This is a genomic window from Microbulbifer mixtoriginis (SeqCode), from assembly GCF_052466715.1.
Window position 1 is genome coordinate 4,190,687 of record NZ_CP174288.1, and the last position, 57,671, is coordinate 4,248,357.

At 49.6% G+C, this 57,671-nt stretch carries 40 protein-coding genes (2 of these 40 running past the window's edge); 9 read left to right on the top strand and 31 right to left on the bottom strand.

Annotated elements, in window-relative coordinates; all coding sequences use genetic code 11:
* The 3 genes from ACJJH9_RS18595 to ACJJH9_RS18605 form a co-directional block, all read right to left on the bottom strand.
* Window positions 1-5,716 carry the 5' portion of a filamentous hemagglutinin N-terminal domain-containing protein gene (locus ACJJH9_RS18595; protein WP_444923640.1) on the bottom strand. The gene continues 18,227 nt to the left of window position 1, outside the view, so 5,716 of the gene's 23,943 nt are visible here — the first part of the coding sequence; the start codon lies at window positions 5,714-5,716; its stop codon lies beyond the left edge, outside the window.
* A 58-nt stretch (window positions 5,717-5,774) separates the two neighbouring features.
* Window positions 5,775-7,760, bottom strand: coding sequence for a ShlB/FhaC/HecB family hemolysin secretion/activation protein (locus ACJJH9_RS18600; RefSeq protein ID WP_444923641.1), 1,986 nt, complete (start codon window positions 7,758-7,760; stop codon window positions 5,775-5,777).
* A gap of 71 nt (window positions 7,761-7,831) precedes the next feature.
* Complete coding sequence (locus tag ACJJH9_RS18605; RefSeq protein WP_444923642.1) at window positions 7,832-10,450, bottom strand: bifunctional serine/threonine-protein kinase/formylglycine-generating enzyme family protein; 2,619 nt, start codon at window positions 10,448-10,450, stop codon at window positions 7,832-7,834.
* 589 nt (window positions 10,451-11,039) lie between these two features.
* Between ACJJH9_RS18605 and ACJJH9_RS18610 the strand changes: the two genes are divergently transcribed.
* The 6 genes from ACJJH9_RS18610 to ACJJH9_RS18635 all read left to right on the top strand — a co-directional run bounded on the left by ACJJH9_RS18610 (window position 11,040) and on the right by ACJJH9_RS18635 (window position 16,597).
* Window positions 11,040-11,528, top strand: a complete 489-nt coding sequence (locus ACJJH9_RS18610) for an Hcp family type VI secretion system effector (RefSeq protein WP_252084237.1) — start codon at window positions 11,040-11,042, stop codon at window positions 11,526-11,528.
* 156 nt (window positions 11,529-11,684) lie between these two features.
* Window positions 11,685-13,592 carry a type VI secretion system Vgr family protein gene (locus ACJJH9_RS18615; protein ID WP_444923643.1) on the top strand — a complete coding sequence of 636 codons (1,908 nt, stop codon included), beginning with the start codon at window positions 11,685-11,687 and terminating at the stop codon, window positions 13,590-13,592.
* A gap of 16 nt (window positions 13,593-13,608) precedes the next feature.
* On the top strand, window positions 13,609-14,187 hold the full coding sequence (locus ACJJH9_RS18620; protein ID WP_444891537.1) for a DUF6931 family protein: 579 nt from the start codon (window positions 13,609-13,611) through the stop codon (window positions 14,185-14,187).
* A gap of 3 nt (window positions 14,188-14,190) precedes the next feature.
* Complete coding sequence (locus tag ACJJH9_RS18625) at window positions 14,191-14,484, top strand: PAAR domain-containing contractile injection system baseplate protein (protein WP_152450772.1); 294 nt, start codon at window positions 14,191-14,193, stop codon at window positions 14,482-14,484.
* Window positions 14,485-14,941: 457 nt separating this feature from the next.
* Window positions 14,942-15,424 carry a DUF6795 domain-containing protein gene (locus ACJJH9_RS18630; protein ID WP_444923644.1) on the top strand — a complete coding sequence of 161 codons (483 nt, stop codon included), beginning with the start codon at window positions 14,942-14,944 and terminating at the stop codon, window positions 15,422-15,424.
* A gap of 18 nt (window positions 15,425-15,442) precedes the next feature.
* Complete coding sequence (locus tag ACJJH9_RS18635) at window positions 15,443-16,597, top strand: lipase family protein (RefSeq protein WP_444923645.1); 1,155 nt, start codon at window positions 15,443-15,445, stop codon at window positions 16,595-16,597.
* Between the two features lie 95 nt (window positions 16,598-16,692).
* On the opposite strand, the gene tssH is transcribed toward ACJJH9_RS18635, so the two are convergent.
* From tssH to ACJJH9_RS18725, 18 genes are all read right to left on the bottom strand, one after another.
* Window positions 16,693-19,356, bottom strand: a complete 2,664-nt coding sequence (gene tssH, locus ACJJH9_RS18640; protein ID WP_444923646.1) for a type VI secretion system ATPase TssH — start codon at window positions 19,354-19,356, stop codon at window positions 16,693-16,695.
* A 39-nt stretch (window positions 19,357-19,395) separates the two neighbouring features.
* On the bottom strand, window positions 19,396-20,526 hold the full coding sequence (gene tssG, locus ACJJH9_RS18645) for a type VI secretion system baseplate subunit TssG (RefSeq protein ID WP_444923647.1): 1,131 nt from the start codon (window positions 20,524-20,526) through the stop codon (window positions 19,396-19,398).
* Window positions 20,490-22,319, bottom strand: a complete 1,830-nt coding sequence (gene tssF, locus ACJJH9_RS18650) for a type VI secretion system baseplate subunit TssF (RefSeq protein WP_444923648.1) — start codon at window positions 22,317-22,319, stop codon at window positions 20,490-20,492. The genes tssG and tssF overlap by 37 nt, the downstream gene beginning before the upstream one ends.
* A complete protein-coding gene (gene tssE / locus ACJJH9_RS18655) occupies window positions 22,319-22,792 on the bottom strand; it encodes a type VI secretion system baseplate subunit TssE (protein ID WP_444899256.1) in 474 nt (157 codons plus the stop codon). Before tssE ends, tssF begins: the two co-directional genes overlap by 1 nt.
* A 4-nt stretch (window positions 22,793-22,796) precedes the next feature.
* Entirely contained in the window at window positions 22,797-24,311 is a 1,515-nt protein-coding gene (tssC, locus tag ACJJH9_RS18660; protein WP_444887811.1) for a type VI secretion system contractile sheath large subunit, read from the bottom strand.
* A 105-nt stretch (window positions 24,312-24,416) separates the two neighbouring features.
* Window positions 24,417-25,904, bottom strand: a complete 1,488-nt coding sequence (gene tssC, locus ACJJH9_RS18665; protein ID WP_252084228.1) for a type VI secretion system contractile sheath large subunit — start codon at window positions 25,902-25,904, stop codon at window positions 24,417-24,419.
* Entirely contained in the window at window positions 25,901-26,422 is a 522-nt protein-coding gene (gene tssB, locus ACJJH9_RS18670) for a type VI secretion system contractile sheath small subunit (RefSeq protein WP_252084227.1), read from the bottom strand. The genes tssC (ACJJH9_RS18665) and tssB overlap by 4 nt, the downstream gene beginning before the upstream one ends.
* A 44-nt stretch (window positions 26,423-26,466) precedes the next feature.
* Window positions 26,467-27,762: a type VI secretion system protein TssA gene (gene tssA, locus ACJJH9_RS18675; RefSeq protein ID WP_444923649.1), complete on the bottom strand. Its 1,296-nt coding sequence runs from the start codon at window positions 27,760-27,762 to the stop codon at window positions 26,467-26,469.
* A gap of 186 nt (window positions 27,763-27,948) precedes the next feature.
* A complete protein-coding gene (locus ACJJH9_RS18680; RefSeq protein ID WP_444923650.1) occupies window positions 27,949-28,731 on the bottom strand; it encodes a hypothetical protein in 783 nt (260 codons plus the stop codon).
* Window positions 28,732-28,943: 212 nt separating this feature from the next.
* Window positions 28,944-29,672 (bottom strand): SapC family protein, encoded by a 729-nt coding sequence (locus ACJJH9_RS18685; RefSeq protein WP_444923651.1) that lies wholly within the window; start codon window positions 29,670-29,672, stop codon window positions 28,944-28,946.
* A 33-nt stretch (window positions 29,673-29,705) separates the two neighbouring features.
* Window positions 29,706-30,368 carry a type VI secretion system-associated protein TagF gene (gene tagF / locus ACJJH9_RS18690; protein WP_444923652.1) on the bottom strand — a complete coding sequence of 221 codons (663 nt, stop codon included), beginning with the start codon at window positions 30,366-30,368 and terminating at the stop codon, window positions 29,706-29,708.
* A 15-nt stretch (window positions 30,369-30,383) separates the two neighbouring features.
* Complete coding sequence (tssM, locus tag ACJJH9_RS18695; protein ID WP_444923653.1) at window positions 30,384-33,923, bottom strand: type VI secretion system membrane subunit TssM; 3,540 nt, start codon at window positions 33,921-33,923, stop codon at window positions 30,384-30,386.
* A gap of 53 nt (window positions 33,924-33,976) precedes the next feature.
* Entirely contained in the window at window positions 33,977-34,843 is an 867-nt protein-coding gene (gene icmH, locus ACJJH9_RS18700; protein WP_444923654.1) for a type IVB secretion system protein IcmH/DotU, read from the bottom strand.
* A 1-nt stretch (window position 34,844) separates the two neighbouring features.
* The gene (tssK, locus tag ACJJH9_RS18705; RefSeq protein WP_444923655.1) at window positions 34,845-36,182 is read right to left on the bottom strand and encodes a type VI secretion system baseplate subunit TssK; all 1,338 of its coding nucleotides are present in this window, start codon (window positions 36,180-36,182) and stop codon (window positions 34,845-34,847) included.
* 66 nt (window positions 36,183-36,248) lie between these two features.
* Window positions 36,249-36,866: a type VI secretion system lipoprotein TssJ gene (gene tssJ, locus ACJJH9_RS18710; RefSeq protein ID WP_444887806.1), complete on the bottom strand. Its 618-nt coding sequence runs from the start codon at window positions 36,864-36,866 to the stop codon at window positions 36,249-36,251.
* 23 nt (window positions 36,867-36,889) lie between these two features.
* Window positions 36,890-38,668 (bottom strand): type VI secretion system-associated FHA domain protein TagH, encoded by a 1,779-nt coding sequence (tagH, locus tag ACJJH9_RS18715; RefSeq protein WP_444923656.1) that lies wholly within the window; start codon window positions 38,666-38,668, stop codon window positions 36,890-36,892.
* A 133-nt stretch (window positions 38,669-38,801) separates the two neighbouring features.
* Window positions 38,802-40,301, bottom strand: coding sequence for a type VI secretion system contractile sheath domain-containing protein (locus ACJJH9_RS18720; RefSeq protein WP_444899260.1), 1,500 nt, complete (start codon window positions 40,299-40,301; stop codon window positions 38,802-38,804).
* A gap of 70 nt (window positions 40,302-40,371) precedes the next feature.
* Window positions 40,372-41,091: a transposase gene (locus ACJJH9_RS18725; protein WP_252084216.1), complete on the bottom strand. Its 720-nt coding sequence runs from the start codon at window positions 41,089-41,091 to the stop codon at window positions 40,372-40,374.
* A gap of 190 nt (window positions 41,092-41,281) precedes the next feature.
* Between ACJJH9_RS18725 and ACJJH9_RS18730 the strand changes: the two genes are divergently transcribed.
* From ACJJH9_RS18730 to ACJJH9_RS18740, 3 genes are all read left to right on the top strand, one after another.
* Window positions 41,282-42,145: a Stp1/IreP family PP2C-type Ser/Thr phosphatase gene (locus tag ACJJH9_RS18730; RefSeq protein WP_252084215.1), complete on the top strand. Its 864-nt coding sequence runs from the start codon at window positions 41,282-41,284 to the stop codon at window positions 42,143-42,145.
* 23 nt (window positions 42,146-42,168) lie between these two features.
* Window positions 42,169-45,249 carry a DUF6531 domain-containing protein gene (locus ACJJH9_RS18735; RefSeq protein ID WP_444923657.1) on the top strand — a complete coding sequence of 1,027 codons (3,081 nt, stop codon included), beginning with the start codon at window positions 42,169-42,171 and terminating at the stop codon, window positions 45,247-45,249.
* Between the two features lie 82 nt (window positions 45,250-45,331).
* Window positions 45,332-46,354: a succinylglutamate desuccinylase/aspartoacylase family protein gene (locus tag ACJJH9_RS18740; RefSeq protein WP_444891552.1), complete on the top strand. Its 1,023-nt coding sequence runs from the start codon at window positions 45,332-45,334 to the stop codon at window positions 46,352-46,354.
* Between the two features lie 7 nt (window positions 46,355-46,361).
* Here the strand turns inward: ACJJH9_RS18740 and ACJJH9_RS18745 are convergent, their stop codons facing one another.
* The 10 genes from ACJJH9_RS18745 to mutL all read right to left on the bottom strand — a co-directional run.
* Window positions 46,362-47,582 carry a lytic murein transglycosylase gene (locus ACJJH9_RS18745; protein WP_444923658.1) on the bottom strand — a complete coding sequence of 407 codons (1,221 nt, stop codon included), beginning with the start codon at window positions 47,580-47,582 and terminating at the stop codon, window positions 46,362-46,364.
* A 170-nt stretch (window positions 47,583-47,752) separates the two neighbouring features.
* Window positions 47,753-48,406, bottom strand: coding sequence for a PAQR family membrane homeostasis protein TrhA (gene trhA / locus ACJJH9_RS18750; RefSeq protein WP_444923659.1), 654 nt, complete (start codon window positions 48,404-48,406; stop codon window positions 47,753-47,755).
* A 142-nt stretch (window positions 48,407-48,548) separates the two neighbouring features.
* Window positions 48,549-49,871, bottom strand: coding sequence for an adenylosuccinate synthase (locus tag ACJJH9_RS18755; RefSeq protein WP_252084210.1), 1,323 nt, complete (start codon window positions 49,869-49,871; stop codon window positions 48,549-48,551).
* A gap of 127 nt (window positions 49,872-49,998) precedes the next feature.
* Complete coding sequence (locus ACJJH9_RS18760) at window positions 49,999-51,192, bottom strand: ATP phosphoribosyltransferase regulatory subunit (RefSeq protein ID WP_444923660.1); 1,194 nt, start codon at window positions 51,190-51,192, stop codon at window positions 49,999-50,001.
* A 188-nt stretch (window positions 51,193-51,380) separates the two neighbouring features.
* Window positions 51,381-52,253 carry a protease modulator HflC gene (hflC, locus tag ACJJH9_RS18765; protein ID WP_252084208.1) on the bottom strand — a complete coding sequence of 291 codons (873 nt, stop codon included), beginning with the start codon at window positions 52,251-52,253 and terminating at the stop codon, window positions 51,381-51,383.
* 11 nt (window positions 52,254-52,264) lie between these two features.
* Entirely contained in the window at window positions 52,265-53,407 is a 1,143-nt protein-coding gene (gene hflK, locus ACJJH9_RS18770; protein WP_444908521.1) for an FtsH protease activity modulator HflK, read from the bottom strand.
* 145 nt (window positions 53,408-53,552) lie between these two features.
* A complete protein-coding gene (hflX, locus tag ACJJH9_RS18775; RefSeq protein WP_444923661.1) occupies window positions 53,553-54,884 on the bottom strand; it encodes a ribosome rescue GTPase HflX in 1,332 nt (443 codons plus the stop codon).
* Between the two features lie 136 nt (window positions 54,885-55,020).
* The gene (gene hfq / locus ACJJH9_RS18780) at window positions 55,021-55,305 is read right to left on the bottom strand and encodes an RNA chaperone Hfq (RefSeq protein WP_020413623.1); all 285 of its coding nucleotides are present in this window, start codon (window positions 55,303-55,305) and stop codon (window positions 55,021-55,023) included.
* A 191-nt stretch (window positions 55,306-55,496) separates the two neighbouring features.
* Entirely contained in the window at window positions 55,497-56,420 is a 924-nt protein-coding gene (miaA, locus tag ACJJH9_RS18785; RefSeq protein WP_444925236.1) for a tRNA (adenosine(37)-N6)-dimethylallyltransferase MiaA, read from the bottom strand.
* A 70-nt stretch (window positions 56,421-56,490) separates the two neighbouring features.
* A protein-coding gene (gene mutL, locus ACJJH9_RS18790; protein ID WP_444923662.1) for a DNA mismatch repair endonuclease MutL crosses the window boundary here: on the bottom strand, window positions 56,491-57,671 show its 3' portion. The gene runs 715 nt beyond the window's last position; the window shows 1,181 of its 1,896 coding nt (coding positions 716-1,896); its start codon lies off the right edge, out of view; it ends in the stop codon at window positions 56,491-56,493.

Below are 57,671 nucleotides of genomic sequence, written 5' to 3' on the forward strand. Positions count from 1 at the left end.
TTTCCATCGCGGCGAAGGTCATCCTGTCGACAGTGACATCGCCATTGCTGGCGAGGGTATAGCTATCATTGCTATCGCTGTCAGCATCTCCGTTGAGTGTGGCCAGACCACCGCTGAGACTTTCAATTCCGGTAATGGTAATGCCGCTATGGGTTACCTGGTTATCGGTTGCGGTCAGGCTCCAGTCGCTGCTGCTCAAATTGCTGACCAGGCTATCTGCCGGGTCGGTATCTGATCCGTTGTCGGTAATACGGTCGATACCGGTAAAGGTCATTTCATTGACCGCTACCTCAATACCGCTGTTATCCTCCAGGGTAAATTCTTCTTTGCGACCGGCAACACCCACTAAGTTGGCATTTTGTGCGGCGAGGGTGTCGGCGTTGGAGAAGGTAATACCGCTGCTAATTACCTGTTTATTTGTCGCGGTCAACTGCCAGTCGGCACCATCCACTCCGGTCACGCTACCGCCACCGGCGCCAAGGTCTAATTCACTAATCCCGGTGAAGCCCATGGCATTAGCGGTAATCTCATTCGCAGCGAGAATAGTGATGCTGTCGCTTTTTGTCGCGGAGCCAAATAAGCGTTTATCAGTGACATTCCCGGTTTCAATTTCTTTGAAGAGCATGCCGTTGGTGGACAACTCTTTATCATTGCCGGTCAGATACACATCAATAGCCGTTGCGTTAACGATATCACTCTCACCTTTGTCACCAGTCGCGGCATCCGCTGCTACGACATCAACATTGGTGAAGGTAATACCTTCTACTGCTACCTGATTCGCAGCGGAGCCTACCGTAAATTCATCGGCCGCATCGGTGCCGGTCAAGGTAATGGCGCTGTCGGAGTTCACCTTATTAAAACCGGAGAACAGCATCTTGCTGCTATCAAAGTCACCAGCGGTACTGGAGTTGTTCAGGCTGACATCGGCGGCAACTTTTAAGGTATTGCTGCCCCCACCGTTTACTTCTTCCAGACTGGTGAAATTAATACTGGCGATATCGAGGGCATTATCTCCAGCCACAATCGCAACATCACCGCTGGCGGAGACGTCCAAAATTTGGGTTTGCGCTTGGCCGATGCCGCTAAAGACAAAATTGGTGTCTGGCGTCGTCAACAGCTTCACTTCTTTGACGTTGCCAGTCAGCGCGAGGCCGGCGCTATACAGGGTGGCATCGACAATATCGTCCAGGCCAGTGAGGCCATCCGCATGCGCGCTGACACCACTAAGCGCGGCGAAGTTGACCCCGTTAACGGTAATGCTACCGTTATCCTGAACCGCGTAGGTCTCTTGCTGGGCGGTGCCCACCAGTTGGCTGCTGCCTGTCGCAGTGACGTTTTCCAGGTTGACGAAGTCGATCGCGCTGTGGCTAAAGCCACCGCTGTTATCGCTCAGGGTAAAGTCGGTATCGGCCAGGCCGGTTAATGCATCGCCGTTGTCGGTGGGGTTATCACCACCATCGACCTTGCTGACGCCGTAAAAGTCGATGTTCTGGCTCTGCACGACGATGTCGCCACTGAGATCCACCACGGCAAAACTGTCCGCGCCGCTGGTGCCGGTAATCTCGCCGGTGTCGGTAACCTTTTCGATACCTTCAACGATAATCGTGCTGGTCGTGCCGTTAGTGACGGCAGCGCTAAACGATTGGCTGCCCAGCAGGCTGATGCCGGATACACCGCCGGCCTCTACGGTATCGCTACCACCGGCGGCAACGATTTTTTCCATCGCGGCGAAGGTCATCCTGTCGACAGTGACATCGCCATTGCTGGCGAGGGTATAGCTATCATTGCTATCGCTGTCAGCATCTCCGTTGAGTGTGGCCAGACCACCGCTGAGACTTTCAATTCCGGTAATGGTAATGCCGCTATGGGTTACCTGGTTATCGGTTGCGGTCAGGCTCCAGTCGCTGCTGCTCAAATTGCTGACCAGGCTATCTGCCGGGTCGGTATCTGATCCGTTGTCGGTAATACGGTCGATACCGGTAAAGGTCATTTCATTGACCGCTACCTCAATACCGCTGTTATCCTCCAGGGTAAATTCTTCTTTGCGACCGGCAACACCCACTAAGTTGGCATTTTGTGCGGCGAGGGTGTCGGCGTTGGAGAAGGTAATACCGCTGCTAATTACCTGTTTATTTGTCGCGGTCAACTGCCAGTCGGCACCATCCACTCCGGTCACGCTACCGCCACCGGCGCCAAGGTCTAATTCACTAATCCCGGTGAAGCCCATGGCATTAGCGGTAATCTCATTCGCAGCGAGAATAGTGATGCTGTCGCTTTTTGTCGCGGAGCCAAATAAGCGTTTATCAGTGACATTCCCGGTTTCAATTTCTTTGAAGAGCATGCCGTTGGTGGACAACTCTTTATCATTGCCGGTCAGATACACATCAATAGCCGTTGCGTTAACGATATCACTCTCACCTTTGTCACCAGTCGCGGCATCCGCTGCTACGACATCAACATTGGTGAAGGTAATACCTTCTACTGCTACCTGATTCGCAGCGGAGCCTACCGTAAATTCATCGGCCGCATCGGTGCCGGTCAAGGTAATGGCGCTGTCGGAGTTCACCTTATTAAAACCGGAGAACAGCATCTTGCTGCTATCAAAGTCACCAGCGGTACTGGAGTTGTTCAGGCTGACATCGGCGGCAACTTTTAAGGTATTGCTGCCCCCACCGTTTACTTCTTCCAGACTGGTGAAATTAATACTGGCGATATCGAGGGCATTATCTCCAGCCACAATCGCAACATCACCGCTGGCGGAGACGTCCAAAATTTGGGTTTGCGCTTGGCCGATGCCGCTAAAGACAAAATTGGTGTCTGGCGTCGTCAACAGCTTCACTTCTTTGACGTTGCCAGTCAGCGCGAGGCCGGCGCTATACAGGGTGGCATCGACAATATCGTCCAGGCCAGTGAGGCCATCCGCATGCGCGCTGACACCACTAAGCGCGGCGAAGTTGACCCCGTTAACGGTAATGCTACCGTTATCCTGAACCGCGTAGGTCTCTTGCTGGGCGGTGCCCACCAGTTGGCTGCTGCCTGTCGCAGTGACGTTTTCCAGGTTGACGAAGTCGATCGCGCTGTGGCTAAAGCCACCGCTGTTATCGCTCAGGGTAAAGTCGGTATCGGCCAGGCCGGTTAATGCATCGCCGTTGTCGGTGGGGTTATCACCACCATCGACCTTGCTGACGCCGTAAAAGTCGATGTTCTGGCTCTGCACGACGATGTCGCCACTGAGATCCACCACGGCAAAACTGTCCGCGCCGCTGGTGCCGGTAATCTCGCCGGTGTCGGTAACCTTTTCGATACCTTCAACGATAATCGTGCTGGTCGTGCCGTTAGTGACGGCAGCGCTAAACGATTGGCTGCCCAACAGGCTGATGCCGGATACGCCGCTGGCCTCTACGGTATCGGTGCCACCGGCGGCAACGATTTTTTCCATCGCGACGAAGGTCATATCATCGACGGTGACATTGCCATTGCTAGCGAGGGTATAGCTATCATTACTATCGCCGTCGACATCTCCGTTGAGGGTGGCCTTACCACCCTTAAATGCATTAGCATTTAAAAAGTCAATTCCACTATGGTTAACTTGATTATCCAGTGAAGTTAGAGTCCACTCGGCAGAATTAACTGTGCTAGTTACAGTATCTTCACCGCCAGCGGTATCAATTAAATCAATATCAGAAAAGGTAAAATTTGAGTTATCGGATGCATATTTAGATAAAGTAAAAGCCTTATTACCTGTAACAGTTATTGAATCATTACCATCATCTAAGAAGTAAAATTTATCAATACCCGCTCCACCCGTAACAACAAAGTTCTGGTTCTTGTCAGCGTTAGTATATGTAATTGTACCTAGGCGATTATCAGAGCCGCCCCCACCCAAGCCTACATTCAAATATAAATCAACGTTTGTGCTTTGCCCATTAACTTCAATTGAGCCAAAGTTTTGAAATGATCCATCAATATCAAAACCCACGCGCTTCATTGCTATTGAGCCTTTATTAATAAAGTCTCCGCCAGCCTCTACAAAAAACTTACCATCGTTCACTCCTTCACTGGAGTAAAGATTCACTCCTTCATCAATATAAATATTATTATCAGATATTAGGGTTAGTTTCTTAGAGCTGCTACCCCAGTCAATACTGTCTCCTATCCAAATACCTTCGCTATATGGATCCGTATCTGAACCAGTCGTATTGATGTCCGTTGATGGATTATTGTCTATCTGCTGGCTGGCAGAATCTGCTGTGACTCTAATCGTTATGTGATTATTTCCCAGCAAACCCTGTAAGGTTTCAGTTGTCATGCAATTACTGGAACAGTCATCCTCAGCAGCGATATAAAACCAACCGGGATCTAGCAACCATTCCCCATCTTTGCCATCAACTGAGCCAAGAGTGGAAACAAACAAACTGTCTTCACCAAGATTTAAATTAACCTTACCAGAAGTCTCTACAAAGCCCCCATCACCACCTTGCTCACCAGATTCGGCTAGAATAGTTCCGGCAAACTCAGTGGTATGATCCGCCCAAACAATAACCTCACCGCCATCGCCTTGCCCCATACCACTGACATCAATATGGGCATCTTTAGTAACTTTGGTTTTTTTGGCATTACGAACCTGGTCATTCTTTCCTTGATAATCACCACCGATTAATACTTCACCGCCATCAGCCGTACCACGTGCATCTATGATGCCGCTGACCAGTACTTCATCGCCGAGAACCATGACCTCGCCGCCACGCCCAGCGGTGCCGCGGACATCAATTTTTCCCCTATGCTCTGCGGTATCCCCTTCGATCACCACCTGTCCACCAGTGGCTCCTGCGGCTTGCAATTCGCCACTATTGATTACACTGGAGCCGGAACCAAATAAACGGATTTTGCCTCCGCTGGTGTCGATTCCCTGGGCCTTAATCGTGCCTTCGTTATTTACTGCAGCAGTAAATAAGTCACCGGATACGCTCGCTTCCAGGAGAACCTGGGCACCATTAATATTACCTTCATTTAAAACGGCGCTATCAACACCGAGGTCGTTTTCCATCACCTCTTTAGTGACTTGTACACCGATCATGCCGTCGGCATCGAAGGTAAGGATCGCTTCATCTGCAGCGGCCAAACTGACTAGCTCTGCGCTAATCAGGCCTGAAGAGGCGTTAGTGACCTGTTTACCTACCAATACAGCACTGGCTGCATTGATAACACCTTTATTGACCACAAAGCCTGCGGAGCCATCTTCCCCCGTAAAAGTGAAGTCGCCATTCATAAAATCCTCGGGGCTCATATCGAGTCCAGAAGCGGTTATAGCGCCGACATTGATAGTGGCACTTTCGGTAAAAAGTACCCCGCGTGGGTTTACTAGAATAACGTGGCCATTGGCTTCAATAGCGCCATGAATCGTACTCGCACTTTGATCCAAAATTCGGTTGAGTACGATTGAGGAGGTATTTGGCTGAAGAAACTTTACAAGCTCTTCAGCACTCAGATTAAAAGAATCCCAATCTATAGAAAGCAGATCGGTATTTTGATCGATTGTTGTGGTCGTGCCATTCACATCGATTGTGCCACTACCGCCGGTTACCACACCGCCTTCCGGGCCTGCATGTGCCAATGGGCTTAGTAAGCCTGCAAACATGCCAGCATACGCTAAGCGGGATACCTTGATTGCAGAAGTCAGTTTTTTCAGTTCAAGAGTATTTTTTTGGGCTTTCATACCGGTACCTTGCATAGAGCGGTCAGGTCAGCTTCAGCTATCGATGAATTCTGAATTATTAGTTATAAAAAATAGAAAAGTCTGCATAGACCATTGGTTGATCTATATCTTCCCCAGTACCTTCGATGGAAGAGTCTTTTTCAATAGGCCAGCCGACTGATACTTTGCTGGAGAAGAATTCATTCCAGCTGAACTTAAACAGAAGACCGCCACCAGCAAGCCTTGCCCAGTCATCTTCTTTTCCATCTTTATAATTGTTTACAATGCCGTAACCCACATCGGCAAACAGTGCAATTTGCACAATATCGTTCAGGCGTTGACCAAACAGGATAGGGTTAACCACTTCTGGGAAGCTGGGATACCACTCGGCAGATAAAAGCCCAGCTCTATCGGCGGAAAAGTCTCGTACATCAAAGGCTCTAACTCCGTTAGCGCCCCCTAATGACATCTGTTCAAATGCTGGCAGGGGGTTATCGCTGTGTTGTACTCGGCTTTTAATTATTAAGCGAGATTGATCTTCCGTGAACGGCATAGGCAGGAACAGCAGTGAACTGCTATTTAAAGAAATCTTGGCAAAGTGATCTCCGCGTGCCGCTTGTAGGTCTTCCTCCAGTTCTCTCTGATGTTCACCATATTGAACACTGGTGCTTAATATATTGAGCATGGGAATAGAACCACTGGAGAGGTGATCCATATAAAAACCTAATTCACCCCCGTACACATGATCACCCGGCTCATCAAACTGGGTGATTGCGCGCAGATTTGACTTTTTCTCAGTAAGTCCGAATGAACCCGTCAAATTGAAATCCCTGGAACGACGGAATTTATGATCTACTGTTAGCGCGTAGCTGGTATTATCCCCGTGAATATCAAGGACATTTAAAGGGTTATCTGGATCTTCAACATCACGCAATACAAAATCATTGTAATCTGTAGAAAGTTGAAGCCTGGTGCGCGGACCAAATAATGGAAGGCTGTATCTTAACTGACCAAGATCGGAGCCAAAGTTTGAGTCAAAATCCGTAACATTAGTTGACTTCAAATAGCCTATAGTCAGGGCATCCCCAATACCCAAAGGGTTCAGCCAGTCTACAGTTGTATAAAACCTTTGATCGCCGGTATAAGCTGATCCGTGGTTATCGGCCCTGAAGGAGGTTTTCCAGCTGCTAGCATCACGAACTTTCAAATTCAGCTTGGTCTCACCCGGATTTTCTCCAGCACTAAAATAGCCGGTAACATTTAATCCAGGCAGATCATTTAGAAGGTAAAGTCCTTCTTCAATATTATCATGGTTGACCAGCTTACCTTTTTGTTCTTCAAAAGGCTTAGCCAGTTGTTCCAGAGCATATTTGTTATTGTCTTCTGCAGCGACCTGCCCCAACAACCCTTCTTGTACAGTTAGGGTTACAACACCATCTTCAACATCTTGAGCGGGTATTTGAACCTGAGCGAGAAAAAGGCCCTGACGGCGATAAAAATTAGTCAGTTCGGCGGCAATTTCTTCCAGATCAGCGTAACTTAAACCACGTTCTTTATTCTGCTTTTCTATTACACTGACAAGTTTTTTGAGTTCAGCTGGCCCCAAACCACCTGGATTAAATTGGGCTTGCATATTACCCAATAAAATTGCCAATTCCTCTAGGTTATCAACCGTATAACCACTAGCGAGGATTTTATCTTCTTTCATAAATTTAACACGAAGCTTTTCTGCCATCTCTTCAATAACTTCGCGTTCAATACCAAATTCTGGATACTCTTCCAGCCTGTGGAATTGAAATTCTTTAACCGTAATCCGTGGGCCCTGATTGCGCTGAGATATCTCTGGAATCTCAGTATTCAGATTTGGATCTTCAGCTTCATAGGTGCGCTGTAGAAAGTCTTTGGTTACGTCCGCCTCATTGACTGTTGGCGTATTTTGATCGAAAGCCTGCCTTACACGACTGCGGAAGCTGGAACCTTCGTCTTGAGCATAAACAGGCAAATTCGATAATAGAAAGCCTACGCCAATAAATAGCGCCAGCTTACTTTTTCCAAGCCCAAGCATAACTCCCCCAAATTACTCTTATTTAATTGGCCGATTTCAATCTTCACATGACTGGAGACGGCGTATTTTTATTAATTTACATCTCTAACAATGCGAAAGCCTGTTAATGCATCTGCAAGCCCTGCATGCAACCTTTTGGATGTAGCGAGACAGCGGCTCATGGGGTCTTGTCGATTACCGCCAAGCGCAAGTAACTCCCCGTCAGTACCTTTCGCCCACTCCTGAACATTGCCTACAGCATTCACTAAGCCAAACCTGTTTGTCGATCCGTCCTGGGCAGGCACTAACTCAGCCCCCTTTTCAATACCGCCATACTTTAAATGGCAGTTGCGGTCTGCAACTTCTTCCTCGCCATTAGCGCTGGCAGCTGCAAACCATTCCTGCTCTGATGGAAGGCGATAGCGGTACCCCGTCTCATCGGATAACCAGGTGATATACGCTTCTGCGTCTTGAAGAGTTAAGTTGTTGGCTGGCAGATCACCCGCGGCGATATCAATGGCTGCACATTGTTTGGTTGCACTACAATAGTGCTCGAGGTCTCGGTTACTTACTTCATACTTACCAACTGCCAAGGGCCGACCACTCACACCTCGAACCACTACCATTGCTGGCCCCTTGGTACCATCTGCAAGGCGATCTCGACAACTGTAGCGATCTCCCCTGCCACCGCTACCTGGGATTAGGTGACCACAAAAATCCAGCTTGAATTCTTTGAGGGGTTGATAACCGGGTAGAAGCGCCCTGAACTCATCGACTAGAGCCTCTGTCCTTTGTGGGTCTTCAGCACCCAATTTGGTGGCACAGTTATTAAGCTCTTCACCAACAACCGGACGAATCTGTCTGGCTTTAACACTATCTAGCCTTGCCAGCTGAGATAACTGCGCTCCCACTGCGGCGACATTCATATCAAAGCCACAGGTTAGTGTGGATTCCATATTGGCCAGAACAGTGTCGATTTGCTTGTTTTTAATAGAGTCTAAGCGTCGGCGTTCAGCGCGTTCTTCCGCAAGACGAATGCGCTCAGCCTCACGCTCCGCCTCTAGGCGCTCAGCCTCCAAGCGAGCTCGCAGGTTCTCTCTATCCGTAGCCAGCTGGGATTTGATCGCAACAGCTTGGCTGGATACGCCATACCAGCTGGCAGCACTTTCCAGCATGGAATCCGCTTGATCCAGATTACCCAGGTTTAACTGACCGGTAGCCGCGGCGAGAAACAGCTCCGAAATTTCACGGCGTTTATTATCGAGAAATTCTTCATCGCTGGGGTTGAGCTCAGAATACTCATGAAGTTCAAGGCGGAGGTCCTTCTCCCAGGCTGGAGTAAGGATACTCAGTGACACCAAACGATTAATCGCTTCTTTTTTATCACTGATTCGCCGCTGTAGTAACTCTTCCTGGAGCTTCTTTTCAAGCTCAATCTTTACTCTTTCTTGCTCAGCCGTATTCTGCTGTTCCAAGTGGCTATAGCCCACCCCAGCACCTACAAGCACCATGGTGAAAGCCCCACCTAATACCCACTTCCAGGTATTGCTGACAAAAAACGTCTGAACAAATTTTTCTACTGTGTCAGTACGATCTTCTCGTTTTAGCTGCAGAGCGGCTTCAAGAGCACGCCACTCCCGTCGATTTAACCCCCTAATACGTTTCGGGCGTAGCTTCTTTTCTAAGGCCTTATCAGCGGGAACCTTGTCATAAGGATGTCGGCCACAAAATAGCTCGTAGGCCACACACCCGAGGGCATAGACATCATCAGATGGAGCGGGCTCACCCCCTTTCAGCATCTCGTAACTGGCATAGGCGGGCGTCAAAGCTCCCAGACTGCCAGCATCAAAAACCGTAGTCTCGCCAGTTTTATTGGCGATCCCCCCTTCAGATACGGCTCGAGCAATACCGAAGTCAAAAACCTTCGCACCTTTCTTACTGGTAACAAAGATATTGCCAGGCTTAAAGTCGGAGTGGACGATCTTATGGGAATGAGCGTAAATGAGGGCCTGGGAAATATCAGAAAAAACAGAACGCGCCTTTTCGGGCTCCAGCCCAACATCCGCATGCTCTCGCAGGAGTTTGTCAAGCGGTGCACCCTCAAGAAACTCCATGGTCATAAAGACCCGATCACCATCGCGGTCAAAATCGTAAACCGTTACGATGTTGGGGTGGGCTAGTGTTTGTGACTTACGCGCTTCCCGTTGTAAGGAAATAAAGGCATCAGGATGTTTCTGGAAATCATCATTTAACAGCTTGATTGCTACATAAGGCTCGCTGTCATTCGCTTCCAGCTTACGGCGATCAAGTGCCTTATAAACAGCCCCCATACCGCCAACCCCAAGGAGCTTATCTAACTCAAATCGCCCCTTGATCACTGTTTTGGTTACAGCGCCAGATGGCAACGGCTCAAAAGAGTCAGAAGTAACAATAGGGTTTGCAGAAATTCCACCAGAGAGTTGGCCCGGCTCTTTCTTTTGGCCGGTATTCTTTCGAGGTGCAGGGCTAAAAACTGTTGCATCTGGATTAAACCCAGATGCAGCAGAGGGCAGTATTGCCTGCGCACCACGCACCGGAGGGTGATCATTTTTCCCAGTGGAGTCCTGATTAACAACGACGGTTACGTCGCCATCATCTGTCAGTCCCTTTTTAGATTGATCCGGTCCGGGCAGATTGCCGTTCGGCCGAACAACACGTGTCTTATCGTTCAATTCCGCCTCCATGGGAAAGCTTTTCGACACATCCAAAGACCGTAACAAAATATTGCTACGGGCAGGTTGTCAAGCTAATTAAGGGGCAAAGTATATCGAACAGCCTTTTAGGCAACAATGAACAGGTAAGCAAATATATTTGACTATAAGCTGTTTTGAAAAAACTACTCGACAATTACAGACTCAGAGGAGACACTGATACTGAAGACAATTAATTACACCTTCTTACAAGCTCATCTGACAAAAGAAAATCCCTAACTTAAAATATTTTATTAACGTGATACCGTTAACAATTCTTAATATTTTCCTCAGATTCTCACTTTTTTTGACATCAAGCTTTTCTGTTCAATAGAAAATTAATTAGTGTCAGAGTCGAATAAGCGCAGACGGCATACCTCCAGCAATCAATATACTCCCCTGGATAATTAGTGCCAGAGTCGATTTTATAAGCTGAAAATTCGGTTTTTTTTTGTATTTCACTCTGTTTAAATCACCTCAGTTGTCATTGCGACACCATCTGAGTTACCGCACTAATGCGGTAGCAAGGAACTAACCACCAATATCTCAAGCCAACAAAGAGGGATTTCCCATGGCTATTTACATGAACTTCAACAGCCTCGCCACTAAGGGTAACGTTACTGCCAAGGGCTACGAAGACTGGATCGAAGTTGACAGCTTCAACTTTGGTGTTGGTCGCGGTATCACTATGGAAGCCGGCGCTACCTCCAACCGTGAAGCTTCTCGTCCGAGCCTGAGCGAAGTTACCTTCACCAAGCGTATTGACGCTGCATCTGGTGGCCTGTTTAAGGCTTCCGTAACTGGTGACGAAGGCGTACCTGTTGAGATCCACGTTGTACAAACTGGCGCTAACTCTGTAGAAAAGTATGCTGTGTATAAGCTGGAAAACGTACTGATCTCCTCTTACAGCATCGGCGCTTCTGCTGGCGGCGCACCTCAGGAATCCATCTCCCTGAGCTTTGCCAAGATTGAGGCTGACCTCAATCACGCAGACAAATCCAACAAGAACCCCAAAAACATGCGTGTTGGATACGACCTCACTACCGCTACTCCGCTGTAATAGGTCTATACCCTTTTGGGATAAGATGGCCTGCAGAATCTCTGCGGGCTGTCTACAGGTCTTTAGCTGAATGCTCATTGAGTTTTCAGCTAAAGATCTGCAAATCTGCTAGTTTCTCATTTCTTTCAGGCACCGTAGGGATAGTTGGGGCTGCCCATGGCTACACTCAATCAAGATAAAAGAATGATTACGGTCGATAGCCCGGTTGGCACAGATGCGCTAATTGCTACGACCCTGCAAGGCGAAGAGCATATATCTAAGCTTTTCCGCTATGAAGTGCAATTGCTTTCTGATGACCATGCTATTGAACAAAAGGATATTGTTGGCAAACCAGTAACAGTTTCCATTCATCACTCTGAAACACCTCGCCATATCAATGGTTACGTTACCCAGTTCTCTCTACATGATGTTAATGCTGAGGGTGTACGCAGTTATAGCGCCATTTTGCAACCGGGTCTGTGGTTTACCAGTTTGGCTGGCAGCAACCGAGTCTTTGAAAACAAATCTGCCAAGCAGATTCTAGAAGAGGTTCTGGGAGAATATAGCCGAGTAATAAAACTCACGTTAAAGTTAAATGCTGAGTATATTACCCGTGAATATTGTGTTCAGTTTGACGAGAGCGACTTTGATTTTATCAATCGCCTGATGGCTGAAGAAGGCATATCCTACTATTTCAAGCATTCCACAGGGCAGCACGAACTCGTTCTTTGCGATGATTCTCAAGACTTTTATGATTGTGAAAACGCTGACATTGAGTATGACGGCGGAGGCAGCCATCCAACCAAAAATACCGTAAGTAGCTGGAGAAGAAACTTCAACTATCACGGTGGTGGGTTTGAGCTTAAAGATTATAGCGAGTACACAGCAACTAAAGACAACAAGCAGCAGGTAAAAACGACCAGCCAGCTTAATGATGTTGCAAATTATATGCGCGGCCTCTATGGCTTAAACCATTTCCAGGTTGATGGTGAGCACAAGCATAAATTTACAGACAGCTATCACAAAGCACTTGCCGAACGGGCAATGGAAGCGCAAGAAGCACTTTTTGATGTAAGCCACGGTCGCAGTGATTGCCCTTCCTTTACTGCAGGCGGTCGTTTCAATTTTGATCACTCATTATCTTCCGAAAAGGGCAGGTATCTTATTACCTCAGTGCATGTCTCTGCAGGAGATGGAAATGGTATTGATACCCACTTCCACAACACCTTTAGCTGTATACCTTCTACGGTAATGCCACGCCCGCAGCCCAATGTATGTGCGAAAAAAATCCATTCACCGCAGGTAGCACGAGTTTTAGAGGTCAAGGCTACAGCTTCAGACAGCTCACAGGATCCCTATACACAGCTCAGAGTTAAATTCCCCTGGAACTCTCAACAGAATAGCTGTTGGGTAAGGGTAATGCAGTCCTTTGCCGGTAAGAACTGGGGCGCGAATTTTGTTCCAAGAGTTAACCAAGAAGTCGTTGTTACCTATATCAATGGCGATCCGGATCGGCCATTGATTACCGGGGCGGTTTATAACGGTGATAACCCTGGGCCCAACTACACAGCGACTCAAAGTGGTTGGAAAACCGAGTACGAAGGCAGCACTTTCAATGAGCTTAGGTTTGATGACAAGGGTGGCAATGAAGAAATTTATATGGAAGCTGGCAAGGATCATAACTTTGTGATCCATAACGATCAAACCGGAAAAATTGAAAACCAGCAAACACTAGAAATCAAACAGGATCGTAGTATTACCGTCACGGATGGTAGCGAAGTTGTCACCATTGCCAAAGGTGACCAAAAACTCAATGTCAATAAGGGCAACCAGGTTGTCACTATCGGTTCAGGCAACCATACCCTTAAAGTGAGTAAAGGCACCCAAACAACCGATGCCATGGGGGCAATCAAGATATCCTCCAAGGCTTCAATTGAGTTAAAGGTTGGTGGCAGCAGTATCAAGCTAACGCCGGCAGGTATTACCATCAAAGGAACAATGCTCTCCTGCAAAGGAGACGCGACGGCTGAAGTTAAGGGCGGTGGTATGCTTACCTTAAAAGGTGGCGTTACCATGATCAATTGATGGGATTAAACAGCAGATGACTGACCTGATCAAAGTACAAGCGTTAACTGCAGCTGAGCTCCTTAAGAATTTTGAGGTTAGCGAGGAGGCGGAAGAGCATCTGGTGCCAGATACCGCACCTGAAGTTAGTATTAACCAACTGATAGAGGTTGGCCTCTACCCGGATGCAATAAAGCTACTAGCCCACGGTCTGCCAAAACGAGAAGCGGTATGGTGGGCCTGCCTTGCGGCACGCGATATACAAAGTCCTGAGACTGACGAAGACAATGTTAGTGCATTGATCGCAGCAGAAACCTGGGCGAAAAAACCCAACGAGGAATCGCGATTAAAGTGTAAAACACTGGGTGATAAAACCAAGCACAAGACGCCCGCAAGCTGGGCAGCAACCGCTGCCAGCTGGTGCCACGGCAGCCTCGCAGCCGAAGGCGAGCCTGTGGTTGAACCGCCAGAACACCTCTATGCACACGCAGTGGCTGGCAGTATTACATTAGCAGCAGTCTTATCTGATCCAGTAGACCCCGCCAAACGCTTTGACCGCTATATGAAACAGGGTCTGGATCTGGCCCGTGGCGGCAATGGAAGAGTGAAGGATTAAATTATGGGCAAGCCAGCTTCACGTATTACCGATATGCATGTATGCCCCATGGTTACTGGTACCGTACCTCATGTAGGCGGCCCTATTCTCAGCCCAGGTGCTCCAACAGTAATCATCGGCGGCATGCCATCCGCCACTGTTGGCAGCACTTGTACGTGTGTGGGACCACCAGATACTGTTGCTATGGGTAGCACTACCGTAATGCTACAAAAAAAGCCAGCTGCCCGTATGGGGGATACAACTGGACATGGAGGGAAGATTGTTATTGGGTGCCCTACAGTTTTAATTGGTGGCTAATTTATCCTTCCTGAAAGTCGCTTGTATTAAATATTAGGAATGCAGATCAATTAACAATAATAATACCTAGCCGCATCCAATTAAGACTGAATTTTTATAGTGAAGTATAAAACGCGAAATATATAAAGATAATTTTAGAGAACGTATTTATTAACAATCTCTACAAATTCATTATAGGTGACAATGCTTTTAAAGCTCACTTAACATAGTTACACCTCACGATTAATAAGCAACTCTATTAAGACCAATGAGACTTATTAACAGCCAAAAATTCTGTACAGCCAAACCCCAGAACTTTTAGGCTCACCGATAATCAATATCAGCAATTGAGCAACATCAGGGTAATATTAACTCTAAAAAACTGAAATCCAGATTAAAAATCTCTCCATATTAAACAGCCAAATACTTGGCAAAGAAACGATAGATATAGACTGATTGCAGGACCTATACCATCTTTATGAAAAAACTCAACTCACAAATATATATTGTTTTAATCACATTTTTTCTTCCACTAATATCTGGAGGCGCTAACGCAATGGCTTTCCTCAACCCGCTTAAAGCATGCACATTTTCGGAAATGAAAATTCGACTTACCCTTGACGGCAAACCAGCAGTGGGAGCAAAGATCACTCGCAGCGTCGACTGGAAGGACGAAAAAATTGACTTTTTTACATCAGACGGAGAAGGCAACGTTAAACTCCCTGCAAAATTTGAAAGCTCAGTCACTCAGGTTTTGCCTGTAGAGTTTATATCCTCACAAAGTATAAACGTAGAATACGAAAATAAAAATTATTTAATTTGGATTTATGCAAAAAGAAACCCAGGGGAAAATTCTGAAATGAACGGAAACCCTATAAATCTATCATGCGAGCTCACCGATGAACCCAAAACAGAAAGAAAATTTAAATCTGCACTGAAAACTTCATGTAAATTTTTATAAAAAAGGAATATCATCACAATGCTAACCCCACAATACAGTGCGCAGCTTGCCGCTGATATATATCTGATCAAAAAACCAAACGATCAAGAGATATTTTTCGACTTATACAAAGATGACTTTGATATAAAAGAAAACCTTCCCAATAAGATTGAAGGAAAAACAGGCGCATTCGCCCTAATTAAAAGTGCTCATGCAATGGGAGTTGCCACATGTGGCAAGGACAAATTTAAAGGACAGGCATTTGTTGCTCTAAAGGGTACAGCTAGCGGTTATGATCTGTTAACCGATTTAAACGCTGGGATTAAACGATTTCACACTGGTGGATCTGTACATCAAGGTTTTTACTATACCTTTGATAGTTTCTTCCCTCAACTAGAAAGCTTTTCACATAACCTTCCATCTCATGTACATACAATACATTGTGTTGGACACAGTCTTGGAGGCGCATTAGCAACACTGGCTGCCGACTGGCTCTCTGCTAATACAGGAAGAACTATAAAACTCTACACTTATGGTAGCCCAAGAGTTGGTCTTGACCAATTTTCTAGTAATTGTAAACGCCGGTTGACACCACAAAATATATATCGTGTTTATCATCGCGCCGATGCAGTTCCCATGGTACCCACTTGGCCATTTATCCATGTGCCTGACGGTGGCATGGGAGATTTTGAGTTACCTACCCCCAGCTATAACCCCTTGACCAATCACAGCAGTGAAACATACGTAGAATCCGTCGCCCCAAATGAAACAAGTCTTGACTGGGATACAGTTAGACAAAAAAAACCAAAAGATAATTTGGACAAGAGTGTCGAAGCTTGGTTAAGATCTGATGGTATTCTATCTTTATCTATGAATACTGCTTGGATAGCAGGTGAGGCACTACTGTGGGTTCTAAAAAAGGTTAGTCACCTAGCCGGAATATCCTTAGTTGTAGCAGGCAGTACAACATTTACGATTTTAGACCGGCTGGCAATTTTTCTACATAACGCCTACCAAATCAGCAAAGATATTTCTTTCTGGGTGATGCGACTTGTACGCAGACTTGCCCAATTAATTGGAATGGTTGTTGTTGAGGGTGTTGATATAACAGTTTCATTTATCCGCATGGTATTCCTACGCATGCACCGAGCCATCTCTGACTTAGTCATGAGAGCGGGAAGAATGATTCATTAATATAACCTAGAGAAGTTGCAATAACGCATGGTGTTAAGTTGTACCTAGCCCAGTAATGAAATAAAGTTGGCTTCACTACTGGGCTAGATTCCAGGTTATTCTACCTTATAAGCGAAATCACCCTCTTCAGTCGCAGACACTTTAATTGCCTTAACCTCTTCACCTTTCGCCATTTTATCCAAACATTCACTGGCCAATTCTGGTAATAAAGTTTTATTTAGAATTACCTCAATGTTGCGGGCTCCAGTATCTGCTTCATGGCAACGCGCCACAATATTGATAAGTACATCCTCATCATATGAGAAAGAAGCGCCATAGTGTTCACGAACACGCTTCTCAATCTTACGCATATTGATTTTACAAATTTCAACCAGATTCTCATCATCCAACGGATAGTAGGCAACCACATTAGCACGGCCAAGAAATGCTGGTTTGAACTTCTGTAGTAATTGGGGGCGTATATTATCTAGTAGTACATCTGGTTCTGGCTTTTCCTCTACCTGGCTGAATATAGCTCTAATGGCATCCTCACCAGCATTAGAGGTCATAATGATAACGGTATTCTTAAAGTCGATATCACGCCCTTCACCATCTTTGATGGTACCTTTATCGAACAGGTTGTAGAAAATATCCTGTACGCCGGGATGGGCCTTCTCCATCTCATCCAGTAGGATTACGGAGTAAGGTTTACGCCTAGCAGCTTCGGTTAGAACTCCTCCTTCCCCATACCCTACATATCCGGGAGGAGACCCTAGCAGCATAGATACTTTGTGTTCCTCTTTAAATTCGGCCATGTTTATTGTAGTGATGTTTTGCTCACCACCAAACAACTCATCGGCTAAAGCCAATGCAGTCTCAGTTTTACCTACGCCACTAGTGCCGCAAAACATAAATACACCAACTGGCTTGCGTGGATCAGTCAATCCTGCCCGTGAAGTACGAATTGCCTGAGCAACGGCCTCGATGGCATGGGGTTGACCAATCACGCGCTTGTTCAGTCGTCCAGCCAGAGTTTTAACAGCTACGATTTCATCACTGACCATTTTCCCAACGGGAATACCCGTCCAGTTGGCAACCACTGCAGCGATAGCCTGCTCATCAACAGATGGCTGCATCAAAGGTGTATCACCTTGTATTACTTCAAGTTCTGCAGACAGGCTTTTCAATTGTTGCTGATAGTCAGCTAAAAGCGCTGAATCGGGCTCCAGATTTTCACTCTTTCCTTTCATAAATTCGGAGTCAATTTGATCTCGAATTTTTTGTATCTGTTCAATCAGCTCATTTTCTTGAACAAGCTGTTGTTTTAATGAGGATAATCGCTGCTCTTCAGTCTGCTTGAATTCTTTCAGTTCTGTCAGCTGTTCTTCGTGCTCACCCATAGCTACATTTTCACGTTCCAACTTGGCAAGTGTTGTGTTAGTCCGTTCAATATTAATTTGAGCATCTTCAATAGCGCCAGGAGTAGCCGACTGGCTCAGGGCTACGCGGGCACAGGCGGTGTCAAGCAAGCTTACAGATTTATCAGGTAGCTGACGCCCAGGAATATAGCGGTGGGATAACTTAACCGAAGCAATAACTGCCTCGTCAAGGATGCGTACTTTATGGTGTGCTTCAAGAGTAGTGGCAATACCACGCATCATATCAATGGCATTTGCTTCATTGGGCTCTTCAACTTTTACAACCTGAAAACGCCGAGTCAAAGCAGGGTCACGCTCAAAGTATTTCTTATATTCAGCCCAGGTCGTGGCTGCCAATGTTCTCAGCTCACCTCGTGCTAAAGCAGGTTTAAGTAGGTTGGCCGCATCCCCCTGCCCTTCCTTACCTCCTGCACCAATCATGGTGTGAGCTTCATCAATAAACAAAATAATAGGCGTTGGGGAGGATTTAACCTCTTGAATCACAGATTTAAGACGATTCTCAAACTCGCCCTTTACGCTAGCACCGGCCTGAAGTAAGCCCAGGTCCAGCGTCCGAACTGCTACACCACGTAGAGGCTCAGGTACATCTCCACTGGCAATTCGTAAGGCAAAGCCTTCAACTACGGCTGTTTTACCAACACCTGCCTCACCAGTGAGAATCGGGTTGTTTTGTCGACGACGAGTGAGGATATCAATACACTGCCGAATCTCTTCATCTCTACCTAGAACTGGGTCAATCTCACCCTTCTTCGCTCTTTCAGTCAGGTTGACGGTATACTTGTCGAGAGCTGGCGCTTTACTAGCGGCGGCCGCTACGGCAGCAGCGCCATCATCAGTTGCGCTGGCAGCACCAATATGACTCGACTCACCACTTTGCCCAAACATCGCCCGGGCAGTTTCACGAATAGACTCAGGCGCTATATTTTTAAGCTCTGGACAAGATTCTTGAATTTGTCGACGTGAAGTCTCTTCCAACAGCAGAGCTGCGAGGAAGTGTCCAGAACTGATTGCACGATGCCCATAGTCGATAGACGCCAGCATCCAGGCATTCTTTGCCGCTTCGACAATTGTCGGAGATAGTGCAGGAGGTCGGCTACTTCCCGAGCGGAATCCAGCTATAGAGGTGGCAAGCTGTTTAGCAAAATTTGCCGGATTACAGTCATGTTTTTCCAGTAGGTGATAAAGGTCTGTATCTGATTGATCTAATAATTTAAGCAGCCAGTGCTCAAGTTCAACATTGTATTGATTTTGAGATAAACAAAGGCCGGCTGCGCCTTCAAGAGAATCACGCATATGCGGTGTCATGGTATCAACAAGCCGCTTCAAATCGATATTTATCACAGTAAAAAGATCCTTTTAAAAATTATTGTTAATGAACAATTATGCTGCTGGCAAGGCTTCATCAGGCGACATATTTTCAGCACTTAAGGTAATCTGTATGAGTTCTGCTGATTCCTGTTCACTGGCCATATGTGTATTCCACCCTAAAAGAGGTTCATGATCAGATTTTTTGTTTAACTGAACAGGCGAAACTTGTTGCGCAGGTAAAGATACTGATAGCTCGAAGTCCAACTCAATCCCAGCACTTAGTTTGATAAAGGCTTTAAGGGATTCCAGTTTCTGAGTTCCCGGGGCAATAGTCATAAATTGCTCATAAGCCATTGGTTCGATGACTATCCGAAATTTATTTTGAGCTTGGAAACAGTGCGTACCCAGAATTGTGTTTACCCCTAGACAGTTATTTACTCCACTGGGAGCTTCATCACAAGGTAGGCGACAGAGAATGTCTTTCGGTAATTCATCCCACTGCCCCTGAAATTGCTCTATAGCGACATCCAAACCAAAGAAATGCTTAATCATGCTGGTCAGCGCAGCTGCAGAGCAACGTCCCTGCCCCAAATGGCCTGCCATACCCAAAAGAGCTTCATCGGGAATTGGCAATCGATAGCGCATCTCGCTAGTACCCAGGCCCGCCAAAGAGGCAATCGCCTGTGTAAAAATATCTGGAACCCTTTCATTGCGTAAACGCTGGCGTTCATAGTTCACAGGCAATTGGTATTTATACCATGCTTTATAAAGTAGCGAAGTATGACGGTGATTAAACATATCGAGAAAATCCCGCAGAGCGGTATTATTTTCTCTGAGCTCTTTTTGAACTATTTCCGTCAGGTAGTAGGGCATTACACCCTGACTCCCTATAAGACCAGTAAAGCCAACCTCCATATGCCATTGACTAACTTCTTTATCTTGTATTTCTACATTATTACTGGTCTTTTTTTCCAAACGTAAAACGTCTGAGCCAATAAAAGATAAACCGGTCTGGGCGCTGAAGCGAACCATTTCCTTCGCTGGTGGAGCCGCACTAGCAATAGGTTCATCGCAAAATCCGCCATCCGCCAAAGACACAGCACGCTCCAGGATACGCACCGCCTGATAGAATTCGAAATGATAGGGCTCTCGACGCAGCCGCTCTATTACAGTAAAGCTTTTTCGCCGGCGCGAGGTGGCCATCTTTTAAGTTCTCCATCTCTGCCACTCATCGTAGCAATCAATTTAGTAAATGAATTAATAGAACAATATAAGCCAAGAAAACGTTCAATGATGCTGGCAAATAATAAAGGGCTAGTGCCAGTGAGCATCATCGAGTCGAGTTCAATTTCTACCTCAGTTCCCCGACAAAGAACGACGCTTTGATCAATCTGGATAGGAGCAGTAATGGGTTTTGTATTCAGCTTTAATAAAGATTCAATCAAATTACGAGTACTGGCTGAATCCCTAAAATCATACAGTCTGAAAATTTCTTTGAGGGCATCACATCCCTGACTTCCAGATAAGGAGAGATGATTCAAGTTCAGGTGTGATATCAGCTTCCAGTAGCCTCGCTCTCTCCTCGGAGGCCTCAATGTCGCTGTTGGTGCCACAACACAGCTAATTCGTTTCGCTGGGACATCACCATCAACTACTTCAAGATAAGGTTGAGAGTTGCCACTGGGTAACTTCTTAGGCAGATTCCGATTACAGCAAGTTAATTTAATATCGAGTGTTTGATCATTAATCCTATGCGGATTGAAATCTAAATCGACGAGACTCAAATCAACTTCGGAAGCCTGCTCATTGCGATGCTCCCCTTCTATAACTTCACGACGGCGACTGAACCAAAATGCTGACTGTTCCGCGTGGTGTTGGCTATGCTTAATCCCGTAGAAAGGTCTATATTTAGTGGTTTCACCATCACCGTCTGTCGCCGCCACTTCATCAATAGAATATATTTCCAGTCCATCGCTACGACGAGCATCTGCTATAACATGATATTCATACTGGGTATGGGTGAGCGGTATAGGATCTGCACTCTGCTTAAATAAATTAATAACAGGCGTACAGCCGAGTGCAAACATACTTGGAACCAATTGTTTTTCCAGTTCCTCATGCGTCTCTGAAAGATAAAAATACAGGTTCAATGTATCTGCATAACTATCATTCAAAGCCCCCTGTAAATTTTCAATATCCAAGAAGAGAAATTTTTCGGGGAAAGCAAAATATTCAGTAAGCAACCTGTAACCGATGAATGCTGTATCTGGATAGGGTAGTAAACCTTCTTCTGCATTCATCCCGACCTGGCAAATATCCTCTGGGGATAGAAAAGTCGGTTTTGGATCACTCTCTCCATTTGCCACAACCAGCTTTACACATTTGGTTAAAAGCAGATCATAGAGGCTATACACATGTGTCGCTTGACCACGCAAGAAGAATCTTATTTTTTCGGGATTCATCTCCGTAAAACTCAGATCAGGACTCAAAGCTTTAAGGGAGAGCTTAAGAACGGCGTTTGCTCCCTGAATCTCATTACAACCAGGAGCAATAAACGGGCGTGGCATTAAGCTTGCGCTGACCGGTTGAAACGGATTAATTTCCACCGGATAACAAGTTGTAAACCTGCAAGTTTGTCCCTGAAAGCTGTCACTTTCCAACAACGTTTTTGCATCAACCTGCGTTATTGCATCAAGGTCTGAATCCGGTTCAAATTGAACGATCGCACATGATGGAATGGGTCGTAAATAATGTGGATACAATGTTTCCAGCATTGCATCTGTAAGTTCAGGGAAATCATCACTAAGTTTTTGTTGAACCCTGGCATTCATATATGCAAAACCAGACAACAAACGCCCCACAAGCGGATCATCTACGGTATCTGCATCTAACTGCAGACGTGATGCAGCTGCAGGGTGCATACGGGCAAACTCAGCGGATGTTTGCTGAATAAATGCGAGCTCACGCTCATAGAGATCTATTAATTTTTCACTCATTACATAATCTCAGACACGTCTACCATTTGTGTTACCGGGTTTAAGGCAGAGTCAAATACGATAACCTCAGATGCAGGATTAACATGCAATACTGCTTCTACACGAAAACGTATGCTGGGATCTTCCACATCTACCTTATCTTGAGTGGTAACTTTTACAGAGCGAATTCTTGGTTCAAAATGTAAAATTGTCTTCTCAATATCCCGGCAGAATTGTTTTCGACTGTCTAATGAGGATAAATTGACAGTAGACAGATCTGGCAGACCATAATTGATATTTGACTCTTCCAAGTGCCGCAGTTCAGATGGTGGTGAAATACAGCGATAACGTGTATTAAATAAATATTCCAGGTCGCGCCTAACCCCTTCACGTAGCTGGCGTAAAATCTGATGGGATTGGTGAACATTTACTTTACTAGATGATTCAAGTAGTCGATCTAGCACTGGGGCTAACAGTCTTTTTTCTCTTGCCATAATTCTATGAAGCCCCAACACCTATCGTTGCCAGAGCCGTAGTGAGCTTGAGCTCGGAGACCAAATGATCCACCGTATAGTGGCTTTTAAGATGAATTACGCTTTGATAACTACCTACTTTGCCAGGCTCATCCGCCACACGAACTCGAGCTTCACGCAGGGGGTAACGTGCCAACATTTCCCAGGATAAATCATCTCGCCCAGTAGTATACTGGTCCAACCAATGCTGAAGCTGGCGCTCACAATCAGCAGCATTCATATAGGCACCCACCTTATCCCTAATCATCACTTTGATATAGTGAGCAAAACGTGAGGCGCAAAGAATTTGTTGCAGCATAGAACTAATACGCGCATTCGCCGTAGCCGCTTTCGATGTATATTGCTTAGCTTTCTGCAGAGAGGGCACACTATTAAAAGCACTATATGGCGTGTCATAACAGTGGCTCAAGCATGCAAAACCCAGTTCTGATAGGTCCCTTTCTACAAAATCTGTAACCAGAATCGAAGTGGTCATCTTAACCATACCGGGGCGGCTGTCCGGCTTATAGGCCAGGGTGGGCAGCTGAGTCACCAATCCACCGCCAAGATGATCCCGTGCAACACCGCGAATATGGGAAAACCAACCAACTTCACTGAATTCGCGTAACAGTACTGCCCCCATAGCAAAGCAGGAATTCCCCCAAAGATATCGCCGGTTGTGAGATCCGCTAACCTGTTCCTCAAATCTCAACCCACGATACTCTGAAAACTCTAGGCTATAGGGCTCGCGCATAAGTACTTGAGGTAAAGTAATGGCTATAAAGCGACTATCCTCTAAATCTCTCAGGCTATTCCAGCGTATATATTCTTTTTGACGAAAAACCTCAGAGAAGCGAATTGGCTTGGCCAAATCATCAAAATGATCGACGCCAAAAAGTTGAGGTGTCGCAGCACAGATAAATGGCGCGAAAGCGGCGGCGGCTGTATGGGCTATGCCCTGCAGAGTAAAAATATCATCGTAAGGGTGATCTGCCATCGGCCGATGCGAGATATAATAATCTCCCATTAACAAACCAAAGGGCTCTCCACCTGGAGTACCAAACTCTTCGTTATAAACTAAATGAAAAAGTCCAGACTGATCGAAATCTGGGGCCCTCTCCATATCTTTGCTCAAGTCTTTCCAGCTGGCATCTAGCAGTTTTATCTTAATATTGTCTGAATGTGGTGTATCAAATACCAGCATTGATAGACCACGCCAACTTGCCTCTAGACGCTGAAAACGAGGGTTATGAAGAATCCGATTAACTTGATCGCATATAAGCTCATCAAGCTCAACAATAATACGACTCAAATATTGGCGAACAGAAAAATTCTCCTTTTTTGGACAAGGACATATTTCTGTTAACCAGTATTCAAAAGAGAATAGTTCGTCTGGTTCGCGTAAAAAACGCTTTAATTCACCCTGATCTCCACTCGCTAAATTTTCCGGTAAAATATCTAAATAATCTTCTGTAAATTCTTTTTTTGTTGCGCAGGGCACCGGAAAACTCCCATTAGCATTTCTTACAGTTTCAAGTAATTTAAAGCTTTGATGAAGGCTTTTCAAAAAATTGCCCGCCCCTTATTCCGAGGCGGGCACAGGTTTTTATCCGGCAGATGGGATATTGGCAACCATACGCATGGAGGTGGTCAACTCCTCCATTTGTAACCAGGGCTTCAGGTAGGCAACAGCACTGTAGCACCCAGGTTGACCCGGAATTTCCTTCACTTCAACTCGAGCTTCTGAAAGCGGATACTTTGCCTTCATCTCTGGGCTTGCGTCCGGATTTGAGTTGGTGTATTGAGTAATCCACTTATTCAACCAGCGTTCACAATCACTAGCCTCCATAAAGGAGCCAACTTTGTCCCGCGCCATTACTTTCAGGTAATGGGCAATTCTTGAAGTAGCCATCAGATAGGGAAGACGTGCAGAAATCGCCGCATTCGCGGTAGCATCCGGATCGTCATAGGCTTTTGGTTTTTGCGCACTTTGAGCACCAAAAAATACAGAGTAATCGGTATTCTTGTAGTGACATAACGGCAAGAATCCTTGAGCGCTCAATTCGGCTTCACGGCGATCAGTAATACCGATCTCTGTTGGACATTTCTGGTCCATATCGCCGTCATCACTCTTGAATATATGTGAGGGCAGACCTTCCACTTTACCACCACCCTCGGCACCACGAATGGCTGTACACCAGGAATTCTCAGCAAAGGCCTTGGTCATGGTGGTGCCCATTACATAAGAGGCATTCATCCAGCAGTACTGGTCGTGGTCCGCAGGGCGTGAAACTCCAGATTCATCAACTTCAAACTCTTCAAAGTCAAAAGCTTCGATTGGCTTGGTATTTGCGCCATAGGGAGTTCTGGCCAGAGTCCGTGGCATAACCAGAGTAACGAAACGAGAGTCTTCACTATCTCGGAAACTACGCCACTTAATATATTCAGCTGACTCAAAAATCCCACCGAGATCACGGGGTTTCGACAGTTCGGTAAAGTTATCAAATCCAAACATACCGGAACCGGCTGCAGCAATAAACGGACAGAAACCCGCTGCCGCAACATTGGACATTTTACTCAGAAGCTCGATATCTTCAGGGTGACTGGTGAATTCGAAATCACCTATCATGCACCCGTATGGCTCACCACCTGCAATACCAAATTCTTCTTCATAAATCTTTTTGAAGGTCTGGCTCTGATCAAATTCAACCGCTTTATCCAGGTCTCGGAACAATTCGCGTTTGCTCAAATTGAGCATGCGAATCTTCATGGTTGCACCGGTTTCAGAATTCATCACCAGATGATTCAGTCCGCGCCAGGAACCTTCAAGCTTCTGGAATTTTTCATCGTGCAGAATAGCGGCCATTTGCTTAGACATAGCCTGATCAATTGCACTGACTGCTTTTTTGATTGTCTGGGTAAGGTTACGATCCCAGGTTACGGTTCCTTTTAAAACCTGCTCTGTCAGGTTTGCGATCAGATCCTGGGCTTCCTGCGGTTCTGTTTGTTTGGTCGCGGCAATAGCCTGCTCCAATAGGTTGACCGATTGTTCCTCAGCTTCACCTTCCGCAACATTTTCTACTTCTGTGCTCATTCTGAGTCCTCTCCTTTATCCTTGTTCAACCCCAACTGCTCGGAAATAGCACCGACATTTTCCGTACTTTTCAGGATGTCTTCTAAAACTTTTTCTAGTTCTTCAGAGCGGTCTGCCTTACTGAGAAGGTCACGTAATTTACTGCGTGCTTCCAAGAGTTGTTTCAGCGGCTCAACCTGATCGACGATTTTCTCTGGAGAAAAATCATCCATATGATTGAAATCGAGATCAATACCAATTTTGCTGCCATCACCAGATAAGGTATTTTCCACCTGAAGATTCAGTTTTGGATTAACCTTGGTCATTACATCGTTAAAATTATCGCGATCAATTTGAACAAACTTACGATCTTTCAATGCTTTGCGATTTTCGGTGTTATCCCCTGAGTAGTCGCCCATTACACCAGCAACAAAGGGAAGTTCCTTTTTAACTTCCGCACCATTGGTTTCAACATCATAAGTTATATGTACACGTGGTTTGCGCACACGCTTAAGTTTATTGTGGATACTCTCAGACATCTCAGGTCTCCTTCCTAGATTTAGGGACTGCTGTTCTTAATTAATTACCAACCCGAGCTGGCTTCTTCTTGTGCTTGCCCACCCCAGCTATCCTCAGCTGCAGATGCAGCTTCAGTGGCTGTTGATGCTGGCTCAGATGCAGCTGGAATTGGTGATGGGGTATTACTCGTTACCGGCGGAGCTACATAACGTTGGGTATCCGTTCCATCGAGACGAACACCTGTCAACTGGGAGTATAGGGCTCGGGACTGCTCATCTGGTAGTAACTCAGTCATCAATTCAGAGACTGTCATACGACCCCAGCCTATTAATCGCTCCAATCCTGGAGCCAAAGGAGTATGTGGCTCGTAGGTACGGAAATATTTCGCGGCCTGTTCTAGTAATTTAAGAGCATCCTCTCGGGAGCTAACCGGTCCGGTGGGTGCAGCAATAGCATTCGCAACTATTGTTGATACCACATTGGGAACAGCTTCCTCGATAGGGGACTCACTCTGTGTGTCTTCAGCTACTTCCGGTGACTCACTCTGTGCTAGCGCATCAAGCTGACTCTTATAAATGAATCTCGCTGTACGCAATACTTCATCCAGTAGAGAGGAAATATTAGTTGATGGCGGTGCATCGTGACCGCAACTAGAGCGCAAAGTACCATTGATATTTTTATAGCTGCTAATAGTAGCTTCTATAGTTTCTATCAGATTCTTAGCCCATTCATTAGTCGCGCTGTTCACACATTGATCTACATCTTCCAGGCTATATCCCAGAGTCTCAATGCGGGCCGCTTTAGCATCTTCATCTGCGATACGATCTGCATCCCGGGCTTGCTGATGCTGGAAAAAAGAGAAATCTCCGTAATCCCCCTCCGGGGTTACTGGTGCACTACGGATCGGCATCATTAGCGTACCGTCACCGCCATCACCATTAAGGCCCGTCAGTGGTGCAACCGTAGTTTCAATACCATCCTCATCAGGAACTGGGTATAGGCCATCCCAAAAATTGGTAACCAGCTGCTCAATTAATAGAAAGCCATCTCTGAGACCACTAAAACCATGGAGACGAATTAGGGCCTCTGTATACCAGCTAGCCACTTCCAGATCTTTACTTTTCTTTGTCAGAATCTTTTCTGCGGCCTTTGCCACATCACGCCAAGGGGCCAGCAGATCAGAATCTGTGTCATCAAACATGGCCGAGCGCTCTGCGGCCCTAGCACTATTTCGTGCATCTTTGATGGAGTAGTAATCAGAGGTCGGTGATCGATCCTCCCGAATATCCTCACCGACAGGGCTCTCTGAAGAAACAGGAGCCGTGAGTTCTTCGATATTTATTGTATTTGGGAATGCCATGAAAAAAGTCCCTTCTACCCAATCAATTCCTTCAAGAAGATTTCCGAGAAGAGTACACGTTGTAAAGATCTAATCAAGGCAAATGACACAATGTAATCGCAATACCTTAAAAAAAGTGCACAGCGCACAACATTAAACAAATATTTTTTGTTATTTTTTTAGATTTTACAGCCGCTGACAAGACAATTACACAGCAATTACAGCTGAGGCCTTACTTTCTGCGGTAGTCTCACTTTCCGGAGAGCATTGAAAACTTGCCACTATCTGAATAAATTCTGTTTTTGCTTGTGCAAAGCTTTGCAAAGAGGTCCATAGAAAAAGGGTATAGAAACTCCCTTTGCCACGAAAAAAAACAACCATATATTGAACCGAATCTTTGCCGACATTAGCACTCATCTCGTACAACAAACCCATTTGCCAATCGCGCTCTAGCACTTGTGGGCCACTTAGAAGGTTGCCATTAGATACTTTGCTCAAACACTGCTGCATCTGAGCCTCGGCATAGTCCGTGAGGTTTAGCTCTTCGGGAAGTTCAGTTCGCTTTTGCTCCAATACAATCAGGTACCGGTTTAATTCGGTATCACCAGCCTGAATTTCAGCGTTTGGATTCAAATTATTACAAACTACCCAATTACGCGGTGCGCACAGTTGCAGCTGCGAGCCTTCACAGTGGAGTTTTCCCATAACCACAGGTAAATGAGAAGCACCACGCTCAACGGATTCTTTAGTAGAGTGCAACAAGTCAGAGTCCAAAAATAATTTGGAGTGCCAACCGGCCACCCATAATTTCTGAACAAAACGACAGGCTTCTGCACGATCTGCAGTCTTTCTAAGCTGTGAGCGGCTGCTAGCCATAAGCGCTTTAATTTGTGTAAAACTAAATCCAAACTCGCTACCCAGGGCTGATATTGCCTTTCGCCGCTCAAAAAGTGCTCTAATCTCCCCAGTAAATACCACGATATATGACATACCTTAACCCTTGCTTCCTGCAGTTATAGATAGGTTGGCGGATATTTGGACAACCAAAGAGCCCTGTACACTGGTAGCTTTTTCCTAAATAGGCTACTCAATTAATTTCACTTATGCCATGAGCTTTAATGCATCTGGAGTAAGTTGCCATTGCTTCACCAAGCTCAAATGGTTTAAAAACAATAGGGTTTTTATTGTTTAGCCTTAACCCTCTAGTGAAGTAGCCTCGCTTGATACTTTTTGAATAGCCGGCTTAAATTTGTTGACTGATGCAAAGACAGCATATGAGCGTATATTGGAGCTAAATAGCCACGTTCTTTTAAGCGTAAGAAGTCATTATCATCCAATGCATTCATACGCTCTGAAGTAACACAAAATACACCGGTTAATCGATGTTTGGTATTACCAGGTAAATCGACTGCCACTACCTGCTCCTGAAAGAGTTCCATCTCAGTGAGGCAACGAATAAACTCTTTATTATTTGATTTCTGCTGATGAATTCCACTCAGTAAGTTTCTGGCCTGCAATAATGCATTTGTCGCTTGCCCCTCATCATCGAATAGCCTACTTCTATTTCCATCTAAGCTACCAAGTGAGAGAGAGGATGAATCCACACAAATTATTGGATTTGTTTCCAGTTGATCTTTGTAATGCAAGTAAAATGGATAAGCTCTCAATGTTGCCGGGATATAACCACCCAACCATTTATCCTGCTGAATAAAAAGATTCTGCCCCGGTTTTATACCTAATAAAGCACAACTTTCCAGGACATTCTCTTCTTGAGACTTTAAAAATATGATCGGACATTCTCCAGCTAGAGCCGTGAACTCGGGTAGGTACACTTGACAGATATGTCGAGTTTCACTGTGTGAAATATCACCGGTTAACACACTATGCCGCCGATGCTTATTACTATTTAAAGCCACTATTATTTGCTTCACACTAGATATCCTTTACCTATTTATTCACTGTCTTTACTGACTGGCACCCAACATAGAGCAGTAAAATTCAGGGCTGGGTAAAGAGGGGCAAAGCACGCTGGTTGGGGCTAGATGCTGTGATCCTTCGCAAGACCACAGACTGTAACTGGCGAACTGCTTACGACATACCTGTCCGAGCAACCCCGCGTAGCGCTTTTCGTTACCCGAGGCATCATTACTCGCGACAAAGAACTCACTCTGTGCTGCAGCTGTAGCCAGCTGCCCCAGTTCTACCGGCACCTCACTAAAGGCCTCGAACAACTGATCTGCATGGAGCATATTTTGCAGTGCGCTGACAGCCAATTCTGTAAGTTCCCGATACCACCTATCTGCATCTGACATAAAGTTAATTATGTCGATAGAAGAGGGCAACGGTGCGGCGATAGTCAAAGGAAAATAACGCCCCACACTATCCACACTAGGCACTAGAACCCCTACCCAGGGGTTCTCATCAATGATTCCTTTACTGTGGGCAAAGCGCCAGACCGGACTGGTCAAATAATAGTCCAGCCAGCTTTCACCCATTATTTCTCGGGAGCCATGCACTGCACGCTGCAGCCATTCATCCCACACCCTGACGAAACTCGCTGGAAGCTGACGCTGGATAAAATCCCCATGTCCAGGAAGCTTGCCAAAGATACCTATGCTGCTTTGCAAGTCACTCACTCCCTACTACAGAGTTTCCGGGCACCGATAACCACGCAGTAAACTGCGATCGAAAGGATTATTTATATTCGAAGCCACTAGTTTGAATTGTGCTTTCCGCCCTTCTTCAGAGAAGGTCACCAAACGCTCCGCATTGCTTCGCCCTGTCTCAAGATCTGAGCTTGCAAGAAGTCGATACCAAGCCCAATCTCCTTCGAAATGTTTACGGTGTACGGTTTCATTGAGATCTTCAAAGATAATCCGCACCCGATTACTCTCGCCACCGCGCCAGGTGAGTTTTTTACTGGTCTTGGGGCCATGTGAATAGGGAACACGTTGATCTCCCAGCTCAAGTTCAAACAGGCGCACACTGGAATCCAGCTTGGTTGGCTCTATACGGAAAGAATAAGCTGCGCTTTCTCCCGATTTGAAAAAGGTCTTACGAATCTTCTCCGCTCTACGCAGCTGGGACAGCGTTTCAGTTGAAAGGCTCATACCCTGCCCTTCCACATACTTCACTTTCCAATTTCTTGTATCGACGAAAGGCTTTAAGTATTCAGTAACAAACTTTTGCTCAATGCCCCCAGGCTTGAAGTATTGATTAAATTCAATAACTGGTACTTCCTGGTCCCGGTCACTGCGCAGCGGATAGCGATTTGCCAGGCTGCTGGCGTAGCTTTGATAAACTTGCTCACGCCATACCCGGTTTAGATGCCCCTTGGCTTTCGACATGACCAGAGCCCAAGTGCTGTCAGCAATTTCGGTCAGCCATTTATCAAAAGGCGCCGGCGCATTGGCCGCTTTGACTCTTAGCTGCTTAATCGCATCGCCGCCCCCAGCAAAACGAGCTTTGGCACTGGCGAACGCCGCTTCATTGGAGTCTGGAGCACTGTCAATTTCAGTCAGATATTCCTGAATCTTATTGATCGTCTGGAGATACTCCTGAACCCGTGCGGGTCTGCCTTTCTCGCTTTGTGTGATGCGCTGTATTTCCTCAAAGCGCACATCGACAATATTAGGCTTGTAGCGGTCCTTCAACGCCCCTGCCGCGCTATCCAGTGCCGCACCACCGAGTCGACGAGTTGTACTGGATACCGGTAAAGGCACCCCCTTGGCATCCACCGACAGCTCCGGTCGCAATGTCAGGCGTGTGTTATCCGAAGTAATTTCCGTGATTGCCAGCAATGGGGAATAAATGGGGTCTGACAGGGTTGAGAGAACCTCAAGCGCCTGGGAAGTGCTGTTGAATCTGCGAATGCTGAAACCGCCAAGGAAGGATTGCCAGTGCTGAAGATACTCCCCCAGATAAATACGCTTTACATCCTCGCCAAGTTTCGTCCGGTCGGCTTCGGTAAAGTCCTCACCACTGAGTTCCCCACCGTAGATCCAGCGCTCATCCGCCATAGTGGTCATCAACTGGGAATCTGCACCAAAGTCCACGTCCTTATAACCCGCCTTGGTATATAGGAAGGGGATACTAAAGCGTGAATCGCCAGCTCTCACACCAAACACCTGTTGGGTATCACCGCCGATTTCCTGATACAAGTCGACAGAGGTCTGCCCAAGATCGCTATTTTGCAATTGCGCAAACAGCCTTTGCGGCACAGGGATGCGCCGCAGCTGTTGGCGGGCGCGAGCCACTACACGCTCATTTTGTTGAACACTTTCAGGTATTGGACGCGCCAACAATTGATCGAGGTGGTAGCGTAAATTATCTTGCTCCTGAGCTTCGCCGGGTAATTGGCGTTCCCAGCGGGCACTGTAGTAGCCCTCAACGGTCATGATGTCCAATTTGTCCGGGTTGAAGAACATCAGATAAGTTTTGAGGGTACTGACCAGTGCAGGGTCATCACTCCCCAAGCGACTGAGGTTACTTTCAATATCTCGCAATAGCGCCGGTAAAAAGATCTCTTCAAGCTTTTGCCGATAGAGGTTATCCAGCGTCTGATCTATACGGGTGTCATACAAGCCCAGATTGGAGATCCAGGGGTGCTCCTCGCGGTCATACACCGAAGTCGCCTGCCGCAAGGGTTCGAGCATCTGCAAAACATTCGCCGGTGTAGGCCTCTTGCCCTTAAGCTTTTCCTCGGCTTGCTCATAGGCCGCCAGGTGGTCATTGACTTCACCCATGGACAATTTGTTGGATGCGAGACTGCCACTCCAGAGAAAGATCGAACCCACAAATGCCGCAGCTAAAGTGACATATACCCCTCTGCGCAACCATAGGTTAGCGCTCTCTACCTTGCGATTGACCCCCACCAATTCAGCTTCGGGGAATACCACATCCTTGAGCAGGCGATTCAGGAAGAAACTTTTTCCAACCCCCTGGAATTTGGGCCCAACACTGCGCTCCAGGCCAAAATCCGCTGTTACCGAAGCCATCATACGGTCTACCGGGCTGCCCTCCTGGGTACCACTGGTAAAATATATACCGCGAACCATAGGCACAGTTTCATAGCGGTTTGGCTCGAAGGTCTGCTTGATAAAGTCCGCTAAAATATCTGACAAACTCTCCATGCGGGCGGGAAATCCCTGCAGCAGCGCGCGCTTCTCAACATTGCGCTCCTGGTGCACACGCCACAGCACTCTCTGATTTAAGCGCTCAATCAGCTGGTTAAACTCGGCCCTGAAGTTATCCAACGGCGCGCCGACAGTGGCATTGGCTTCACGGGGAAAGCTCATACCCCAGACCTGCTCGCGCTCCGCCTGTGAAAGGTTGTCAAAAAATTCACTAAAGCCCGCTACCAAGTCACACTTGGTAAAGGTGAGATAAATAGGGAAACGTATACCCAGCTCCTGCTGGAGTTCATTCACTCGCGAACGAATCGTCTTGGCCTGATGTTGGCGCTGTTCATCGGTCTGTACCATCAGGTCCTGCAAACTGATGGCAACCAGGGCACCATTAATCGGCCTACGACGACGATAGCGTTTCAATAATCCGAGGAATGCTCGCCAGGCACTGTTGTCGTAAACCCGGTGGCTGTCCTGAGTGGTATAACGGCCGGCGGTATCGATCAAAACTGCATCGTTGGTAAACCACCAATCGCAATTTCTCGTGCCGCCAACTCCCCCCAGGGCTTCTTTACCGTGGCTTTGCGCCAGGGGAAATTCCAATCCTGAATTTACCAGCGCAGTAGTTTTGCCGCAGCCAGGTGGACCAATAATGACGTACCAGGGCAGCTGGTACAGGGACACCTTGCCCTTCTCTGACTTAAAGCGGGCGTTGCGCAATACATCCATGGCCTCGCGGAAACGCCCCGATAGAGCCTCAAGCTCCTCGAGGGAATGCTCTTCATCCGGATCCTGGGTACTCTCCTGAGACTCTTCAATGCCCTTAATCAGAGCCTGGTTTTGGCGCCGTTCAACCAGCCACTGGCTCAGGTTCCACACCAACCAAATTGCGAAAATAAAAACGATGATGGTAATGCGAACTGTATGGGACAGTGTGGCGTTATCACTGCCAAACTTGATGTAGTCCGCCCCAAACCAAATCAGAACAGACAGGACTGCGAGGCCGATAATGCCAAGCACCCATTTATTGGTAAAAAAGTCGCGCAAGCGTTTCATGAATAGCTCCATCTCCCGGGCTCAGTCGGCACCGGATCAATTCGGTCCGAGTGTCACCCTTCCCCTTGCGGGGGCTCGCTGTCACTGCCTGTTAATTCCACTACTCGGTCAGCCACAGGGGTGGTCATTTCGTAAAGCCACCAGCGATAGCCGCTGTAGGTGGCAACCAACAACCCCAGTGCGACGCTCATAATCACCCACAAAGGCATGTAGTGAATCAGGCCCGACTTGCGCTCGACACAACCCTGCCAGTGGGGAGAGAGATCACGGTCCATTGCCGATTTGTGCTGCTCTATGGTCCGATAAAGCTCATCGCGAATCTGCTCAATCTGCTCGTGGCCCCGCTGCACCAAGCGATACTTGCCTTGAAAACCGAGACTGAGGCAAAGATAAAAGAGCTCTAACAACTCCAGGTGGGAAGCAGGGGTTTCCAGCATACGCTGCAGAATGGAAAAACATTTCTCACCACCAAACGTCTCCTTGTGGAACAGGCTGAGCAACGAGTGCTGACTCCAACCACTCGCCGTACCCCAGGGCGTAGTCAACACCACTTCATCCACAACGGTACACAGCAGATAGCGCGCGGTAAGCACTGCCTCAGGGGCCAGGCCCAGCTGTTTGGATTCCCGCTCAAATGCCTGAATTTCCTTGGTCAGCCGCTTGTGCAGATCCGGCACATTGGAGTGATTCATGGTTGTGCGCAGCTTGATAATCACCCCCAGCAGCTTGGAGGCTGCGGAGACCAGGGGATTCAAACTATTGCGAATCTGCATATCCGCTGAACTGCCGGGATTGGCAAAGAACTGCGGCTGTGCAGATGAACCGGGCTGCACCGGAGCTGCGGCACCTGGAGTGGGAATCATTACGGTCCTGTCACCTGCATTGGGCGACGGTGGAGTGCTGAAGCTGTCGTTGCTCATATCAATTATTCCTTATGGCCCAGAGCTCCATGGTCAGCCCCGGGAAATCCGCGCCGAGATGCACCGCAAAGCCTCCAGATCTCTGCATGGCCTGCCAAAGCTCACCGCTGCGCTCCATTTCGAAATAGGTAAAACCCGCGTGATAGGGAATTTGTCTCGGCGCCACTGGCAAGGGGCGCAATGACAATCCCGGCAGCTGAGCGGAAATCAACTCACGGATAGCTTCCACTGGCGCCACTTTGGCCTGCGTGGGGAAACGACTGCGCAACAGGTCGCCGGGCATATCAGCTTTAGCGGCCATCACGAAACTGGCCGTTTTCAGTAGCGAGGGATCGGAAACCGGGGCCACATAAATACCAAACTTTCTCTGCACCAACTCCATGGCAATAGCAGTCTGCTCCAGAACTGTTGAGAGCGACTGGCGCAGGGCTGAAAACAACCCAGCAAAGCTGAGTTGTAGGTTTTCGTGCGAGTAACTGGGGATTTCCGGCGGGCGCTTGGTCGATGAAGTAAATGTCGACAGCTCACCAGCCAATTGCAGTAACTCCACAAACAAACTGTGCGGGTGTAGGCGTGGCTGAGCAGTGATCTGTTTTAATAGAGGTTCAAAACGATTAATAACCTGCAGCAACAGATAATCGGCAATCTCTGCTGAGCCACTGCGGCCACTATCACTTAGGCGGTGTCCCAGCGCGGAGCCGCGGTGATCCAACAGGCCTTTAACCTCTTCGATATAGGCTTTGATTACCGCTGAAGTCTCTGCATTCAATAGCGGCGGAATATAGTCTGCATCCAACTCGACCGGTTTCTCCGGCTGGCGTTCGCGTATTCTAGCGATACCAATAGACGCGTATCCGCTGAGATCATCGCTCTCAAGCTTGAGACACACTCGCAGTTTGCCCACCTGGATACGGGCAGACTCCCCGGAGGCTGCGGCACTATTGCGCGCATCGAAGTTTGCTGTCTGGTAGCGCGCCTGGGGAAAATCTTCCTGGTCACGGATGGATTCCTGGCTGCCGGGACGCTTCATCGGTACACATAGATAGACGATCTCATCACGGGTGTTAACCGGCACATCCAGGACATCCGGTAGGATTTCATTTTCCGGTGCAAGAATTGGCGTACCATCGGGAAATATCGCACGTACACGGGATAGCGATATCTTTCCCATAGAGAGCGGTTCACTATCGATCGCCAGCTCCAGCACACCCCAGGTATAGGGCCCCAGCGAAGCTGTGCGAGCCTCAACTAACTGTTCGAGATAGCGGTCCTGCTGCTGGAAATGTTGAGGGCGTAAAAACATGCCCTCACTCCAGATCACCTTGTTGTTAACCGACATATGTCTTCCTTTTAAAACCCAATTCCACTTGAAGTGGGCTTAATTAAACCTGTGCTGAGCGACGCTCTATTTAGATTTTTCCGCTTCCTGAAGACGCTTCTTCATCAAGTCATAGTCTTCACTGGAAATTGTCACCGTGTCGCCCTTCTTCCCACTGGTATCGTTGCGAGATAGCGGTGAAACAATGCCTCGGCGTCGCTTGGCGATATTATCGGGTGTGCCGATACGCGTGTCGGCCAAGGCAATCTGATAACTATTCTTTTTGTGGTCGGTTATCGGCAGCACCATGAGTGCATCGGCTTTTTGATACTGCACAAATTCTGCCAATAAACCGATGTACTTCACCTCTGGAGTCAAAGGCAGCTCTTCCACACGCTGCTCACCAGGTGCGAACTCCTTCAGGATAACGGTATCAAGGAGATCCTTGCCGAGACGGGATTCCGCATTTTCATAAAGATTAAGGAAATCCTCTCGAGCAAACTGGCGGTCGTCTGCCAGCATAAACACGCGCACTACCACCGGCGATGCACGACCATCATCATCCGGATTGACGTCATTGCGGATGTTGACCGAGAGCTCGACACTGGTATCCAGATTCAGGGTGCGCCTAGTTGTTTGGCACGCTGCCAGACTGACTACCAGTATTCCGAGTAGGGTGAATTTCAGTAACTTTGTTATGGACACGACCAATTCCCTCTTCCGATCTATTAATTTTTCAGCTGTCTGGCGTTCTTCAGCTCAGACAACTGGTTTTCATAAGTCACAGCAAACTCATCACCGAAAAGCTTGCGGTAACAAGCATCCGGATCGCCCACTAATTCCCGATACATCGCGCTGAAGCCCTCCCATTTCTTTGCATTCTTATTGCCGAATACACCAGAGGTATTCCCCAGGCGACGTTCAATATTGTCCGGGCTGAAATACTGCAACATCGCACTGTAACCAGCGCGCATCCCCGCCAGCACCGCGACCTGGTGATCGGAGAGATCATCGAAACTATCCTGCACCGCCTCCTTGGGCTGTAAAAAAGCACCATTACCGGCGAACATCGCCTCCAGCGCATCTCTCTCCGTGGCACTGAATTTCAGTGGGTTATTCGCCTCTGTCTGGATCATAGTGCGCTGTACACGCAGCTCATTCTTGATACTGCTGCGCGCACGTAGGAGGTCGATCAGGCGGGAAACCGTTTCGCGGACGATCTCCGCGGCCTGTTGATCGGCTATTTGTTGTTGCCCGGGATTCATATTCAGGCCCAGCGTTGCCGCCAGCACACTGGATACCGGAGGAACCGGGGCTGGCTGCACCGGCGCTACCGGTACTTCAGGCGCCGGGCTCTGCTGAACAGGAGCCGGTTGTTGCAATTGGGAAAAGCTCTGCCCCTGAGAGGCAAAACCCATAGGGCTTGCAGGAGGCGCCTGTGCAGTATCAAAGCCCGGTGCGCCCGCTACCTGTTGTCCCTGTATTGCCGCAAAAGAATCCGCAAAAGGATTATCCTGTTGAGCCTGCGGGGCTTGTGGCTGCATTTGTACCGGGGGTGGTGACACAGGCGCTGGGGCGAACTGGGGCTGCTGTTGGGCAACTGGCAGTGATGGGGGCGCAAGCGGAGGCTGAGGAGCTACCTGGGGTTGCGGAGCTGGTGCCTGGAAAGATTGCGGCTGAGGTGCTTGAGGCTGTGTGGAGGAAGGAGCCTCAAATGACTGGGCCGGAGTTTGTGGAGCAATTTGCACAGAGTGTTGATCTGCCGGCACATGATCCTGGGCACTGCCATCTTTCCACCACTCATCATCGGACCATTGCCCTGGCGCCGCCTGCCCTTGGGGTTCGCTACCAAGTAAACCGAGTCCCTGCACATCTGACGCCCCGAAAGACTGAGGCTGCTCAAAAGCCGACATGGGGTCCAGTGGACCCGGATCTGCAGCCAGTAAATCATCCTGCGCGGGAGCACTCTGACTACTCTGTGGGACGTAACCCCATTCGCCAGACTGGGAAATATCGTTGCTGCCACCGGGTTCCAACCAGTTATCCAGCTGCTTTGCCTCCGCTTGGCTCTGCATCTTGGCCATAGCACTGGCATTGAAGGTGGTGCGATCGGAAGTATCGAGAAAATCGGCACTGCCCAATCCCTTTGGCAGGTCACTTTCGGCCTGAGGCTGTCGCAACGTCACCTTGAGGCGATATTCACCCACATTGATGATATCCCCCTCGTTCAGAGGGAGTTTATTGCCTTTACCCAGCGGGTTATCGCCATCGTTATGATAGGTACCGTTAGTGCTGGTATCTGTCAGGAAAAATTGCCCATCACTGAAAGAAATTTGCGCGTGCTGAGATGAGACAACACGTTCGGGATCGGGTAGCACCCAGTAATTATCAGCAGAGCGCCCCAGACTACCCCCATCTTTAGTGAACAGCTTGGTGTGCTTGAGCATATTGGCCCCTGCGGGGTCGGCCAATACTGAGAGAATTAGATCCATGTCTTCCTGACTCACACAGTTGTTGTACTTCGCTCATCCGCTGGGACACAAACTACCAAAGAGAGCGAAAATGATTCGGGCACAATGGCCTTCCACACAAGAAATTCAAACCCGGCCTACAGAGAATGCCGTGACCGGGAAATACTTTTTAACTCCAGGGCCCTTTTAATTCTCCACCGGCGAGAGATCTCAAACTGGGGAGGACAATCTGATCGCGGCCCTGTACCGAGCGCATAGTACTCAGCCCCGCCTGACTAAACTCTGCTGCTGCACGATCGGTAAGCAACGCTTCAGCACAGGGGGTAATCCACTGTCCCTGGGGCAGTTTACGCAGATGCAAAGGCAGGCTTTCATAGGTTGCAGAGGTGGGAGCCTGGAATCTGCCGGTTGTGGAAAAACCTTGGCAGATAGCCAAGGCGAGCAGATAGGCACTATTACCCCACTGATAGTATTGGTGGCCCTGATCGGGGGTTAGTTCTTCAAAATCAAAATGCTCAGTGGTGGAGGTCTCACGGCCAAATGGCAGCCGTAACATAAAGCGGGGGGCTGCCAGTGCAACATACTCACTGGCGGAGTAATCCCGTACCGCCTGCCAGCTTTCGGCAAAGCGCTCACTCAAAGGATAATACCAATCATCTGGATCAACCGATCCTGCCAAGCTGGGACAGCCGGCCAGTTTGGTGTCCCCTCCGAGAAGCAGAGTACTTCCAGCCGCTTCCGCAATAGTGGAGAGATCGATCAACAGATGCAGATCCCTCTCCTCGTCCGTAATAAAAAAGTCACCCAACACGAGGTTGTAGGGACGATCACCAGCGACTGTTTCACGCTCAACCAGTAATTTAAAAACCTGAGACTTTTCCAGATCGCTCTCAGCACTAGCAAAATCGGCAAGCAGCTCTTCCTTGCTGACATCAATCAGGTGCAGCTGCAAATTTGGGTGTTCGTCTAGTCGCCTCATTAAGAAATGCAGACTGAGCCAGCTCGCCTCCAACTGGCGGAAATCACTATGATGCATCACCTTGCGCATAGTGTCAGAGGTCGCCTCGGCCAAGGCGTTTAAATACTCCCCTTGCATGGGATCCACGCTTTTTTGTACATAGGGGGCAACAATGTCCCTAATCAGTTGATCTACCTGGAAAGCGCTGCCATTTTCCCTAGCCAGGCGCTCGCGACCCGCCGCGAGAATCTCATCGAGGATTGACTGCTCAGATGAATAATCCGCAGCCTCTTGCCCGGTTTCAGTCAGCTCCGGTTTCCACTGACGAATCTCCTCTGCGGCTTGCTGGAATTGGCCAGGATCACGCAGGCGTTGACCGAGCGCTATAAAATGTTTGAAAAGCGGTAGGCGGCTGTAGAGGTAATCCGGGTGTAAATCATCAAAACAAGGTAATTGCAGCGGCTCATCCATCACCGGCAACTGCAGGCTCACCCTAAGATCACTGAATACTCCTTCAAAAGTATCCCGGTTCAGCACATATACCCTGCGCTGAGCAATAGTCTCAGGCTCGCACTGACGACGGCTGGAGCGACCACTAAAATCGCCCAAGATTGCGACTTTTAGAATATCACTGCCATGGTCCATGGTTTCTTCCTTTTTATTTTTATCGCCGTGGATTTGAAATCCGGCAGCTATAGTGGCTTTGCTCACAGTTAATTATCCACAGGTAAAAAAAATACGCAGCACAACGAAACCGCTTGTACTCATCATGCGTTTTTATCTATTTGGTTTCCACTACTTGTTTTTCGATTTTATTCGACTTTCTTGGTCGTCCCCTTTTCAGCGGACGAACCCTCTGATTGGCGATTTGTTCAATCTTATCTTTAAAAGCATCTCCACCCAGAACATGCCCCAACTTAATGGTTTCAGCGATGTAATCCAGTAGCCGGCTATCAAAGCTATAGCGAAAAAGCTGGCGATAAGCCTGTGCACGTTGCCCTGCATTTTCACCCAAGTCGGTATATAAACGATGATCTTTAATCAAATTATCATGCTTAGTGTTTACATGATGATTGAAACTTGACCACTGATAATTTCCCAGTGAGTCAGCAAGCCCCAAATAAAGGGGGCGCAGTTCCACATAGCGGTAGCAGGTCAGCAAGTAGGCATCGGAGTCAATCAAGCTGGATTTATAACGCCCTCGCCAAATGGTGCCGGAACGCTTGTAACGGTGATTGACAAACTGTACGTAACGACGCCCTAGAGATTGCATCATTGAAGGTATGCCATCTGGAACCCTCGGGGTGGCAATAATCTGAATCATATTGGGCAGCAGGACGTATGCATGCACATCCACATGGTACTGATCAGCAGCATTGCGCAAACTAATCAAATAATATTGATAATCCTCCTCATCAAAGAAGCACGGCAAATTATTGTGACCAACTTGCACAATATGCTGAGGGATATCTATTAGATTGAGCCTGGGCAAACGAGGCATTTTGCCAGCAAATCCTTTTTTATAAGGCGCAATGCCTTTCTAGTGATGAATAAAGGTTTTATTATCGCAAATCAGGGAAAAAAATTTCAAACTTAGTCTACTGCCAAGTTAACATGAACTCTGGTTAGTGGTTGTAATCATGTTACGCTGCATTTTGTTGCTATTTAAATAAAGGGGAGTTGCACCAGACATGGATCAGATAAGTCTGGCGGTCAACGGACGCACTGACATTGGTCAAGTTCGCGAGGAAAACGAGGATAGTATTCGCTGGTATGCCAGCGCCGACCAACCTTTCGCCTATATCGTGATAGCGGATGGTATGGGGGGATACACAGGCGGTGCCACAGCTAGCAAAATAGCGGCAGAAACCGTTCAATTCCATTTAGAAGATCTTTTAAAACATACCTTTCTCTCCTGCACACCCGAGCAACAACAATTGATTTTACGCGCGACTTTGATCGACGCTATCAACAGTGCCAACAACGCCCTCCTAAACACAAAAAATACCAACCCGCATTTTGCAAAAATGGGAACAACAATTGTTGTCGCTGTTATGTGGCACGATTTCCTGATCGTCGCGCATATTGGTGATTCTCGCGCTTATCTATGGAATAACTTCGGCTTACAGCGCCTTACACGCGATCACAGTGTTGTTCAAGAAATGATAGACAGTGGTCAAATAAGCGAGGAGCAGGCACAGCAATCCAGTGTACGAAATCACATAACCCGCGCTTTGGGCGTTTCCAATTCTGTAGAAGCAGAAATTAATAGCTGGAAATTAACAGAGAACGCTTTGCTATTACTCTGCACTGATGGCTTAACTGAATATCTGGACGATCATGCGATTGAGCGAGTGCTTGCCACTCACCGCCCTGCTCTGGAATGTGTTTATCGCTTTATTGATGATGCCAACAGAATGGGAGGGCGCGACAATATCAGTGCGGGTATTCTTGAATACTCCTCCCAACCCGCAGCGCAGATACTCGCACAAGAGCAGAGCGCAACCCAAAGACCAAAATCACCAGATGTAACTATCAGAAAAGCGCAACGATAAAACTGTTTGCCGGAAGCTGAAGAATGACACCGGAACGTCTCACCCAGCTGGTCCCCAACCTGCTCAAAGTCTTAAGCCCCTCCACAGCCACCTTCCCCCAGGGAAATCCTGCGGCAGCCCATCGCTGGGTGGAGGCTATTGAAGAACTTCCCGAGGCCCAAATTACTGACGGCCACCACCGACCTCTGTGGCCAGAACCACCTACTGTCGAGGTCAACACCTATACAATTTCAGCTGCGCCTGAAGTCGAGCTGTTACCCGGAGTCAATGAGGGCCCAGTTCAATTTATTAATACTCCCGGTACCAACCCACTGGGGACTCATGTCCCCGCTCTTAGCCGGTGCCGTCGGGTACACGAACAGGTAATCATTGCAACCGGCGAACTGAATTTCGAATGTGTGGACCTCACAATACCGGGACCACTGCCATTTTCTTGGAAACGATACTACCGCTCTAGTATCGATGAAGACAGTGGAATTGGAGCTGGCTGGCGTCATTCGCTGAGCGAACAGTTACTGGTGCAGGATAACCAAGTAGAACTGTTTAATGCCGAAGGCCGCAAGATTCAATTCCAGTTACCCGCGATTGGGCACGGCTGTTATAACCGCTTCGAACGACTGCTGCTATTCCGGCAGAGTCTGCACAGCTATCGACTCTCCACCTTTAATGAGCCCGATAAAATTTTTCGCGCAGATGGAGTCAACAGTGCACTCCCGCTTACCGAGATTCGAGATCAGTTCGGCAATTCCCTAACCATTGATTACAGCGAAGGGTTACCCAGAAAAATTGTCAGCTCCTGGGGGCGGGTACTCGACTTCGAAAGCCGCGGCGGGCGCCTTACCAAACTGCTGAATAACCACGCTCCCGACGATCAGCGCAATCTGTGCAGCTATGAATTCCAGGGCGGTCTACTAACCGAAGTCCACAGTAATCACGATCTGGAGAGCTATCACTATCACGATTTATTGCTTGTGCAAGCGCACAGCGGTGTGAGTGGCAAGCGTCAATTTGAATACGACCTGCAAGGGCACTGCCACAGGCTGATACAAGAGGAATCGGTAACATTATTAACCTGGCAACACAACCGTGGGAATTGCCAGGTAGAAAATACTGAGCGAACTCCACACCAGCTGCACTTCAACCAGTTCGGCCAGCTCACCAAAGAGCGTCAAGGGCAGCGGCAAAAAAGCTGGCTCTACGACTGCTACGGGAATCTATGCCAGCAGATTAATGCCGATGGACAGCATTCCTTCTTCCGCTACGATGAATTTGGCCGCTTGCGGCGCATCACCGAAGGGAGCAACAGCAAGCGTTATTTATACAGTGAAGACGGCTACCCACAGGCAGTACAGTTAAGTGAACAACAATCATGGCTGTTCACTTACAGCGACAAGGGACGGCCACAGGCAATTATCGACCCGGAACAGCAAGAGTGGAAATTGCTCTATAGCGATCGCGGTATGCTCACGCAAATTACAGATCCCGAGGGCGGCTGCATTGAGTTTACCTGGGATGGCCAGGGGCAGTTACAAACGGTGCGCCGAGGGGAAAAGCAGTGGGGTTTCGAATACGATCACTGGCAGCGCATGACCACGCTGGTCGTCAATGGGGAAACTTGGCGTGAGTGGCGCTATGGCCCCACCGGCGAATTACGCGAGTCCCACATAGGCAGCTACCAATATGGAATCGATTACTGCGAGCGTGGCCAACCCCACGCCATCCATGCCAGTAACAGCCAAAGCTTGCAGTGGGACTACGATAGCTGCGGCCGTATTTGCCAGATACATTTCGCCGATGGCAACCAATGGGCTTTACACCACAATACCCAGGGCCAGTTGACCCAGCTGCAAACCCCCACCGGTGATTACTGCTGGCAATATGATGGGCTCGGCCAACTGATCAGCCACCGCACCCCGGACGAGCGCCAACTCACTTGGAACTACAGCGTTGATGGCAGCCTTAGTGAATACTGTGATAACGACTGCCGTTGGTACTTCCACTATTACGACAGAGGCACCCTCGCCAGCATACGCAATAATAATGGCCAAATTAATGAGTTCCATTACGATACTGAAAAACGCCTGATTCAAGCTAATAATTTACATTCATCTGTCCGTTTTAAATACGACCGACGCAACCGGGTTATCGCCGAGAACCACGACAGCGGTGACGTGCGCGATTTCAGCCTGAGGTATCAGTACGATTCACGCGGCTGGTTGAGAAGCGCCAGCTCCGACAACCTCGACTTGGCCTACACGCTCACACCCTGTGGCGCGCTTTACGGTGTGGATGCCAATGGCGAGCCGGTGCTACGCAGTGAGTTCAAAGAGCAAAACACTATTCATATTCAGGGAGAAGTGCGCAGTACAGTCAAACATCGGTTTGGAAGCCCTTTTAGTCTGGAAAGTGGACTCGCCCTCGCTTGGCAATTCGATAAGTGCCCCCCGCTACAGCTCACTACTCCAATACGCCAGACCGGGTTTCCCCAGGCACAAATCGACAGGGATAAACGCGGCAACGTGGTCGCCGAGCGGCAAATTCCCGGGCGCAGAGATTATCAATACCAGTACGACGGTTGGGGGCTGATGAGCACCGCAGAATGCGGCGATTTTAAAACTTATTTCCGCTATGACCCGTTCGGGCGCCGTCTGAGTAAAACCTGTACCCATCGCAAATCGTCACGCCAACGCCGGGTCACCAGCAGTTGGAGTGGCCTGGGCATCTGGGCTGAAGCACACCAGATCGATGGTAAATCCCGCGGCATCGGCCATTGGATAACACACCCCTTAAACGGATCCGTACTCTGCCACTGGAGCTCCGGCCGCTGTGAGTACTATCACACTGACTCACAGGGAAAACCGCTGGCTATTTTCGACGCACAGGGCACGGTGCAATGGTCTCAGGGAAAAGATGCCGAGGACAGAAATGGCCGAGCTTTTGGACAAACTCCTGGCCCCTGGCGCGGTATCGGCTTGATCGCCGATATTGAGACTGGCCTGTGGTACACCACTTCCGGATATTGGAATCCCGCCCTGCAAATGTGGCTGAACGGCTCAAGGATTTTCTCTCACACTACGTCCAATATGCCGCTAATCAGGCTCTAAAATCCTACTGGCGCCCCTCATCGGGGCCCACCCTGGCCTGCTCTATTCCCTAAACTTAGAGCTCTCAATTGCGAACGTAACCATGCAAGAATCCCCGAACTTTGAAATTGGCGGTATCGCAGTGGCCAAGGGGGAATCCCGCCATATAGACCTGCCTGTAGTCAGCCTCTACACCAATACAGAAATGGCCATACCCGTTTATGTACAGCGCGGTAAACGGGAGGGTCCCACGATTTTTGTCTGTGCGGCCGTGCACGGCGATGAGCTGAACGGCATCGAAATCATCAGCCGTTTGATTCAGAGCCGCAGTCTAAAATCCCTTCGCGGTAACCTGATTGCCGTACCTATGGTCAATGTCTACGGTGTGCTCCAGCACACCCGCTACCTACCCGATCGCCGCGACCTCAATCGCAGCTTTCCCGGTTCTGCCAAAGGCTCCCTGGCTGCGCGTATGGCCCATGTGTTTCTGCGTGAGATAGTGGCCAAATGCGATTACGGCATCGATCTACATACCGGGGCCGCCCACCGCAGTAACCTTCCCCAGGTACGCGCCAATCTCGACGACGATGTGACCCGTGCCATGGCCAAGGCTTTCGGTGTACCGGTATTGCTGAATGCATCGATTCGCGATGGCTCCCTACGCCAGGCGGCCGCAGATCGGGGAGTGAGAATCCTCCTGTATGAGGCAGGAGAAGCCCTGCGCTTTGATGAGTTGTGCATTCGCGCTGGCCTGAAAGGAGTGACTAACGTTCTCAGGCATCTGGGTATGCTCCCGGTAAGGCGCAGACGCAGCTTGATAGAGCCCTTTATCGCTCGTAGCAGTGGCTGGCTAAGAGCCGGCGACAGCGGCATAGCCACCCACCTTAAAGCGCTTGGTGATCAAGTGTACGCAGGTGACCTGCTCGCCACTGTTGCCGACCCCTATGGCAATGAACTAGACCAGGTACGCAGTAATGGCGAGGGAATCATAATCGGCAAGCAGAATATCCCACTGGTGCAGGAGGGAGAGGCGATGTATCACATCGCCTATTTCCACGAACCCCAGGAGGTAGTTGAAAACCTCGAGTTATTGCAGGACAGCCTACTACCGGATGAGAACTTCTAGAGGCGTCCTACTGTTTCTGAAGCAACTCCAATACCTCTTTACTGGGAAAGCCCTTCTCCTCCACACCGGCGCTCTTCTCGAAAGCCTTTATCGCTTTTCGGGTTCCCGGACCAGCTTTACCATCAATCTCACCACTGTAGAAACCCTTCTGCTTCAGCAGTTTTTGCAACTGTTCAACTTGACTGCCGTCGAGGGGAGTAAATGGGCGGTTCCAGTCTTTCACCAGCGGCGCGCCGCCGCCAATACGATCCGAAAGTAAACCAATGGCTATAGCATAACGATCGGAGTTGTTATAACGCTTGAGTACAAAGAAATTCTTAAATACTAGAAAAGCCGGACCATTGCGCCCATCAGGCAGCTTCAGCTCCGCCACCGCTTTCTTACTCGGAAAGGGCTCACCATTGGCGCGCTTGACTCCAAGCTTCTCCCACTCCGCAACTGTCAATTTGCCGCCCGGCATTTTCTTGGCGGGAATGGTGACCTCATAGCCCCAGGGCTTACCTTTCTGCCAGCCATTACTGGAAAGTAAATTGGCAGCGGTAGCCAGTGCATCCGGCACCGAATTCCAGATATCACGCTTGCCGTCACCGTCGATGTCTACAGCATAAGCTTGGTAGCTGGTGGGGATAAACTGCGTGTGCCCCATAGCTCCTGCCCAAGATCCAAGCAGGTGTTGACCTTCAACATCACCGGCCTGCAGGATTTTCAGTGCCGCCAACAACTGCTGCCGACCAAACTTCTTGCGCTGGGGATCTGCATAGGCCAGGGTCGCGAGAGAGCGGATTACACTGCGCATTACCGTCTCATTGCCAAGAATGCCTCCGAAGCTCGATTCCACCGACCAGATTGCCAGTAGGATATTGGGGTCCACACCGAAGCGCTTCTCGATTTTATCGAGCCAGGGCTGCATCTTCTCTTTTTCCCGCTTGCCCCGCTCGATAGCGCGCTTTTGCACACGGTTGTCGAAGTACTGCCACACCGGCGCCTTGAATTCCGGCTGGTAACTGGCTCTATCCAGCACCCATTGGTCAGGAGAGGTAATGCCTTTAAAGGCCTGGTCGTAAACCTGGGGGGAAATCCCATTCTTAACGGCCGTTTGGCGGAACTCCTTTACCCACTTTTCAAAAGCCGGGTCCGGCTTATCGGCAGCCTGAGCCTGTAGAGTGAATAACGTCAAACAGAGGGTAAGAACATAGAGCAGTGCGGGGAACCGTTGCAATCTGGGCATGGGAGTACCTTTGACACGACATTTCGCTCGCACAAGGTTAGAACGAGCCTCTCTCTTCCGGAAGGCGGATTTCTCCAATGGTGTCATCCGCTTGATCCGTCATTAATGGGGACAGTGGAGTCGAAAGGAAGTTCTGGTGATGGCGAGGCCCTGTGACCAGGGCCACAAAATCAGGGAATGACGTAAAAGAGTACGGCGAAGAAATGCAAAATACCGCCAGCCAGCACAAATAGGTGCCAAATAGCGTGGTGAAAACGCAGGCTGCGCCACAAATAAAAGGCAATACCGCCGGTATAACAGAGCCCCCCTAGCACCAACAGCCATAGACCACCGGTCTCAAGACTATTCGCCAGGGGCTTGATTGCAGCGATAACCACCCAGCCCATCAAGGCGCTGAGCGTAATCGACAGTGCACGGATCTTTTTCAAGGGAGTGAACTGGATAATCAGGCCCAGCAGTGCCAAGCCCCAGATAATGCCAAACAACCACCAGCCCCAGGGCCCGCGTAGGGTCACTAGAGTAAAGGGTGTATAGGTGCCGGCAATTAGCAGAAAAATTGAGGAGTGATCCAGAGTTCGCAATATCGCCTTGGCGCCTATATGGCTGACGGCGTGATAAAGAGTCGAGGCGAGGAAACAAAGAATCAGGGTGGAGGCATAGACACTGGAGCTGACGATATGCCAGGCATCCCCACGCAGTGCGGCGAAACCAGTGAGAACACCCAAACCAGCAATAGCCAGAACGGCTCCGATACCGTGGGTTACGCTATTGGCAATCTCTTCAGCAAAGCTATAGCGGCTGGCAACGGAAACGGAAAAGGTCATAAATTGGCCCGATTGAATTCTGGTAGCGAGTGGCTTCAAAACCACTCGACCGATAACTTGAATCAGGTCTAATGATCAAAGGCCTTACTAAAAATAGCAAGGCCAGGGTTTGACCGTAGATTCACAAGCAGGCTTTAGAGGCTTATACGCTCGCGTTATGGATTCCCATTTCACAAAGAGCGGAAGAGGCGCGAACGATCGTCTCGTTGCGGTCGGGACCTGTAGAAACAATATCTACCGGCGCACCCACCAGCTCTTCGATACGGGCGATATAAGCCTTGGCATTGGCCGGCAGGTCCGCCTCACGACGCACCCCGAAGGTATTCTCTGTCCAGCCAGGCATGCTTTCGTATACAGGCTCTACCCCTTCCCAACCGGCAGCGTCGAAAGGTACTGGTACTTCTTCTCCGGCACTGTTGCGGTAACCGACACAGATCTTCACTTCCTCGAGACCATCAAGCACATCCAGCTTGGTCAGACACAAGCCGGAGATACTGTTAATACGAATAGCATGACGTACGGCAACGGCATCGAACCAGCCGGTGCGACGCTGGCGCCCGGTAGTAGCACCAAATTCATGCCCCTTCTCACCCAGGTGACGCCCTACTTCACAGTCGAGTTCGGTGGGGAAAGGGCCACTACCAACGCGGGTGGTGTAGGCCTTGGTGATACCCAGTACGTAATCCAGGTAGAGGGGGCCAAAACCAGAACCAGTGGCGGTGCCGCCAGCAGTGGTATTGGAGGAGGTCACAAACGGATAGGTACCGTGGTCAATATCCAGCAGGGAACCCTGGGCCCCCTCGAATAGGATGTGCTCACCCTGTTCGCGGGCCTTATGCAGCTGGTCGGCCACATCAATGATCATCGGCACCAGTTGCTCACGCCAGATCTTAGCCTGCTCGAGAGTGTCCTCGTAGCTCACCGGATCGACTTTGTAGTATTCGGTCAGGGCAAAATTGTGGTAGTCAATCAGCTCCTTGAGCTGATTGCAGAAGTTCTCCCAGTTACACAGGTCGCCGAGGCGCAGACCGCGGCGGGCAACTTTGTCTTCATAGGCGGGACCGATACCGCGACCGGTGGTACCGATTGCTTTGGCACCGCGCGCCTTTTCACGGGCCTGATCCAGTGCCACATGCACCGGCAGAATCAGAGGACAGGCCGGGGACAGGCGCAAGCGCTTGCGCACTGGAACACCGCGCTCTTCCAACTCAGACATTTCCTTGAGTAATGCTTCCGGTGACAGCACCACACCGTTGCCGATCAGGCAGGTTACGCTGGGGCGCAGGATACCGGAGGGGATCAGGTGCAGTACGGTTTTCTCACCGTCGATCACCAGGGTATGGCCGGCGTTATGTCCGCCCTGAAAGCGCACCACCAGGGAGACCTGTTCTGTCAGCAAATCGACAATTTTACCCTTGCCTTCATCGCCCCACTGGGTACCCAGCACTACTACATTCTTGCCCATCTGTATCAATCTCTAACTCAGGTTTCGTTCTGCAGGAGGCCGAGAGGCCCCTACATCAATGAATCTTGCGGGGTTCACCGCACCAATATAGGCACATTATTGGCACATCCGCTGCGCCCGCCTTTGTTCAATCCCGGGACTTAACCACCCAGGAGTCGCCCTCGAATACCAGCTCGCGATCACAGCGCGAATGAAGATCGCTCTCTGCACTATCGGAAAGAGTGGCAATGACCACCTCTCCCCGCTCGCGCAGCTCATCAATTGCGCGCCACAGCCCGGCGCTCTGGGGACCACTTACCTCCGGCGCGAGTATGGCGCCCTCAGCGGGTATCGCGCTGGTACCCAGCGTGTTGAGAGCCACTAAATCACTACTAAAGCCCGTTGCCGGGCGGTCCCGGCCAAATACTGCACCGATACCGTTGTAGCGGCCACCATTGGCGAGTGCCTGCCCGTGGCCCGGTGTGTAAGCGGCGAATACCAAGCCGGTTTCATAGTCGTATCCACGCACTTCACTCAAATCGAAGAACAGGGTCACCGCCGGGTAGCGCTGCCCCAGAGCCTCGGCGACCTGCTGCAGATCAGACAAAGCATCCAACAGAGCCTGCGGCGCTCCCGCCAACTGAGTGGCGGCTCGTTCCAGGCAGTCGAGCCCGCCGGCAAGACTGGGGAGAGCTTGCAGCCAGCCCGATACCTGTGAATCACTAATATTCTCAGACACCCAGCTGTAAACATCGGCACTGGCCTTGTTCTGCAGCAGCGCGGAAAGTTCTTCACGCTCACTGTCACCGAGCCCGGCTGCCTCGGCGAGACTTCGGTAAATCGCTACGTGGCCGAGGTCCAAATAAATATCTTCTACCCCGGCAACCTGCAGGCTCTCCAGCATCAGGGAGATCACTTCGATATCTCCGCTGAGGCTGTCCACGCCAAACAATTCCGCACCTATCTGGATCGGCGCACGCGAGCCCATCGCGGTACGTGGCCGGGTGTGCAGGACCTGGCCCGCGTAGCACAGGCGGTTAGCCCCCGCACGAGGAAAACTATGCGCATCGATACGCGCTGTCTGCGGGGTAATATCGGCGCGAATACCGAGTGTGCGGCCGGAAATCTGGTCTGTGACCTTGAAGGTGCTCAGGTCGAGATCACGCCCCATACCAACCAGCAGGGACTCGGTGAATTCCAACATTGGCGGTATCACCAACTCGTACCCCCAGCAATGGTAGAGGTCCAACAGTCGGCGGCGCAGGGTTTCAACTTGAACAGCTCCCGCGGGCAAAATCTCCGCGATGCCATCCGGCAGCATCCAACGATCGGCTTGAGTCATGGTGAAACGGACTTTTCAGAGTTAATGAGGCGCGTCGGCTTCCACAAAAAAACCGGGCGAGGCCCGGTTTGCGTGATTTTAGCACCAACTGCCAGCAGGAAGGTAGGGCTGTCGCAAGGACAGCCACGACCTCGGGCAAACAGCTGGGGGTTAGGGATAATCCGCTGCCATTTGCCCCGCAAGTTGGTTTATTGCCCTTTAGGGTCCTTCAGATAGCGGAAAAACTCACTATCCGGATCCACCAGCAACATATCGGATTTGCTGCGGAAGGATTCCCTATAGGCCTGCAGGCTGCGCGTGAAGCGGTAGAACTCGGGGTTCTTGGTATAGGCTGCAGCATAAATTGATGCCGCCTCCGCATCGCCAGCACCACGCAGTTCTTCGGCCTGGCGGTAAGCCTCGGACTCAATCACCACCTTTTGGCGATCGGCATTGGCTTTGATCCGCTCACTGGCCTCCTGCCCTTTGGCGCGGTGATCCCTTGCCTCCAGCTCACGGCCTGCACGCATACGCTGGAACACGGACTCGGAGACTTCTGGTGGCAGGTCGATGCGCTTGACACGCACATCGATCACCTCCACACCCAAGTCGCCCTGAGCAACCTTATTCAGGTTTTTGGTAATCTCCGCCATCAGCTCATCGCGCTCACCACTGACTACCTCATGCAGGTCACGCACACCGAACTGGTTACGCAGCTGATCGTTGATCCGCTCAGACAGTAGACGCACCGCATTGCGCTCATCGCCACGGGTGGCGATGTAGAACTTACTCACATCCGAGATACGGTATTTAGCGTACGAGTCCACCATCATGAACTTGTTTTCGCTATTGAGCATACGTACCGGGCTTGAATCCACAGTTTGGATACGAGCATCAAACTTGCGCAGCTTCTCCGCAAACGGAATCTTGAAGTAGAGACCCGGCTCGGTATAGGTGCGCACCAGCTCACCAAAGCGCAGCAACACGGCCTTTTCCGTTTCCTTCACCACGAAGGCGCTGGAGGAAACCAACAGGACGACAAGCAGCAGTGCAACAATAATTCCCAAAGATTTGTTGTTCATTCCATCACCTCCTAGCGAACAGTCTGGCTGCGGCGGCTGCTGGCGGCATCCTGGCGCAGGCGCTCGACGATACGCTGGTAGACCTCTTCGATTACGATCGGGGAGGTGTCTTTACGTTGGACAGCCTGGGATGTGCTCTCCTGCGTCAGCTTATCCAGCGGTAGGTACATCATGTTGTTGCCACCCTCGACATCAACCATCACCTTGGAGGTGTTAGACATCACATCCTGCACCGCATCCAGGTATAGGCGTTCGCGGGTCACTTCTGGCGCGCGCTCGTATTCGGACAGCAGTTTCTCGAAGCGCACCGCCTCACCGCGGGCACTCTCTACAACGCGTGCCTTGTAGCCCTCGGCCTCTTCGATAATTCGCTGTGCCTGACCGCGGGCAACCGGAATCACTTGGTTGGCGTAGGCCTGGGCTTCATTTTGCAGACGCACCTCATCCTCGCGAGCCTTGGTTACATCGTCAAAGGCATCCTGCACTTCGCGGGGCGCCTTGGCGTCAGTCAAGTTCACCACATCGATACGGATACCCGTTTGGTACAAATCCAGGTACTCCTGCAGGCGCTGTTGGGTGTCGGTGGATACCTGGGTCCGGTTTTGCGAAATCACACCGTTCAGAGTGAGAGAGCCCACTACGTGGCGCAAGGCACTGTCAGTGGCCTCCTGTAGACTCTTCACCGGCTCGCGTACACGCAGTACAAAAGACTCCGCATCACTTACCTGCCATTGCACGGTCAATACCACTTCAACGATATTGGCATCTTCGGTCAGCATCTGTCCGGTGGTGCGCTCGGTACGCACCTCAGTCATATTGACCTTGGTTACACTGTCGATCAGCGGTGGATTCCAGTGCAGGCCGGCCGATTCGGTCGAGTGGTATTTACCAAGGCGCAATACCACCGCCTGTTCGTTGGCGTTGACCTGATAAATACCAAGCCCTGCATAAATCAATACGGCAACAACAATCACCAGCATCCAGGGAAAGTTGCCCGTTCCAGTACTGGGACTGCCACCAAACAACCCACCGAGTTTCTGCTGGACTTTGCGGAACAGTTCGTCGAGATCCGGTGGGCCATCGTTATTGCGGTTACCACCGCCGCCACCCCAAGGGTCTTTGCCGTTGTTACCACCCGGTTCATTCCAGGCCATCTAAATTACTCCAACTCTGATCATTTAAGCTTTGACTCCGGCGGATTCTAGCATTCCCCGCCGGCAAAATATTGCCGCCAGACCTCTGCTGAAGGCAAGTTTGTCGCAATTGGGGCCGCATCGGCCACACGAAAATGTGCTGGCGCTAGTGTTCTTGCTCCTCATTATCATCGGGAAGTGCCTCTTTTGGCAGCCACTCCGGCTCTTCACCACCATCTGTAAATGGGGCCAGTAAACGCTGGAAATCACTGCGCGGAAGCAATAACTGCAATTCGCAATCGCCATTATCCCGATAGTGTTCGCTCTGCACCGCGTTAATCTGGTAGAGCTGTGCGCGCAGGCGGGATTGCTGCGGTTTTACCACCAGCAGCCCCTGTACCATCTGCTCTCCCAGGCGCTCTGCAATCGCCTCCACCAGCAGGTCACAACCAGCACCGGTCACCGCAGAGAGCCAGACCGCACGCGGTACTCCCTCTTCATCACGGTCAATGCGGGGCTCACTGTCGGCGAGCAGGTCGATTTTGTTGTACACCAGCAGCTGCGGGATATCCGCAGCACCAATTTCTTCCAGTACGGTCTGAACCTCTTCCATCAGGTGCAGACGATCTTCCGCGGCGGCATCCACCACATGTAGAAGCAGCGTTGCCTGCGCAGCCTCTTCCAGGGTCGCGCGGAACGCCTCCACCAGTTTGTGTGGCAGGTGCGAAACAAAACCTACCGTATCAGCAAGGATCATGGCGCCGACATTGGGTAATTCAACCCTTCGCATAGTAGGGTCTAGGGTTGCAAACAGTTGATCGCGCACATACACGTCGGCATCAGTGAGCCTGTTAAACAGAGTCGACTTGCCGGCGTTCGTGTAACCCACCAGGGAAACCGTAGCCACTTCGGCACGGGAGCGCGCACGCCGGCCCTGCTCTCGCTGGCGGCGAACTTTTTCCAGGCGCTTCTCAATGGAATCGATACGCGCACGCAATAAACGCCGATCCGTTTCCAGCTGGGTCTCGCCCGGTCCGCGTAAACCGATACCGCCTTTCTGCCGTTCCAGATGGGTCCATCCTCGCACCAGGCGGGTGGTCATATGGCGCAATTGCGCCAGCTCCACCTGCAACTTTCCTTCATGGGTGCGCGCACGCTGGGCGAAGATATCCAGAATCAGGCCGGTGCGATCCAGCACCCGGCACTTGAGTTCACGCTCAATATTGCGCTCTTGGCTGGGTGAGAGGGTGTGATCAAAGATCACCAGCTCGGCACCCTGCTCTTTCACTTTCTGGCGAATCTCTTCCAGCTTACCTCGACCAACAAAGGTTTTAGGGTCTGGTGTGGCACGTTGTCCAAAAATAAAACTGACCGGATCGGCTCCGGCAGAGAGGGCCAGCTCCTCAAATTCGCGAGGATCATCGGGGCTGTCTATAGCGGAGAGTTCAAGGTGTACCAGTACTGCCAGTTCACCAGATTCCGGTCGATCGAAAAACAATGGGAAATCTCTATATGAGGAAATGGGCGCCTATCTGACTCCCTAGATTGAAATGGCAGCCGCAAGTCCAACTCCGGATTCACTCGGCTGCTTGCGCCCCGGTAACGGGGCGCGAGTCTCGTTAAGCGCAACTCAATCAGCTGAAAGATTCGCGCTCACCGCCTTCACCATTGCCCTCGCCGCCATGCTGTGCGGCTGGGTTCAACAGGGGAACGCGCACTGCGCGGGACGGTACAACAGTGGAAATAGCGTGCTTGTAAACCATTTGGCTGACGGTATTTTTCAGCAACACCACAAACTGGTCGAAAGATTCAATTTGCCCTTGGAGCTTGATGCCGTTTACCAGATAGATAGAAACCGGGATACGCTCTTTGCGCAATACGTTGAGGTAAGGGTCTTGTAAGCTATGCCCTTTTGACATCTTTTTTCTCCTTGTCAAAAAGCTGAATGCGGTATGCAGGCCGCAATCGTATCCGCGAAGTGCGCGGATCAAAAAACGACTGAGGTCGAATACGCGTAATAAGTAGTGTAGTTGCGAGCCGGAAAAGGCCGACCCTGTGAAAACTGACTGACTGAGCTTGTCGTTTTATAGCCCAACCACGTTATGGATGCTCAAGCGAGAAATTTCAAGGCTTCGGCCAATATTTCATCATTCTCGCGCACCCTGCCCTCGCTGTCCTGAGTGTACAAAATTTCCAACTCGGGCCAGCGCCGCAACCACGTCAGCTGTCGCTTGGCCAACTGGCGGGTGGCGGCAATTCCCGCAGCAACCATCTCATCATAATCGCAGTGCCCTTCCAGATACTGCCACACTTGACGATAGCCCACCGCACGAATCGCCGGTAGATCCTCATGCAGATCGCCGCAATCAAATAAACCGCGCACTTCCTGCACAAACCCAGCTTCGAGCATCCGCTTAAAGCGCAGTTCGATACGCCGATGTAACAGCGATCTGTCACGGGGCATAATCGCCAACTGAGTCAAGTGGTAGCGTTCATGTACCCCGCCACCAGATTGTTCTCGACGCAACTGGGAAAGAGGCACACCGGTGATCCGATAAACCTCCAGCCCCCGCTCTATACGTACCGAGTGATTAGGATGCAGTTCCGCCGCTAATTGCGGATCGACTTGTGCGAGTTCCGCATGTAGTGCCGGCCAGCCTTCACGTTCGGCACGCGCTTCAATCTCGGCGCGTAGCTTCAGGTCGGCCTCTGGCAACTTTGCCATTCCTTCCAGGAGAGCACGGAAATACAACATAGTTCCGCCAACCAGTAAAGGGATCTTACCGGTTGCGCTGATTTCGTCCATAGCTTCGAGGGCATCTTTGCGAAATCGACCGGCGGAATAGGACTCGCAGGGATCACAGATATCGATCAAGCGATGGGGGTAGCGGGCCAGCTCCTCCGCGTTGGGCTTGGCCGAGCCCACGTCGAGACCCCGATAAACGAGAGCCGAATCCACACTAATTAATTCCACCGGCAGGCGATCGGCCAAAGCCATGGCCAAATCCGTCTTGCCCGATGCCGTGGGACCCATCAAAAAAATTGCGCGGGGTTTATCGTCCAGAGTGCGCTCGCTCAAATCACCACCTACTTCCAAAACGCGATTATTGACCGCGCATAAACCACTTATCCATATCCGCCAGTTTAACCTGGGTCCAGGTCGGACGGCCGTGATTGCACTGGCCGCTGCGCTCAGTGCGTTCCATATCCCGCAGCAGCGCGTTCATTTCCGGAATCGTCAAGCGGCGGTTGGCACGTACAGAACCGTGACAGGCCATGGTGGCGAGCACTTCGTTGATTTGCTCGCCTATACGCTCGCTGTCACCCTGCCCAAGTAAATCTGACAACACATCGCGCACCAGTTGCTCCACCTGAGCACCGTGCAACATGGTCGGCACCTGCCGTACTAGTAAAGTTTCCGGGCCTGCGCGCTGTAGCACGAAACCGAGAGCCGTAAACACTTCGCTGCGCTCCTCGAAGCAATCCGCCTCGCGCTGGCTGACCGCCAGGCTCACTGGTACCAGCAATGGCTGTGCCTGAATACCGCCCGCAGCATGGGCCACTTTCATCTGTTCATAGACAATACGCTCGTGGGCGGCATGCATGTCCACCACGATCATGCCCTGCTCGTTCTGCGCGAGGATATATATGCCATGCAGCTGAGCGATGGCAAAACCCAACGGCGGAACATCTTCTCCATTAGCACTTTCGTTAATCGTGGGTGCCTGCGCAGCCATTGGTGCAACAGGAGCGCCAGCCGGAGGCGCATCTGGAGAGGGTACCGCAGGCTCTGCAACAGCCGCCGGCTCCCGATAGGGTTGATGCAAGGCACCGTAGGCATTCATTTGCTGCTGTAAGCTCGCCGGTGAGGGGCGATTGGAGAGCGGCATTTTTTGTTGGCCGGAAAACTCTCCTGCCTGAATACCACTGACTCTTTCAGCAGCACCATTTTCTTGCCCATCAGCCTCTTCAGCTTGCTCATCTTTCTGCCCAGGGCGCACATCCGCCAGAGCCCGATGCAAACTGCCAAACAAAAAGTCGTGTACCAAGCGACCATCGCGGAAACGCACCTCGTGCTTGGTCGGGTGTACATTTACATCCACCGATGCCGGGTCCAGCTCCAGATAGAGCACAAACGCCGGATGGCGGCCGTGATAGAGCACATCCGCAAAAGCACGGCGCACCGCGTGACTCACCACCTTATCGCGGATAGCACGCCCATTGACGTAGAAGAATTGCAGATCGGCCTGGGAGCGGGAAAAAGCCGGTTCGGCCACCCAACCCC

Coding starts and splice junctions, on each gene's coding strand:
- ACJJH9_RS18600 (WP_444923641.1), bottom strand. CDS start 7,760: ATGCTTGGGCTTGGAAAAAGTAAGCTGGCGCTATTTATTGGCGTAGGC.
- ACJJH9_RS18610 (WP_252084237.1), top strand. CDS start 11,040: ATGGCTATTTACATGAACTTCAACAGCCTCGCCACTAAGGGTAACGTT.
- ACJJH9_RS18615 (WP_444923643.1), top strand. CDS start 11,685: ATGGCTACACTCAATCAAGATAAAAGAATGATTACGGTCGATAGCCCG.
- ACJJH9_RS18620 (WP_444891537.1), top strand. CDS start 13,609: ATGACTGACCTGATCAAAGTACAAGCGTTAACTGCAGCTGAGCTCCTT.
- ACJJH9_RS18625 (WP_152450772.1), top strand. CDS start 14,191: ATGGGCAAGCCAGCTTCACGTATTACCGATATGCATGTATGCCCCATG.
- ACJJH9_RS18630 (WP_444923644.1), top strand. CDS start 14,942: ATGAAAAAACTCAACTCACAAATATATATTGTTTTAATCACATTTTTT.
- ACJJH9_RS18635 (WP_444923645.1), top strand. CDS start 15,443: ATGCTAACCCCACAATACAGTGCGCAGCTTGCCGCTGATATATATCTG.
- tssG (WP_444923647.1), bottom strand. CDS start 20,526: ATGGCCACCTCGCGCCGGCGAAAAAGCTTTACTGTAATAGAGCGGCTG.
- tssF (WP_444923648.1), bottom strand. CDS start 22,319: ATGAGTGAAAAATTAATAGATCTCTATGAGCGTGAGCTCGCATTTATT.
- tssE (WP_444899256.1), bottom strand. CDS start 22,792: ATGGCAAGAGAAAAAAGACTGTTAGCCCCAGTGCTAGATCGACTACTT.
- tssC (WP_252084228.1), bottom strand. CDS start 25,904: ATGAGCACAGAAGTAGAAAATGTTGCGGAAGGTGAAGCTGAGGAACAA.
- tssB (WP_252084227.1), bottom strand. CDS start 26,422: ATGTCTGAGAGTATCCACAATAAACTTAAGCGTGTGCGCAAACCACGT.
- tssA (WP_444923649.1), bottom strand. CDS start 27,762: ATGGCATTCCCAAATACAATAAATATCGAAGAACTCACGGCTCCTGTT.
- ACJJH9_RS18680 (WP_444923650.1), bottom strand. CDS start 28,731: ATGTCATATATCGTGGTATTTACTGGGGAGATTAGAGCACTTTTTGAG.
- tssM (WP_444923653.1), bottom strand. CDS start 33,923: ATGAAACGCTTGCGCGACTTTTTTACCAATAAATGGGTGCTTGGCATT.
- icmH (WP_444923654.1), bottom strand. CDS start 34,843: ATGAGCAACGACAGCTTCAGCACTCCACCGTCGCCCAATGCAGGTGAC.
- tssK (WP_444923655.1), bottom strand. CDS start 36,182: ATGTCGGTTAACAACAAGGTGATCTGGAGTGAGGGCATGTTTTTACGC.
- ACJJH9_RS18725 (WP_252084216.1), bottom strand. CDS start 41,091: ATGCCTCGTTTGCCCAGGCTCAATCTAATAGATATCCCTCAGCATATT.
- ACJJH9_RS18730 (WP_252084215.1), top strand. CDS start 41,282: ATGGATCAGATAAGTCTGGCGGTCAACGGACGCACTGACATTGGTCAA.
- ACJJH9_RS18735 (WP_444923657.1), top strand. CDS start 42,169: ATGACACCGGAACGTCTCACCCAGCTGGTCCCCAACCTGCTCAAAGTC.
- ACJJH9_RS18740 (WP_444891552.1), top strand. CDS start 45,332: ATGCAAGAATCCCCGAACTTTGAAATTGGCGGTATCGCAGTGGCCAAG.
- ACJJH9_RS18745 (WP_444923658.1), bottom strand. CDS start 47,582: ATGCCCAGATTGCAACGGTTCCCCGCACTGCTCTATGTTCTTACCCTC.
- trhA (WP_444923659.1), bottom strand. CDS start 48,406: ATGACCTTTTCCGTTTCCGTTGCCAGCCGCTATAGCTTTGCTGAAGAG.
- ACJJH9_RS18755 (WP_252084210.1), bottom strand. CDS start 49,871: ATGGGCAAGAATGTAGTAGTGCTGGGTACCCAGTGGGGCGATGAAGGC.
- ACJJH9_RS18760 (WP_444923660.1), bottom strand. CDS start 51,192: ATGACTCAAGCCGATCGTTGGATGCTGCCGGATGGCATCGCGGAGATT.
- hflC (WP_252084208.1), bottom strand. CDS start 52,253: ATGAACAACAAATCTTTGGGAATTATTGTTGCACTGCTGCTTGTCGTC.
- hflK (WP_444908521.1), bottom strand. CDS start 53,407: ATGGCCTGGAATGAACCGGGTGGTAACAACGGCAAAGACCCTTGGGGT.
- hfq (WP_020413623.1), bottom strand. CDS start 55,305: ATGTCAAAAGGGCATAGCTTACAAGACCCTTACCTCAACGTATTGCGC.
- miaA (WP_444925236.1), bottom strand. CDS start 56,420: ATGGGTCCCACGGCATCGGGCAAGACGGATTTGGCCATGGCTTTGGCC.